This is a genomic window from Leclercia sp. 1548, from assembly GCF_050435045.1.
GTDB classification, from domain to species: Bacteria; Pseudomonadota; Gammaproteobacteria; order Enterobacterales; family Enterobacteriaceae; genus Enterobacter; species Enterobacter adecarboxylatus.
On record NZ_JBNDJP010000002.1, the window covers coordinates 1 to 56,260 of the forward strand.

Annotated in this window: 55 protein-coding genes and 1 rRNA gene (1 of these 56 cut by a window edge); 41 read left to right on the plus strand and 15 right to left on the minus strand. The window is 55.8% G+C overall.

Going from position 1 to position 56,260, the window contains the following annotated elements:
* The first annotated feature begins 165 nt into the window (after positions 1 to 165).
* From rrf to ABIE02_RS05345, 3 genes are all read left to right on the plus strand, one after another.
* A 5S ribosomal RNA gene (gene rrf, locus ABIE02_RS05335) occupies positions 166 to 281 on the plus strand.
* Positions 282 to 396: 115 nt separating this feature from the next.
* Positions 397 to 852 (plus strand): DUF4385 domain-containing protein, encoded by a 456-nt coding sequence (locus ABIE02_RS05340; RefSeq protein WP_032613212.1) that lies wholly within the window; start codon positions 397 to 399, stop codon positions 850 to 852.
* 152 nt (positions 853 to 1,004) lie between these two features.
* Complete coding sequence (locus tag ABIE02_RS05345) at positions 1,005 to 2,312, plus strand: MFS transporter (protein ID WP_262658367.1); 1,308 nt, start codon at positions 1,005 to 1,007, stop codon at positions 2,310 to 2,312.
* On the opposite strand, the gene ABIE02_RS05350 is transcribed toward ABIE02_RS05345, so the two are convergent.
* The 5 genes from ABIE02_RS05350 to trxC form a co-directional block, all read right to left on the minus strand.
* A complete protein-coding gene (locus tag ABIE02_RS05350; protein WP_072250771.1) occupies positions 2,309 to 2,644 on the minus strand; it encodes a YfiM family lipoprotein in 336 nt (111 codons plus the stop codon). The genes ABIE02_RS05345 and ABIE02_RS05350 overlap by 4 nt on opposite strands.
* A gap of 31 nt (positions 2,645 to 2,675) precedes the next feature.
* On the minus strand, positions 2,676 to 4,031 hold the full coding sequence (pssA, locus tag ABIE02_RS05355) for a CDP-diacylglycerol--serine O-phosphatidyltransferase (protein WP_032613208.1): 1,356 nt from the start codon (positions 4,029 to 4,031) through the stop codon (positions 2,676 to 2,678).
* 110 nt (positions 4,032 to 4,141) lie between these two features.
* Positions 4,142 to 6,805, minus strand: a complete 2,664-nt coding sequence (locus tag ABIE02_RS05360; protein ID WP_262658365.1) for a bifunctional acetate--CoA ligase family protein/GNAT family N-acetyltransferase — start codon at positions 6,803 to 6,805, stop codon at positions 4,142 to 4,144.
* Between the two features lie 35 nt (positions 6,806 to 6,840).
* Positions 6,841 to 7,539, minus strand: coding sequence for a tRNA-uridine aminocarboxypropyltransferase (gene tapT / locus ABIE02_RS05365; protein WP_032613203.1), 699 nt, complete (start codon positions 7,537 to 7,539; stop codon positions 6,841 to 6,843).
* Between the two features lie 72 nt (positions 7,540 to 7,611).
* Positions 7,612 to 8,031: a thioredoxin TrxC gene (gene trxC, locus ABIE02_RS05370; RefSeq protein ID WP_059307384.1), complete on the minus strand. Its 420-nt coding sequence runs from the start codon at positions 8,029 to 8,031 to the stop codon at positions 7,612 to 7,614.
* 206 nt (positions 8,032 to 8,237) lie between these two features.
* Here trxC and ABIE02_RS05375 point away from each other — a divergent pair, with 206 nt between their 5' ends.
* Positions 8,238 to 9,338, plus strand: a complete 1,101-nt coding sequence (locus ABIE02_RS05375) for a tRNA/rRNA methyltransferase (protein WP_117385216.1) — start codon at positions 8,238 to 8,240, stop codon at positions 9,336 to 9,338.
* A gap of 104 nt (positions 9,339 to 9,442) precedes the next feature.
* On the opposite strand, the gene ung is transcribed toward ABIE02_RS05375, so the two are convergent.
* Positions 9,443 to 10,132, minus strand: a complete 690-nt coding sequence (gene ung / locus ABIE02_RS05380; RefSeq protein ID WP_262658363.1) for a uracil-DNA glycosylase — start codon at positions 10,130 to 10,132, stop codon at positions 9,443 to 9,445.
* 313 nt (positions 10,133 to 10,445) lie between these two features.
* Between ung and grcA the strand changes: the two genes are divergently transcribed.
* On the plus strand, positions 10,446 to 10,829 hold the full coding sequence (gene grcA, locus ABIE02_RS05385; RefSeq protein WP_032613195.1) for an autonomous glycyl radical cofactor GrcA: 384 nt from the start codon (positions 10,446 to 10,448) through the stop codon (positions 10,827 to 10,829).
* Positions 10,830 to 10,885: 56 nt separating this feature from the next.
* On the opposite strand, the gene srmB is transcribed toward grcA, so the two are convergent.
* Positions 10,886 to 12,208, minus strand: coding sequence for an ATP-dependent RNA helicase SrmB (gene srmB / locus ABIE02_RS05390; RefSeq protein WP_032613193.1), 1,323 nt, complete (start codon positions 12,206 to 12,208; stop codon positions 10,886 to 10,888).
* A 132-nt stretch (positions 12,209 to 12,340) separates the two neighbouring features.
* On the opposite strand from srmB, the gene trmN reads away from it, so the two are divergent.
* Complete coding sequence (gene trmN / locus ABIE02_RS05395; RefSeq protein ID WP_032613191.1) at positions 12,341 to 13,078, plus strand: tRNA(1)(Val) (adenine(37)-N(6))-methyltransferase TrmN; 738 nt, start codon at positions 12,341 to 12,343, stop codon at positions 13,076 to 13,078.
* Here trmN and nadB read toward each other — a convergent pair.
* Positions 13,063 to 14,682 (minus strand): L-aspartate oxidase, encoded by a 1,620-nt coding sequence (nadB, locus tag ABIE02_RS05400; protein ID WP_103793081.1) that lies wholly within the window; start codon positions 14,680 to 14,682, stop codon positions 13,063 to 13,065. The genes trmN and nadB overlap by 16 nt on opposite strands.
* A gap of 356 nt (positions 14,683 to 15,038) precedes the next feature.
* On the opposite strand from nadB, the gene rseD reads away from it, so the two are divergent.
* From rseD to acpS, 12 genes are all read left to right on the plus strand, one after another.
* Positions 15,039 to 15,107, plus strand: coding sequence for a rpoE leader peptide RseD (gene rseD, locus ABIE02_RS05405; protein ID WP_231313890.1), 69 nt, complete (start codon positions 15,039 to 15,041; stop codon positions 15,105 to 15,107).
* Positions 15,104 to 15,679 carry an RNA polymerase sigma factor RpoE gene (gene rpoE / locus ABIE02_RS05410; RefSeq protein WP_032613187.1) on the plus strand — a complete coding sequence of 192 codons (576 nt, stop codon included), beginning with the start codon at positions 15,104 to 15,106 and terminating at the stop codon, positions 15,677 to 15,679. The genes rseD and rpoE overlap by 4 nt, the downstream gene beginning before the upstream one ends.
* Positions 15,680 to 15,710: 31 nt before the next feature.
* The gene (gene rseA / locus ABIE02_RS05415; protein WP_032613185.1) at positions 15,711 to 16,361 is read left to right on the plus strand and encodes an anti-sigma-E factor RseA; all 651 of its coding nucleotides are present in this window, start codon (positions 15,711 to 15,713) and stop codon (positions 16,359 to 16,361) included.
* A complete protein-coding gene (gene rseB / locus ABIE02_RS05420; protein ID WP_059307386.1) occupies positions 16,361 to 17,314 on the plus strand; it encodes a sigma-E factor regulatory protein RseB in 954 nt (317 codons plus the stop codon). The genes rseA and rseB overlap by 1 nt, the downstream gene beginning before the upstream one ends.
* Positions 17,311 to 17,787, plus strand: coding sequence for a SoxR-reducing system protein RseC (gene rseC, locus ABIE02_RS05425; RefSeq protein ID WP_059307387.1), 477 nt, complete (start codon positions 17,311 to 17,313; stop codon positions 17,785 to 17,787). Before rseB ends, rseC begins: the two co-directional genes overlap by 4 nt.
* A gap of 184 nt (positions 17,788 to 17,971) precedes the next feature.
* Entirely contained in the window at positions 17,972 to 19,771 is a 1,800-nt protein-coding gene (gene lepA / locus ABIE02_RS05430) for a translation elongation factor 4 (RefSeq protein ID WP_032613179.1), read from the plus strand.
* Between the two features lie 17 nt (positions 19,772 to 19,788).
* Entirely contained in the window at positions 19,789 to 20,763 is a 975-nt protein-coding gene (lepB, locus tag ABIE02_RS05435; RefSeq protein WP_032613177.1) for a signal peptidase I, read from the plus strand.
* A 223-nt stretch (positions 20,764 to 20,986) separates the two neighbouring features.
* Positions 20,987 to 21,667 carry a ribonuclease III gene (gene rnc, locus ABIE02_RS05440; protein WP_032613175.1) on the plus strand — a complete coding sequence of 227 codons (681 nt, stop codon included), beginning with the start codon at positions 20,987 to 20,989 and terminating at the stop codon, positions 21,665 to 21,667.
* On the plus strand, positions 21,664 to 22,569 hold the full coding sequence (era, locus tag ABIE02_RS05445) for a GTPase Era (RefSeq protein ID WP_032613173.1): 906 nt from the start codon (positions 21,664 to 21,666) through the stop codon (positions 22,567 to 22,569). Before rnc ends, era begins: the two co-directional genes overlap by 4 nt.
* 198 nt (positions 22,570 to 22,767) lie before the next feature.
* The gene (gene recO / locus ABIE02_RS05450) at positions 22,768 to 23,475 is read left to right on the plus strand and encodes a DNA repair protein RecO (protein WP_032613220.1); all 708 of its coding nucleotides are present in this window, start codon (positions 22,768 to 22,770) and stop codon (positions 23,473 to 23,475) included.
* An 89-nt stretch (positions 23,476 to 23,564) separates the two neighbouring features.
* Positions 23,565 to 24,296, plus strand: coding sequence for a pyridoxine 5'-phosphate synthase (gene pdxJ / locus ABIE02_RS05455; protein WP_032613171.1), 732 nt, complete (start codon positions 23,565 to 23,567; stop codon positions 24,294 to 24,296).
* On the plus strand, positions 24,296 to 24,676 hold the full coding sequence (gene acpS, locus ABIE02_RS05460; RefSeq protein WP_077226732.1) for a holo-ACP synthase: 381 nt from the start codon (positions 24,296 to 24,298) through the stop codon (positions 24,674 to 24,676). Before pdxJ ends, acpS begins: the two co-directional genes overlap by 1 nt.
* Here acpS and ABIE02_RS05465 read toward each other — a convergent pair.
* Complete coding sequence (locus ABIE02_RS05465; protein WP_032613169.1) at positions 24,673 to 24,933, minus strand: YfhL family 4Fe-4S dicluster ferredoxin; 261 nt, start codon at positions 24,931 to 24,933, stop codon at positions 24,673 to 24,675. The two genes, acpS and ABIE02_RS05465, sit on opposite strands and share 4 nt — an antisense overlap.
* Before the next feature lie 56 nt (positions 24,934 to 24,989).
* The gene (locus ABIE02_RS05470; RefSeq protein ID WP_032613168.1) at positions 24,990 to 25,838 is read right to left on the minus strand and encodes a MurR/RpiR family transcriptional regulator; all 849 of its coding nucleotides are present in this window, start codon (positions 25,836 to 25,838) and stop codon (positions 24,990 to 24,992) included.
* Between the two features lie 118 nt (positions 25,839 to 25,956).
* Between ABIE02_RS05470 and murQ the strand changes: the two genes are divergently transcribed.
* From murQ to tadA, 4 genes are read left to right on the plus strand one after another with little or no spacing between them, the layout of a single operon-like run.
* Entirely contained in the window at positions 25,957 to 26,850 is an 894-nt protein-coding gene (gene murQ / locus ABIE02_RS05475; RefSeq protein ID WP_032613166.1) for an N-acetylmuramic acid 6-phosphate etherase, read from the plus strand.
* Between the two features lie 10 nt (positions 26,851 to 26,860).
* Positions 26,861 to 28,213 (plus strand): PTS transporter subunit EIIC, encoded by a 1,353-nt coding sequence (locus ABIE02_RS05480; RefSeq protein WP_103793078.1) that lies wholly within the window; start codon positions 26,861 to 26,863, stop codon positions 28,211 to 28,213.
* A 3-nt stretch (positions 28,214 to 28,216) separates the two neighbouring features.
* A complete protein-coding gene (yfhb, locus tag ABIE02_RS05485; RefSeq protein ID WP_032613162.1) occupies positions 28,217 to 28,852 on the plus strand; it encodes a phosphatidylglycerophosphatase C in 636 nt (211 codons plus the stop codon).
* Positions 28,853 to 28,882: 30 nt separating this feature from the next.
* The gene (tadA, locus tag ABIE02_RS05490) at positions 28,883 to 29,422 is read left to right on the plus strand and encodes a tRNA adenosine(34) deaminase TadA (RefSeq protein WP_150872070.1); all 540 of its coding nucleotides are present in this window, start codon (positions 28,883 to 28,885) and stop codon (positions 29,420 to 29,422) included.
* Here tadA and mltF read toward each other — a convergent pair.
* Complete coding sequence (gene mltF, locus ABIE02_RS05495) at positions 29,304 to 30,860, minus strand: membrane-bound lytic murein transglycosylase MltF (protein ID WP_130588399.1); 1,557 nt, start codon at positions 30,858 to 30,860, stop codon at positions 29,304 to 29,306. The genes tadA and mltF overlap by 119 nt on opposite strands.
* 257 nt (positions 30,861 to 31,117) lie before the next feature.
* Between mltF and purL the strand changes: the two genes are divergently transcribed.
* The 5 genes from purL to glnB all read left to right on the plus strand — a co-directional run bounded on the left by purL (position 31,118) and on the right by glnB (position 39,523).
* Positions 31,118 to 35,005, plus strand: coding sequence for a phosphoribosylformylglycinamidine synthase (gene purL, locus ABIE02_RS05500; RefSeq protein ID WP_117385221.1), 3,888 nt, complete (start codon positions 31,118 to 31,120; stop codon positions 35,003 to 35,005).
* Between the two features lie 577 nt (positions 35,006 to 35,582).
* The gene (gene qseE, locus ABIE02_RS05505; protein ID WP_032613156.1) at positions 35,583 to 37,016 is read left to right on the plus strand and encodes a two component system sensor histidine kinase QseE/GlrK; all 1,434 of its coding nucleotides are present in this window, start codon (positions 35,583 to 35,585) and stop codon (positions 37,014 to 37,016) included.
* On the plus strand, positions 37,013 to 37,771 hold the full coding sequence (gene qseG, locus ABIE02_RS05510; RefSeq protein ID WP_117385222.1) for a two-component system QseEF-associated lipoprotein QseG: 759 nt from the start codon (positions 37,013 to 37,015) through the stop codon (positions 37,769 to 37,771). The genes qseE and qseG overlap by 4 nt, the downstream gene beginning before the upstream one ends.
* The gene (gene glrR, locus ABIE02_RS05515) at positions 37,768 to 39,105 is read left to right on the plus strand and encodes a two-component system response regulator GlrR (protein WP_059307392.1); all 1,338 of its coding nucleotides are present in this window, start codon (positions 37,768 to 37,770) and stop codon (positions 39,103 to 39,105) included. Before qseG ends, glrR begins: the two co-directional genes overlap by 4 nt.
* Before the next feature lie 79 nt (positions 39,106 to 39,184).
* Complete coding sequence (glnB, locus tag ABIE02_RS05520; RefSeq protein WP_032613150.1) at positions 39,185 to 39,523, plus strand: nitrogen regulatory protein P-II; 339 nt, start codon at positions 39,185 to 39,187, stop codon at positions 39,521 to 39,523.
* 107 nt (positions 39,524 to 39,630) lie between these two features.
* Here glnB and hmpA read toward each other — a convergent pair whose 3' ends face one another.
* Positions 39,631 to 40,821 (minus strand): NO-inducible flavohemoprotein, encoded by a 1,191-nt coding sequence (gene hmpA, locus ABIE02_RS05525; protein ID WP_032613148.1) that lies wholly within the window; start codon positions 40,819 to 40,821, stop codon positions 39,631 to 39,633.
* Between the two features lie 306 nt (positions 40,822 to 41,127).
* On the opposite strand from hmpA, the gene glyA reads away from it, so the two are divergent.
* Positions 41,128 to 42,381 (plus strand): serine hydroxymethyltransferase, encoded by a 1,254-nt coding sequence (gene glyA / locus ABIE02_RS05530; protein ID WP_032613146.1) that lies wholly within the window; start codon positions 41,128 to 41,130, stop codon positions 42,379 to 42,381.
* A 46-nt stretch (positions 42,382 to 42,427) separates the two neighbouring features.
* Here glyA and ABIE02_RS05535 read toward each other — a convergent pair whose 3' ends face one another.
* Entirely contained in the window at positions 42,428 to 42,850 is a 423-nt protein-coding gene (locus ABIE02_RS05535) for a DoxX family protein (RefSeq protein ID WP_165718186.1), read from the minus strand.
* A 383-nt stretch (positions 42,851 to 43,233) separates the two neighbouring features.
* Here ABIE02_RS05535 and ABIE02_RS05540 point away from each other — a divergent pair, with 383 nt between their 5' ends.
* A complete protein-coding gene (locus ABIE02_RS05540; protein WP_032613141.1) occupies positions 43,234 to 44,370 on the plus strand; it encodes a 3-phenylpropionate MFS transporter in 1,137 nt (378 codons plus the stop codon).
* Here ABIE02_RS05540 and csiE read toward each other — a convergent pair.
* Complete coding sequence (gene csiE / locus ABIE02_RS05545) at positions 44,367 to 45,644, minus strand: stationary phase inducible protein CsiE (protein WP_336994429.1); 1,278 nt, start codon at positions 45,642 to 45,644, stop codon at positions 44,367 to 44,369. The two genes, ABIE02_RS05540 and csiE, sit on opposite strands and share 4 nt — an antisense overlap.
* 124 nt (positions 45,645 to 45,768) lie before the next feature.
* Here csiE and ABIE02_RS05550 point away from each other — a divergent pair, with 124 nt between their 5' ends.
* Complete coding sequence (locus ABIE02_RS05550; RefSeq protein ID WP_032613138.1) at positions 45,769 to 46,407, plus strand: DUF1007 family protein; 639 nt, start codon at positions 45,769 to 45,771, stop codon at positions 46,405 to 46,407.
* Positions 46,398 to 47,363, plus strand: coding sequence for a nickel/cobalt transporter (locus tag ABIE02_RS05555; RefSeq protein ID WP_336994430.1), 966 nt, complete (start codon positions 46,398 to 46,400; stop codon positions 47,361 to 47,363). Before ABIE02_RS05550 ends, ABIE02_RS05555 begins: the two co-directional genes overlap by 10 nt.
* A 100-nt stretch (positions 47,364 to 47,463) precedes the next feature.
* On the opposite strand, the gene suhB is transcribed toward ABIE02_RS05555, so the two are convergent.
* The gene (gene suhB / locus ABIE02_RS05560; RefSeq protein ID WP_114144796.1) at positions 47,464 to 48,270 is read right to left on the minus strand and encodes an inositol-1-monophosphatase; all 807 of its coding nucleotides are present in this window, start codon (positions 48,268 to 48,270) and stop codon (positions 47,464 to 47,466) included.
* A gap of 126 nt (positions 48,271 to 48,396) precedes the next feature.
* Here suhB and trmJ point away from each other — a divergent pair, with 126 nt between their 5' ends.
* The 10 genes from trmJ to pepB form a co-directional block, all read left to right on the plus strand.
* Positions 48,397 to 49,125 carry a tRNA (cytosine(32)/uridine(32)-2'-O)-methyltransferase TrmJ gene (gene trmJ, locus ABIE02_RS05565; RefSeq protein WP_059307397.1) on the plus strand — a complete coding sequence of 243 codons (729 nt, stop codon included), beginning with the start codon at positions 48,397 to 48,399 and terminating at the stop codon, positions 49,123 to 49,125.
* A gap of 234 nt (positions 49,126 to 49,359) precedes the next feature.
* Entirely contained in the window at positions 49,360 to 49,851 is a 492-nt protein-coding gene (iscR, locus tag ABIE02_RS05570; protein WP_032613130.1) for a Fe-S cluster assembly transcriptional regulator IscR, read from the plus strand.
* Positions 49,852 to 50,033: 182 nt separating this feature from the next.
* Entirely contained in the window at positions 50,034 to 51,248 is a 1,215-nt protein-coding gene (locus ABIE02_RS05575; RefSeq protein ID WP_032613128.1) for an IscS subfamily cysteine desulfurase, read from the plus strand.
* A 23-nt stretch (positions 51,249 to 51,271) separates the two neighbouring features.
* Positions 51,272 to 51,658, plus strand: a complete 387-nt coding sequence (gene iscU, locus ABIE02_RS05580) for a Fe-S cluster assembly scaffold IscU (RefSeq protein WP_032613127.1) — start codon at positions 51,272 to 51,274, stop codon at positions 51,656 to 51,658.
* A gap of 15 nt (positions 51,659 to 51,673) precedes the next feature.
* The gene (gene iscA, locus ABIE02_RS05585) at positions 51,674 to 51,997 is read left to right on the plus strand and encodes an iron-sulfur cluster assembly protein IscA (RefSeq protein ID WP_032613125.1); all 324 of its coding nucleotides are present in this window, start codon (positions 51,674 to 51,676) and stop codon (positions 51,995 to 51,997) included.
* Between the two features lie 77 nt (positions 51,998 to 52,074).
* Positions 52,075 to 52,590 carry a co-chaperone HscB gene (gene hscB, locus ABIE02_RS05590; RefSeq protein WP_032613123.1) on the plus strand — a complete coding sequence of 172 codons (516 nt, stop codon included), beginning with the start codon at positions 52,075 to 52,077 and terminating at the stop codon, positions 52,588 to 52,590.
* Positions 52,591 to 52,604: 14 nt separating this feature from the next.
* Positions 52,605 to 54,455 (plus strand): Fe-S protein assembly chaperone HscA, encoded by a 1,851-nt coding sequence (hscA, locus tag ABIE02_RS05595; RefSeq protein ID WP_336994431.1) that lies wholly within the window; start codon positions 52,605 to 52,607, stop codon positions 54,453 to 54,455.
* A gap of 1 nt (position 54,456) precedes the next feature.
* Positions 54,457 to 54,792 carry an ISC system 2Fe-2S type ferredoxin gene (fdx, locus tag ABIE02_RS05600; protein ID WP_032613120.1) on the plus strand — a complete coding sequence of 112 codons (336 nt, stop codon included), beginning with the start codon at positions 54,457 to 54,459 and terminating at the stop codon, positions 54,790 to 54,792.
* Position 54,793: 1 nt separating this feature from the next.
* Complete coding sequence (gene iscX / locus ABIE02_RS05605) at positions 54,794 to 54,994, plus strand: Fe-S cluster assembly protein IscX (protein ID WP_032613119.1); 201 nt, start codon at positions 54,794 to 54,796, stop codon at positions 54,992 to 54,994.
* 247 nt (positions 54,995 to 55,241) lie between these two features.
* Positions 55,242 to 56,260, plus strand: the 5' portion of a protein-coding gene (gene pepB, locus ABIE02_RS05610; RefSeq protein WP_059307398.1) for an aminopeptidase PepB. Its footprint extends 268 nt past the window's final position; only the first 1,019 of its 1,287 coding nucleotides appear in the window; its start codon is at positions 55,242 to 55,244; the stop codon falls past the right edge of the window.

A 56,260-nucleotide genomic window follows, 5' to 3' on the forward strand; every position in this document is an offset into this window, starting at 1 on the left:
TTGATAGGTCGGGTGTGTAAGCGCAGCGATGCGTTGAGCTAACCGATACTAATGAACCGTGAGGCTTAACCTTACAACGCCGAAGCTGTTTTCGGTGACTGAGACAATTTTCAGCTGATACAGATTAACCGGGTGGCCCGTGCGGCGGCCCGGAAACAGAATTTGCCTGGCGGCTGTAGCGCGGTGGTCCCACCTGACCCCATGCCGAACTCAGAAGTGAAACGCCGTAGCGCCGATGGTAGTGTGGGGTCTCCCCATGCGAGAGTAGGGAACTGCCAGGCATCAAATCAGGAACCCCGTACCGCAAGGTACGGGGTTTTTCGCATTTCTCCATCCCGGGCAAACTCAACAATCTCTGGCTAAAATAACAAGATATACATCGTCATCGAGGTTATTTTGCCGAATCCCCCATTTAACTACCAACAAGATTTTGCCAACACAAACTTTCGTGATCATCCTGAGCTTTACCAGGTAGGGCGGGGAGAGCAGGGTGTCTTGCTGGTTGAACCTTATAAAAGTGAAATCCTGCCCTACTGGCGTTACAAAAATGCTGAAGTCGCGACAAAATCTGCACAGGAAATTTACGCGCTCTTTGAGCAATATCGTGAGAAAAATGATTTTGTTGGTATGGATATGGCCAGGAAATTTATTCAGATGGGGTATACCCGCGCCAGGCGCTATGCCAACCACAAAGGCGGCAAAAAGTATGATGATGAACGCAATGTGCGTCCGTTAGATCACGATCCAGTCAAAGCCGAAGCGGCGAAAGTCTTTAAGGGATGGTGGGATAAAATTCGTGCCGATGAAGATTATTTACAGAGAAAACAAGCGCATCAAAAAAAGTGGGGTTGATGATACCCCTCGCCTCAGGCCGCATTTTATGACTTATCTCACAAAATTAAATGAAACATAATAGAAACAATTTTTTTACCTAACGTTAAATTTTAAATCTGGTTTTACTGGAACGGGTGCAATGGCCCGCAATGTAAGACAGGGGATTTAAAATGACAGAAACCGTAGCAAGTACAGATACGGAAAGTAAAAAAGAGGCAGACGGCGATACCCGCCGCAGGATCTGGGCTATCGTCGGCGCATCTTCTGGCAATCTGGTGGAATGGTTCGACTTCTATGTTTACTCATTTTGTTCACTCTATTTTGCTCATATCTTCTTCCCATCCGGCAACACCACGACACAACTTCTGCAAACCGCAGGCGTCTTTGCCGCTGGCTTTTTGATGCGCCCAATCGGCGGCTGGCTGTTTGGTCGCATCGCCGATCGAAGAGGGCGAAAAACGTCCATGCTGATCTCAGTCTGTATGATGTGTTTCGGCTCTTTGGTTATTGCCTGTCTACCCGGCTATGATGCGATTGGCACATGGGCACCGGCCTTACTCTTGCTGGCGCGTTTGTTCCAGGGGCTATCCGTTGGGGGGGAATATGGTACAAGTGCGACCTATATGAGTGAAGTCGCAGTGGAAGGGCGTAAAGGCTTTTATGCTTCTTTTCAGTACGTCACGCTGATCGGCGGTCAGCTGTTGGCTATCCTGGCCGTGGTAATACTGCAACAAGTATTGAGTGATGAAGATCTCCGTGCCTGGGGATGGCGTATTCCTTTTGCGCTGGGTGCAGTCCTGGCCGTGGTGGCACTGTGGTTACGGCGCCAACTGGATGAAACGTCGCGAAAAGAGGTGAGAACGTTAAAAGAGGCGGGTTCATTTAAAGGTTTATGGCGTAACCGCAAGGCATTTTTGATGGTGCTCGGCTTCACGGCAGGCGGCTCACTCACCTTCTATACCTTTACAACCTACATGCAAAAGTATCTGGTCAACACCACGGGTATGCACGCTAACGTGGCGAGTATGGTCATGACAGTGGCGCTGTTTGTTTTTATGCTTATTCAGCCCATTATCGGTGCGCTGTCAGATAAAATCGGTCGTCGTAGTTCCATGCTCATTTTTGGCGGATTATCGACGTTATGCACGGTGCCTATTCTCACAGCGCTTCAGCATGTTTCATCCCCTTATGCCGCTTTTGCTCTGGTGATGGTGGCACTGGTCATTGCCAGTTTTTACACCTCTATCAGCGGCATTCTTAAGGCAGAGATGTTTCCGGCTCAGGTACGTGCGCTGGGGGTGGGGTTATCTTATGCGGTAGCTAACGCACTCTTTGGGGGGTCGGCAGAATATGTTGCGCTGTCATTAAAATCGATCGGCAATGAGACCGTCTTTTTCTGGTACGTTACGCTGATGGGGGCGCTGGCATTTATTGTCTCGCTGATGCTGCACCGAAAAGGGAAAGGGGTCCGTCTTTAGTGCTCCGCCAGTTGCCACAGGCTATAGCCGGTTGTTGCCCCGGCGATATCCCAGGCAAAATCTTTCCAGCTCCAGCCGCTCCCCGCCGGGCGGCTGTCCCACAACTCCTTCGATGCCCCAAGACTCACTGAAAACATCAAGCCGTACGCCGCGCTACGATCGCGACTATACCCCTGTCGTTGGGCATACTCATTACCCGCCGCTGAGAGCATCGCCGAGGCGAGAAAGTGTTGTGCCTTATCCTGACCCGACCAGCTATCCTGAGCCATATGGCTACAACCACACAGAAGCAGACAGCCCATTAACAGAAAATAACGCACAACGATCTCCATAAAAAAGCCCCGTCAATGACAGGGCTGAAAATTACAAAATGCGGCTAATCAAGCGATCAATGCGGATCCTGCGCAGACGGCGGATCAGTTTTCTGACCTTAACCGGATAATCAGCAATGCTCTGCAGATCGCGGTAATGGTTAACCACAGTGGTATGGGTGCGGATCAACTCCAGCTCGCGATCGCGCTGGGCTGCCAGCTCATGACGCGGGTCGTGGATCAGAATGGCATTCTCAAGATCCAGTCGCCATGCACGTGGGTTGAGGTTATTTCCCGTTAGCAGCATCCACTCATCATCAACCCACATCCCTTTCAGATGATAGCTGTTATCTTCATCTTTCCAGAGACGCACCACCAGCTGATCGGTATTGACATAATACTGCAGGCGGCTGAGGAAGCGGCGCAGGTTAATCTCATACAGATAAGGCAGGGCACCGATAATCTTAAATGGCTGATCTTCAGGGATAAAGAAATCGTTCGCCGTTTTATCACCAACGATTATTTCAACCTTTTTACCGTCGCGTAAAAGCTGGATGATATTACGCACCAGGACTGCCGGCAGGTTGAAATAGGGGGTACAGATGGTCAGCTTATGCTGAGTGCACGGCATAAGATGGAAGATAGTTTTATTGAGCAGGCTGGATTTGCCAAGGCCTACAAGCGGGGTCACTGCAAGCTGTTCATTATCCGCATCACCCTGGAAATGGAACATGGCATCGCGCAATTCCTGACGGAAAAGACGAATGTCATTTTTGATCTCCGGGCTTTTTGGACGATGGGGATCGTCAAGGCGATTCACGCCGCGACCGCGTACCAGGTTCTGATCCACCCACTCGAACATGACGTCAGCCATGCGGGCATTACGCACCAGGTGATAGCGATCGTAACGGTATTTATCAAGCTGATGCAGGTAGACGTCATTCAGACTTGCGCCGCTGTAGAGCACGCTATCATCAATGATGAAGCCTTTGAAGTGGAGTACGCCGAGCGCTTCGCGGGTGTTAACCGGGACACCATAAACCGCCACATCTACGCCAGGGTTCTCCTGCGCCATGCGGCAATACCAGTCGGCATTAGTGTTAGATGCGGCTGCACCAATACGGCCGCGCTGAGCGCGATGCCAGTCCACCAGGATGCGAACATCCAGTTCAGGGCGCTGACGTTTGGCCTCGTATACCGCGCGTAAAATCGCGCTGCCGCCTTCATCCTGTTCAAGATAAAGCGCGATAATGCAAATACGATGCGTTGCGCTGGCAATTTTTGCCAGTAGCGTCTCCCGAAAATCAGCGGGAGCATAAAAGAACTCTACATCATCAACTGACTGAGAAATCTTCGGTAGTTGAGCAAGGTGTTGTTGATGTTTATTACGCTTAAATTTGGACAACATCACAGTGCGTTTCTTCTCTGTTCATTGAAGGATTATATGGGCTATGCAGCCAACAGAAGCGGGCAATCATACCACCAGTGCCGTTTAAAGTGGTCAACATTTCCAGTACCTTACTCTTGTTTACCAGTCGACATCAGCGCCAGCGTCAGCCCCACAATGCCATCTTCCAGCTGAACATCAACAGTAAAGCCTAATTTTCGCGCCAGGGCGATCATGCCACGATTATTAGGCATAGTAATGCCATTGAGACGGATAAGTCCGTGATCGCGCGTATAACCGATCAGCTTTTCCAGCAACCGTCTGCCTAGCCCGAGGCCTTTTAGATCGGAGCGAACAAGTACTGCAAATTCCGCATCGACGTTATCAGGATCGGAAATAGCACGCGTGACGCCAAGGATCTCATCACCCTCATCAGTGCGGCGGACGGCAACAAAAGCCATTTCCCGATCGTAGTCGATCTGCGTCATATTGGCTAAATCTTCGTGGGTAAATTCGTTGATTTCACTAAAGTAGCGATAGTAAAGATCTTCTTTTGTCACTTGGGCAATAAAGCGCTGTAGCTGGGGTTCATCTTCAGGAAGGATGGGACGAAACAGCGACTGCTCGCCATTTTTCATCTCCACCCATTCTTCAAGCTGATGAGGGTAAGGACGGATCGCGAGTCGGCTTTCACGATCGCCAGTAAAGGCTGCCACGTCCATCGTCACGTCCAGGGCCGTCAGTTCGCTGCCGGAGGCCAGTAAAGGATGAATGTCCAGACGCTGTATTTCCGGGCTGTCGATGATCAGGTTCGATACCTGCACCAGGAACTGGCTCAGAGCAGCGATATCCAGCGATCGCAAGGCACTACGCCCGCGGATCTTCTTGCTCTTGATCCCCTGGATCACCAGGTAGCGCGCCAGGTTCATGTTCAGCGGAGGCAGGGCAACCACCGCCTGCTCTTCAGGACGCCACTCAACGCCCCCTTCGCCCAGCATGATCAGTGGACCAAAGACCGGATCGTGTTCAACCACCACCCGTAACTCCTGTGCCCCCGCGCGGTTGGCCATGCTTTGCACCAGCAGGCCGTGGATCCGCGCCTGGGGCCAGGTCATTTTGACGCGATCGATGATGGCATCTGCCGCCTGTTGAACTTCCGCCGCGGTGCGCAGATACAGCATTACCCCCTGAACTTCTGACTTATGGGGGATATCGGGGGAGCGGAGTTTTAGCGCCACCGGATAACCAATCTGCTCGGCAATATGCACCGCTTCCGCACTGTCACTGGCGATCCAGGTCGGCAGGGTATGCATGCCGAAAGCATTCAGGATCGGCTGCACCTCGTGGGTGTCCAGTGTACGCGCGCCATCATCAATGTCGCGTTGCAGCAGGGCACGGGCATGACCGGTATTGGCCGTCAGATTTCCGGGGAGCGCAGGGGTTTCCCGCAGCTGTTTCTGGTTACGTCGGTACTCCACCATGTGCATAAAGGCGGTGATGGTGCCTTCCGGTGTGCGGTATGTCGGTAGCCCTGCCTCGCTGAACAGGCGGCGTGCCTCCTGAGAGGAAAACTCACCGCACCAGTTGGTCAAAAGCGAAACGTATTTACCACGCGGATGCTTTTTCACAGTTTCAATCAGCGAACGGGCACTTTCACTTCCTGGCGCGACGGCGCTCGGAGAGTGAATAACCATCAGGGCATCAAAATCCTGGCTCTCCAGCAGAATGTTCAGGGCGCTGATATAGCGATCGCTGCTGGCATCGTCACGCAAATCGAGTGGATTACCCGGCTCTACGCCAGGAGGCAGCGCCTCACGCAGGCGCTGGAGCGTCTCTTCACTGAGCGCGGCCAGCTTGCCGTTACGCAGCCAGAGTTCATCCAACGCCAGCGCGGCGGGGGCGGCACCGTTGCTGATGATCATCAGCCGTTCACCCCGGAGCGGACGCATATGGCTGAGCGTTTCGACAGCCGAAAAGAGTTCATGGGTATCCTGAACGCGCAGTAAACCGGCACGCTGGATGGCGGCATCCCAGGCGGGGTCCATCCCGGAATGCGAGTGCAGAAGACGCTGGGCGGCCGGGCTACGACCGCTTTTGATCACCAGGATCGGTTTATTGCGCGAGGCACTACGGGCCGCCGAAACAAAGCGTCGGGCATCGCTCAGATGCTCAAGATAGAGCAGGATGGCGCTGGTTTTGGTATCGCGTGCCAGAAAATCCAGCAGCTCGTCGACATCGATGTCCAGCCCATCGCCCAGGGCGATAAAGTAGGAAAACCCCATCTCACGCTGCTGTGCCCAGTCGAGGATCGTATTGGAGACCGCCGCCGACTGCGAGATAAAGGCCAACTTGCCTTTACGTATCGGAACAGGCGAGAAACTGGCGTTCAGCCCCTGCCAGGGCGCCAGCAGGCCAAGGCTGTTTGGCCCCAGCAGTCGCATCTGGAATCGCGCCGCGCAGGCCAGGAGCGCCGTCTGTTGTTCAGGAGGTGAGGAGAGAATGATGCAGGTTTTACAGCCCTTTTTACCCAGCGCCTCAAGCAGCGTAATATTGCGTTGGGCATGAGTACAAAGCACCGCGAGATCGGGGATAAAGGGCAGGCTGTCCACGTCTGGCCAGGCCAGGACGCCCAGCACGGCTTTATAAGCAGGCGTTACCGGCAGAATTGGGCCGTTGAAACCGCCTGCGAGCAGGTTCCGCATCATCAGGTAACCGGCGCGTTCGGGTTTCATCGACGCGCCGATGACGGCGATGGATTTAGGGCGGAGTAATGCTTCTAACCCGCGCTGGCTCATACAAGTCTCCTGAAAAGGCGAGTGACCTGATGATTTTAAACGCTTTCCGGCTCCGTTGCTGTGATGCTTCCCTTATGAGTGGTTTTTCCTGCGAGATAGCGTTCGCGAAAACAAGAAAAATGGCCACCAAGCGCACTGGCTGCCAGGGTATCGCCCGCCAGATCCAGTAGCGCAATCGCCACTTCGGCTGTGCAGTACTGGCCGTCAGCGTGGGCTTCACGCAGGCGATAAGAAGAAACACGTGACAGATCGACCGAGATTACCGGCAGGGCATCCAGATAAGGACTCTTGCGGAACATCTTACGCGCTTCGGTCCAGGTGCCGTCCAGCATAATAAACAGCGGGGGCTTGCCGGAAGGGGGAACGGTAAGCACTTCACGCGTTTCTCCGGCATAAGACGCCGGGAACACCACCATCGGCTGATAATCCGGGCTGGCGACCAAATCCAGGAGTGCCTGCGGCGGTTCGGTGCGAGACCACTGGAAAGCAGCGGTATCCGGTAAAATATCGGCGATGAGTCGGCCAGTATTGCTGGGCTTCATCGGTTCCGTATCAAACATTACCAGACAGAAACGGCTTTTAGCCTCGCAGGGTGTCAGCGTAGCGCACAGGCACTGCTTAAGCGGCAGCAGGCAGCGCTGACAGCGACGAATGCGGTTACCACGGGCAAGGAAAGGACGAGTCGCACGCGCCAGGCGTTCGGCGCGCAATTGCAGTACGGCGTTATCAGTCATGGGGGGAGAGCGTAGAAAAAACGCCATTCTCGCAGAGGCGAGAGCGGGGCACAAGTTACGTGCCCCGGAATATCAGAGGGATTCGTTCAGCCAGCTGTCAAACGGGGCTTTTGGCACTGCGCCGTTCAACATATCGACCACCTCACCATTCTTGAAAATCATGATGGTTGGAATACTGCGAATGCGGAAGCGTGCGCTCAGCTCACGTTCAGCTTCGGTGTTCACTTTCACAAAACGCATTTTGCCGTTACGCTCTTCTGCGACATCTTCAAAAATCGGTGCAAAATTGCGGCATGGGCCGCACCATGGTGCCCAGAAATCGACCACTACCGGCAGATCGTCCTTCAGCAGTTTATCCAGAGTTGCACCGGTAGCATTAATGACATCACCATCGAACAATTCATGACCGCAGCGTCCGCATTTTGCTCCATCATCAATTCGATCCTCTGGAATGCGGTTAAGAGCCTGGCAGTTGGCACATACGGTATTCATAACTAACCTCAGGTAGAGCAGGGGGACAAATCGGCAACATGCCGGTTATGTTTCCAATATGTTACATATTATCAGCGACCCTGTTTGAAACAACAATGCGTTTTATTCAATGAGAACAATAGTCACAGGCTTTTATACGAAGTAATGGCTATGCGCGGGTACATCGGGTAATCTGCGCGCTTCGCGCAGCGCTGGTGGAGAAAAGCATGAACGACGAACTGAAAAACAAAAGCGGCAAGGTCAAAGTGATGTATGTCCGCAGTGATGATGACTCTGATAAACGCACCGAAAATCCGCGTACCGGAAAAGGTGGCGGGCGTCCAGGGCCATCTCGTGCAGACGGTGGCCGTCGCCCCGCCCGCGATGAGAGAAACAGCCGCGGTGATGACCGCAAACGCGACGATCGTAAACGTGACGACCGTAAGCGTGATGATTTCAAACGCGACGACTTTAACCGCGACGCTTCCCCGTGGCGTACCGTTTCCCGCGCGCCGGGCGATGAGTCGAAGGCCCCTGTCGATCACGGCAGCATGGCCGGTAAAACGGTGATTGATCCAGAAGTCATCCGCCGTCAACGCGCGGAAGAGACGCGTGTCTACGGTGAGAACGCCTGTCAGGCCCTGTTCCAGAGCCGTCCTGACAGCATCGTGCGCGCCTGGTTTATCCAGAGCGTCACGCCGCGTTTCAAAGAGGCGCTGCGCTGGATGGCCGCCAATCGCAAAGCCTACCACGTGGTAGATGATGCAGAGATTACCAAAGCGTCTGGCACCGAACACCACGGTGGCGTTTGCTTCCTGATTAAGAAACGTAACGGGATGACCGTTAAGCAGTGGGTTAGCCAGGCAGCGGAAGATGACTGCGTACTGGCGATGGAAGACGTGGGCAACCCGCACAACCTCGGCGCGATGATGCGCAGCTGCGCCCATTTCGGCGTGAAAGGGGTACTGTTGCAGGATGCGGCTTTGCTGGAATCCGGTGCGGCAATCCGTACCGCGGAAGGCGGCGCGGAGCACGTTCAGCCGATCACTGGCGACAGCGTGTTAGACGCGATTGAACAGTTCCGTAAAGCGGGCTATTCCATTGTGACTACCTCAAGCCACAAAGGCACCACCCCGCTGTTTAAGGCGACGCTGCCGCGTAAAATGGTGCTGTTGCTGGGTCAGGAGCGTGATGGTCTGTCTGATGCGGCACTGTCCAGCGCCGATCTGAGCGTCTCTATCGATGGCACCGGCAATGTCGAAAGCCTTAACGTATCCGTTGCGACCGGCGTTCTGCTGGCGGAGTGGTGGCGTCAGAACAAAGCGTAATCCCGTTCTGTTTTTGTAGACCGGGTAAGGCGAAGCCGCCACCCGGCAATAGGCCCGGTGGCGCTATGTTTACCGGGCCTGCATATCTGCTCTGTTTATCCAGTCTATTCGCTTTCAGCCGGTAACTCTGGCATCCAGTTAATTGGCGTTTCGCCCTGTTTCTCCAGCCACTCATTTGCCAGCACGAAATGATTGCAGCCAAAAAAGCCGCGGTGCGCTGACAGCGGCGATGGGTGCGGTGCTTTCAGCACATGATGGCGCTGGGTATCAATGATCGCCCCTTTCTTCTGCGCGTGCGACCCCCACAGTAAAAACACAACCCCTTCCCGATGTTGGTTAATCAGGCTGATAACTTTATCCGTAAACGCCTCCCAGCCCAGGCTGGCATGGGAGTGTGCCTGCCCGGCGCGTACCGTCAGCACCGTGTTCAGCAGCAGCACGCCCTGGCGCGCCCAGCTTTCCAGATAGCCGTGTGCAGGTCGGGTAAAACCAGGCACCGAGGCTTCCAGCTCCTTATACATATTCAGCAGGGAAGGGGGAGTTGCAACGCCCGGACGTACGGAAAAGGCCAGACCGTGCGCCTGGCCCGGCCCGTGATAGGGATCCTGGCCCAGAATTACCACTTTGACATCGGCCAGTTCGGTAAAACGAAAGGCGTTAAATACGTCTTTCTGTGGCGGATAGATGGTGATGCCGTCCTGACGTTCGGCAGCAACCGTGTTCAGCGTATTGACGAAATAAGGTTGTTTTTTCTCATCGGCCAGTACGTCATGCCAGGTTAAAGGTGTTGTCATCTCGCTCTCCTGCGAATTTTATCTGCTCCTAGCTTAACTGGTTATGACGAGGGAGCAAAATTGCCGGGGTAAAAGGGCATCTAAATGAAAAATATTTAAAAAATTACGAATTATTTTGAAGGCTGGATTCGGGGAAAATTGATATAAAACAATAATCTTCCCTGATAGCCCTTCTGTCGATGTGGTTTTTATTGATTTACGTCAATGAATGACGAGGGTTTGACTGATATATATACACTCAAGCAACAATGGTTTTACCAATTGCCCTAAACAATGGGCAACACCCAATAGTGTAGTTTAAGGGAGACATTACATGATTACTGGTATCCAGATTACTAAAGCTGCAAACGACGACCTGCTGAACTCTTTCTGGCTGCTGGACAGCGAAAAAGGCGAAGCGCGCTGCGTATGTGCAAAAGCAGGCTTTGCAGAAGATGAAGTTGTTCCGGTTAATAAACTGGGTGAGATTGAGTACCGCGAAATCCCAATGGAAATCAAACCGGAAGTGCGCGTTGAAGGCGGTCAGCATCTGAACGTTAACGTGCTGCGTCGCGAAACACTGGAAGATGCCGTTAAGCATCCTGAAAAATATCCACAGCTGACCATTCGTGTATCTGGTTATGCCGTTCGCTTTAACTCACTGACTGCAGAACAGCAGCGTGACGTCATTGCCCGTACCTTTACCGCCAGCCTGTAATTGCTGCCAGCGAATAGATACAAAAACGCCGGGTTAACCCCGGCGTTTTTTTACGCTTATTTCTGTGAAGCAGGTTCACTGCCACTTGGCTTGCGACGTTTACCAATGTTTTTGGCATCACGGTGGCGTTGCTTCACACGCGGTTTCTCTTTTTCTTTCTCTTTTTTCTCTGCGCGCTTGGCGAGAACTTTCTTCGACGGTTTACCCGTCATTTTTTCGCTTGGTGGGCGCGTAGTAGGGCGCAGTTCGTCAATCACGCGCGCTTTCACCGGCTCTTCGATGTAGCGACCCACTTTCTGCAGCAGCAGATAGTCATGCGCCTCAACCAGAGAAATCGCGGTGCCTTTAAGGCCTGCACGCCCGGTACGACCGATACGGTGAAGGTAAACATCCCCGCTGCGCGGCATGTCGAAGTTAATCACATGGCTCACTTCAGGAATGTCGATACCACGCGCTGCCACGTCGGTGGCAATCAAGACATTCACGCGACCTTCGGTCAGGCGTTTAATCCCTTCGGTACGTTTAATCTGCGCCATCTCACCTTCGAGATAACAGTTGTTAATGCCCGCGGCACGAAGTTGTTCAGCCAGTTCGTGCACGCGTTCGCGTTTACGTACAAAGACGATGGTACGGGTCGTGTCATCTTGTTTTAACAGATGTTTAAGCAACTCGAGCTTATGCTCGTAGTTATCAGCACGGTAATACCACTGGTGAATTTTTTTGCGCTCGCGCGTGGACGGCGTGGCAGAAACTTCTGCCGGATCGTTAAGCAGACGCTCAGCAAAGTCTTTAATCGCATCGCCTTCAAGCGTGGCAGAAAACAGCATGGTCTGTTTGCGCCAGCGGGTTTCGCCTGCGATGTGTTCAATATCCTGCGCGAAGCCCAGCTCCAGCATGCGATCCGCTTCATCCAGAATCAGCGTTTCAACAGCACGGCAATCAAAGTTTTCTTCTTTGATGTACTGCATCAAACGCCCGGTGGTGGCGACCACGATATCCTGGTTCTCACTGAACACTTCGGCGTGGTTCATATAGGCTACGCCACCGGTGATGGTCGCAATATCCAGATGGGTATTGGCGGCCAGTTCACGCGCATGCTCCGCAACCTGAACGGCTAACTCACGTGTTGGGGTCAGGATAAGGATACGCGGTGGACCGGATTTCTTGCGGGGGAAATCAATCAGATGCTGCAAGACAGGCAGCAGGTACGCCGCCGTTTTACCGGTGCCTGTCGGCGCTGAACCGAGTACGTCGCGGCCTTCTAACGCAGGCGGAATGGCTGCCGCCTGGATGGCAGTCGGGCGTGTGAAGCCTTTATTCTGGAGGGCTTCCAGAAGGCTTTCGTCGAGTTCAAGTTCGGAAAAAGTCGTTACAGTCATGTTCTACCTCTGTGTGGGGCGCTGATTATAGACGTTATGGCTGCAATCTTCATCTGTTTGTGTGGATATCCCTTTTCCGTCGTTACGCTTTCCCCTATGCTACTCCCGTTTCATTTTGAAGGTTGCTCTGACATGTCTCAACTCAAAGCGCAGTTGCGCCGCGATGGTTTTACCTTTAAGCAGTTCTTTGTCGCTCACGACCGCTGTGCAATGAAAGTCGGCACCGATGGCATTTTACTGGGGGCATGGGCACCGGTTGCAGGCGTTAAACGTATCCTTGATATTGGCAGCGGCAGCGGGTTATTAGCCCTCATGCTGGCGCAGCGCACCGAGCCGTCAACCACGCTTGATGCGGTAGAGCTGGATCCTCGTGCGGCCGAACAGGCAGCAGAAAACGTGGCTGAATCCCCCTGGGCCTCTCGCATTGCACTCCATTGTGCGGATGTTCTTACCTGGGCACCAGAGCAAACGGCTCGCTATGATTTAATTGTCAGTAATCCTCCTTATTATGAACCCGGCGTCGGGTGCGCAACGCCCGAGCGCGACCAGGCTCGTTCAACCGGCTCGCTCGATCACGGTGCGCTATTAGCCTGTGCGGCGGCGTTGATCACCGAAGAGGGGTTTTTCTGCGTGGTATTACCGGAAAGCGCGGGCAGTGCGCTAATCAATAACGCACTGGAAATGGGCTGGTATTTACGTCTGCGCACCGACATTGCTGACACGGACGGCAGGTTACCGCACCGGGTTCTGGTGGCGCTGTCGCCGAAAGAAGGGGAATGCTTCAGCGACAGGCTGGTGATCCGCGGGCCAGATCAGCGTTATTCCGAGGATTATACGGCGCTGACCCACCCGTTCTATCTGTTTATGTGAGCCAGCGGCGAGAGCACGGACGGCCCGGAGTGCTCAAGTTGTTCCGGGTAGTCGAGCGTATAATGCAGCCCGCGGCTCTCTTTACGCATCATTGCGCAACGCACAATCAGCTCCGCCACCTGGACCAGATTACGCAGCTCCAGCAGATTGTTTGACACGCGGAAGTGAGCGTAATACTCGTCAATCTCCTGCTGTAACATGGTAATGCGACGCAGGGCGCGCTCCAGCCGCTTGGTGGTGCGTACAATCCCCACGTAATCCCACATAAAGAGGCGCAGTTCGTGCCAGTTATGCTGGATCACCACCAGTTCATCCGGGTTTTCCACGCGGCTTTCATCCCAGGCGGGCAGATTTTCTGCCTGACGGGCATAAGGCATGCGCTTGGTAATATCTTCTGCCGCCGACCAGCCATAGACCAGACACTCCAGCAGCGAGTTAGAGGCCATACGGTTGGCACCATGCAGGCCGGTATAACTCACTTCGCCGATCGCGTACAGGCCGTCAACGTCGGTGCGGCCATGATCGTCCACCATCACTCCACCGCAGGTATAGTGGGCTGCGGGCACCACAGGCATCGGCTCTTTGGTGATGTCGATGCCTAATCCCAGCAATTTTTCATAGATGGTCGGGAAGTGCTGACGCACAAATTCTGCGGGTTTGTGGCTGATATCCAGATACATGCAATCCACGCCCAGGCGTTTCATTTCATGATCGATAGCGCGGGCCACGACATCACGCGGGGCCAACTCGCCCCGCTCGTCGAAGTCCGGCATAAAGCGTGTGCCATCCGGGCGCTTCAGATGCGCGCCTTCACCGCGCAGGGCTTCAGTCAGCAGGAAATTGCGGGCCTGCGGGTGGAATAATGCGGTGGGGTGGAACTGATTAAATTCCAGATTGGCCACGCGACAGCCTGCACGCCAGGCCATGGCAATCCCGTCGCCTGAAGAGATATCGGGGTTAGTGGTGTACTGGTACACCTTGGAAGCACCGCCTGTCGCCAGTACCACCGATTTGGCCCGGCAGGTTTCTACCGTCTCTTTATTACGGTTCCAGACCCAGGCACCCACGACGCGGCGCGTACCTGGCAGACCAATCTTGTCGGAAATGATCAAGTCTACCGCATTGCTGCGTTCCAGCACCTGGATATTCGGATGGCTCAACGCCTGGCTGACCAGTGTCGTTTCCACCTCTTTACCGGTGGCGTCCGCAGCGTGCAGGATACGGCGATGGCTATGACCACCTTCCCGCGTCAGGTGATAACTCTCTTCACCGTTGGGCTGGACGTGGGTATCAAACAACACACCCTGATCGATAAGCCACTGAACGCAATGTCGGGCATTACTGGCGACAAACTCAGCGGCGTGCTTATCCACGATACCGCCACCGGCAATCAGGGTATCTTCTACGTGGGAGTCGATACTGTCCGTTTCATCAAACACAGCGGCAATCCCGCCCTGTGCATAGAAGGTGGAGCCTTCATTGATGGGACCCTTGCTGAGAACAATCACTTTCTGGTGTGAGGCGAGTCGCAGCGCCAGTGAAAGGCCAGCGGCACCGCTGCCGATAATCAGTACGTCACAGGAGAGGTCAGTCATTGCGTTCATGATGTGTGTTTAATTTACTAAACAGTGTTTGGCCAGCATAGCACCCGAATGCGAGGAATCGCACGTTTTTTTTAAGGTTGGTTGCAATGACTAAACAGCACGCCAGGAGCAAGCAGGCACAAAAAGAGCAGAAATATTTTGCGAAGCAGATCGTTAGCTTCAGATTTTGTGGTGAAATAAAGCCAGTCTTGCGGTACCCTGCAAGCGGTAAATGCCAATTCTTATCAGAAACTGGGTGCGTTTCGGTATCAGACTTATAATGAGAGAAAATGAACAGTCTGCGACACGATTAACAAAAACAAAGGCGTGACGGAACTTTTTGAAAAAAAGACCCTCAAAGCAACTGCTTGCTCACAGTGCAGTGTTTGGAGTGGCGTTTCGATAACGCGTGGATTTTAGGTTTGGGGAGACATTACCTCGGATGAGCGAGCAGTTAACGGACCAGATTCTGGTTGAACGGGTCCAGAAGGGAGATCAGAAAGCCTTTAACTTACTGGTGGTGCGCTACCAGCATAAAGTGGCGAGTCTGGTGTCCCGTTATGTACCGTCAGGCGATGTCCCTGATGTCGTACAAGAATCTTTTATTAAGGCCTATCGCGCGCTGGAATCTTTCCGGGGAGATAGTGCTTTTTATACCTGGCTGTATCGTATTGCTGTCAATACCGCCAAGAACTACCTCGTCGCTCAGGGCCGCCGTCCGCCTTCAAGCGATGTTGACGCCATTGACGCAGAAAACTTTGAAAGCGGCGGTGCGTTAAAAGAAATTTCGAACCCTGAGAACTTAATGTTGTCAGAAGAACTGAGACAAATAGTTTTTCGCACCATCGAGTCGCTCCCGGAAGATTTACGCATGGCAATTACGTTGCGGGAGTTAGATGGCCTGAGCTATGAAGAGATAGCCGCTATCATGGATTGCCCGGTCGGTACGGTTCGCTCACGAATTTTTCGTGCGCGAGAAGCTATTGATAATAAAGTTCAACCGCTAATCAGGCGTTGACGATAGCGGGATACTGGAAAAGGTATTAGGCATGCAGAAAGAACAACTTTCCGCTTTAATGGATGGTGAAACGCTGGACAGTGAGATGCTTAATGAGCTTTCTCGCTCTCCTGAGATGCAAAAAACCTGGGAGAGTTATCATCTCATCCGCGATACCCTGCGCGGTGATACCAGTGACGTTCTCCATTTCGATATCTCAGCTCGCGTAATGGCTGCCATCGAGAATGAACCTGTTTCTCAAGCCACTCCGCTGATTCCTGAAGCCCAACCGGCACCGCACCAGTGGCAGAAGATGCCTTTCTGGAACAAAGTGCGTCCCTGGGCAAGTCAACTGACGCAAATGGGCGTCGCTGCGTGCGTATCGCTTGCAGTTATTGTTGGCGTCCAGCAGTATAACAATCAATCTGAAGTCAACCAGCAACCAGAAGCGCCAGTGTTTAACACGCTGCCGATGATGGGCAAAGCCAGCCCGGTAAGCCTGGGTATTCCTTCTGATGCATCGGCAGGCGCCGGTCAGCAGCAGCAGGTACAAGAGCAACGCCGTCGCATCAATGCGATGTTGCAGGACTACGAATTGCAGCGCCGTCTGCATTCCGAACAACTTCAGTTTGAGCAAGCACAAACCCAGCAGGCTGCTGTGCAAGTGCCTGGAAACCAAACTTTAGGAACGCAATCGCAGTAATGAAGCAACTTTGGTGCGCCATGTCTCTGATGGCGGGTAGCCTGTTCTTCACTGTCAACGCCTCGGCTGATGTATCGTCCGGGGCGTTGTTACAGCAAATGAACCAGGCCAGCCAGTCACTCAACTACGAGCTGTCTTTTATCAGTATTAATAAGCAAGGTGTAGAGTCGTTACGCTATCGCCATGCCCGTCTTGATAAACAGCCGCTTGCCCAGCTATTGCAGATGGATGGTCCGCGCCGCGAAGTTGTGCAGCGTGGCAACGAAATCAGCTATTTTGAGCCGGGACTTGAACCCTTTACGCTGAACGGCGATTACATCGTTGATTCGCTGCCTTCGCTCATCTATACCGATTTCAAACGGCTTGCTCCTTACTACGACTTTATCTCCGTAGGGCGTACCCGCATTGCTGACCGGCTCTGTGAAGTGCTGCGTGTGGTCGCCAGAGACGGAACGCGTTACAGCTATATCGTGTGGATGGATGCTGAGACCAGGCTGCCTATGCGTGTCGATCTGCTGGATCGGGATGGCGAGACGCTGGAACAGTTCAGGGTGATCGCCTTCACCATTAACGATCAGGTTGGCAACAGCATGCAGAATCTGGCAAAAGCCAACCTGCCGCCGCTGCTTTCTGTACCGGCAGGCGACCCTGTCAGCTTCAACTGGGCACCAAACTGGATCCCTCAGGGCTTTAGTGAAGTCTCCAGCAGTCGACGCCAGCTGCCGACGATTGATACCGCGGTTGAATCCCGTCTTTACTCCGACGGTCTGTTCAGCTTCTCGGTTAACGTCAACCGGGCAACAGCGGTCAGCGCCGATCAGATGCTGCGCACCGGACGCCGTACCGTGAGTACCACCGTGCGTGATAACGCCGAGATCACCGTCGTGGGTGAGCTACCGCCACAAACGGCTAAACGCATCGCCGACAGCATTAAATTCAGGGCCGCACAATGATCAAAGAGTGGGCAACTGTCGTTTCATGGCAGGAGGGTGTCGCGCTGGTTAGCTGTGACGTCAAAGCATCCTGTAACAGCTGTGCCTCCCGCGCCGGCTGCGGAAGCCGGGTGCTTAATAAACTCGGGCCGCAAACGTCACACACCATTAGTGTGCCCAGCGAAGAGCCGCTGGTTGCAGGACAAAAAGTCGAGTTAGGGATCGCCGAAGGCAGCCTGCTGGGTTCTGCCATGCTGGTCTACCTCTCGCCGCTGGTGGGGCTGTTTGCCCTGGGGGGCGTCTTCCAGGTTATGTTCAGTACCGATCTTGCCGCAATGTGCGGGGCAGCTCTGGGTGGCGTGGGTGGCTTTTTACTTGCCCGCGGCTTTTCATCCAGGCTTGCCGTCCGTGAAGCGTGGCAGCCTGTGATCCTCAGTGTTGGATTGCCCCCCGATCAGCTTCGTGTCGAAATGCTCTCTTCTGAAGCCCGGTGATGTCACCGGGCTTTGCTTTATTTACATCTCATAAAAGAAAACGCTGAATCTTCACGCTAAGCTTGCTGGAAGAGCATTTCCCGGTGAAGGAGATGTAGTGTAGAATGCTGCGTTTTCGCACTGAAAAACGTCAGGCTAAGAACAGCGGCCTCCAGGAATTCGTAAGGCATAATTATTTAACTATATGAAGAACATACGTAACTTTTCGATCATTGCTCACATTGACCACGGTAAGTCGACGCTGTCTGACCGTATTATCCAGATTTGCGGTGGCCTGTCTGATCGTGAAATGGCAGCCCAGGTACTGGACTCCATGGACCTGGAACGCGAACGCGGCATTACTATTAAAGCGCAGAGCGTCACGCTCGACTACAAAGCGTCTGATGGTGAAACCTATCAGCTGAACTTTATCGACACCCCAGGCCACGTTGACTTCTCTTATGAAGTTTCCCGTTCGCTGGCGGCCTGCGAAGGCGCGCTGCTGGTGGTTGATGCCGGGCAGGGCGTAGAAGCCCAGACGCTGGCTAACTGCTATACCGCGATGGAAATGGATCTCGAGGTTGTGCCGGTTCTGAACAAAATCGACCTGCCAGCCGCCGATCCTGAACGCGTAGCGGAAGAGATTGAAGATATCGTCGGTATCGACGCGACGGACGCAGTACGCTGCTCGGCGAAAACCGGCGTGGGTGTAACTGACGTGCTGGAACGTCTGGTGCGTGATATCCCGGCCCCGGAAGGTGATGCCGATGCGCCGTTGCAGGCGCTGATTATCGACTCCTGGTTCGATAACTATCTCGGCGTTGTCTCGCTGGTGCGTATTAAAAACGGCACCATGCGCAAAGGCGACAAAATCAAAGTGATGAGTACCGGCCAGGTCTATAACGCTGACCGTCTGGGGATCTTCACGCCAAAACAGGTTGACCGTACCGAGCTGAAATGCGGCGAGGTAGGCTGGCTGGTTTGTGCCATCAAAGACATTCTCGGCGCGCCAGTGGGCGATACCCTGACCCAGGCACGTAACCCGGCAGATAAAGCGCTGCCAGGCTTCAAAAAGGTGAAGCCACAGGTTTACGCAGGTCTGTTCCCGGTCAGCTCTGATGATTACGAGAACTTCCGTGACGCGCTCGGCAAACTGAGCCTGAACGATGCTTCCCTGTTCTATGAGCCAGAAAGCTCCACGGCGCTGGGCTTCGGCTTCCGCTGCGGCTTCCTCGGCCTGCTGCACATGGAGATCATTCAGGAGCGTCTGGAGCGTGAGTACGATCTGGACCTGATCACCACTGCGCCGACGGTAGTTTACGAAGTTGAGACCACCTCGAAAGAGGTTATCTACGTCGACAGCCCATCCAAGCTGCCGCCGCTGAACAATATTCATGAGCTGCGCGAGCCGATTGCAGAGTGTCATATGCTGCTGCCGCAGGAATTCCTGGGTAACGTCATCACGCTCTGTATCGAAAAACGCGGCGTGCAGACCAACATGGTTTACCACGGTAACCAGGTTGCGCTGACCTACGAAATCCCGATGGCAGAAGTGGTGCTCGACTTCTTTGACCGCCTGAAGTCCACCTCCCGCGGTTATGCGTCGCTGGATTACAACTTCAAACGCTTCCAGGCCTCTAACATGGTGCGTGTGGACGTGCTGATCAACAGCGAGCGCGTCGATGCGCTGGCACTGATTACCCACAACGACAATGCTCCGTATCGCGGTCGTGAACTGGTCGAGAAGATGAAAGAACTCATTCCGCGCCAGCAGTTCGACATTGCGATTCAGGCAGCCATTGGCAACCACATCATCGCGCGTTCGACGGTGAAACAGTTGCGTAAAAACGTTCTGGCAAAATGCTATGGCGGTGACGTCAGCCGTAAGAAAAAGCTGCTCCAGAAGCAGAAAGAAGGTAAGAAGCGTATGAAGCAGGTCGGTAACGTCGAACTGCCGCAGGAAGCGTTCCTCGCCATTCTGCACGTGGGTAAAGACGGAAAATAATCCTTTAAGGAGTTGGCATGGCGAACATGTTTGCCCTGATCCTGGTGGTTGCCACCCTGGTGACAGGGCTGTTGTGGTGTCTGGATAAGTTTATCTTTGCCCCGAAACGTCACGAGCGCCAGGCCGCCGCGCAGGCGGCCACGGGCGACCAGTTGGATGCGAAAACCCTGAAAAAAGTCAGCCCGAAGCCGGGCTGGCTGGAAACTGGCGCTTCTGTCTTTCCGGTGCTGGCCATTGTGCTGGTGGTGCGTTCGTTTATCTATGAACCTTTCCAGATCCCATCCGGTTCGATGATGCCAACGTTGCTGATCGGTGATTTTATTCTGGTGGAGAAGTTTGCCTATGGCATTAAAGATCCGATCTACCAGAAAACGCTGATCGAAACCGGTCATCCGAAACGTGGCGACATCGTGGTGTTTAAATACCCGGACGATCCGCGTCTGGATTACATCAAACGCACCGTTGGCGTGCCGGGCGACAAGGTGACCTATAATCCGGTCTCCAAAGAGGTAACGGTTCAGCCTGGATGCAGTTCCGGTACGGCCTGTGGAAGCGCGCTGGCAGTAACCTATTCCGGCGTTGAGCCAAGTGACTTTGTGCAGACATTTGCCCGTCGTAACGGTGGCGAAGCGACCAGTGGATTCTTCCAGCTACCGAAAGGCGAGACCAAAGAGAACGGTATTCGTCTGAACGAGCGTAAAGAGACGCTGGGCGATGTGACGCACCGTATCCTGACCGTCTCCATCGCTCAGGATCAGCTGGGGATGTACTATCATCAGCAGGGGCAGCAGCTGGCGACCTGGATTGTGCCGCCGGGACACTACTTCATGATGGGTGATAACCGCGACAACAGCGCGGACAGCCGTTACTGGGGCTTTGTGCCGGAAGCGAATCTGGTCGGCAAAGCGACCACTATCTGGATGAGCTTTGAGAAACAGGAAGGCGAATGGCCGACCGGCGTACGGTTAAATCGTATCGGCGGCATCCACTAATTCCTGATAAATACGCACGTAGTCTCTTTAATCAGAGGCTACGTGAATTATTTCAGTGATAAATCTCTTCTGACTAACGACAACCCCTGTCGTTGCGTATAGAATATTCCCCCGAAGTTTAAGGTTGGCGCTGATTCAGTGCCACGGCACACGAAACCGCGTTGGCTTTTTCAGGACGGTTTCGTGTGCTGCATTTTTGACGCATTTATTCTATTGGTATCGCATGAACCCCATCGTAATTAATCGGCTTCAACGGAAGCTGGGCTACACTTTTCAGCATCAGGAGTTGTTGCAACAGGCATTAACCCATCGCAGTGCCAGCAGCAAACATAATGAGAGACTCGAATTCCTGGGCGACTCCATTTTAAGTTTTGTTATTGCGAATGCGCTTTATCATCGCTTCCCGCGCGTGGACGAAGGTGATATGAGTCGCATGCGCGCAACGCTGGTACGTGGCAATACGCTTGCCGAAATTGCCCGTGAATTTGAACTGGGTGAGTGCCTGCGACTCGGGCCTGGCGAACTGAAAAGCGGCGGCTTCCGTCGTGAATCTATTCTCGCGGATACCGTCGAAGCGTTAATCGGTGGCGTTTTCCTCGACAGCGATATCCAGACGGTTGAGCAGCTGATCCTGAACTGGTATCAGTCGCGTCTGGATGAAATCAGCCCGGGTGATAAACAGAAAGATCCAAAGACTCGTTTGCAGGAGTATTTGCAGGGTCGCCATCTGCCGCTGCCATCTTATCTGGTGGTGCAGGTTCGTGGCGAAGCACACGATCAGGAATTTACCATCCATTGCCAGGTCAGTGGCCTGAGTGAACCGGTGGTTGGCACAGGTTCAAGCCGTCGCAAGGCGGAACAGGCTGCCGCCGAACAGGCGTTAAAAATGCTGGAGCTGGAATGAGCGAAGAAAAGAGTTACTGTGGTTTTGTTGCCATCGTCGGCCGTCCGAACGTAGGCAAGTCAACCCTGCTGAATAATCTGCTGGGACAGAAGATTTCCATCACTTCCCGCAAGGCGCAGACCACCCGTCACCGTATTGTCGGTATCCATACCGAAGGGGCGTATCAGGCTATTTATGTCGATACCCCGGGTCTGCACATGGAAGAGAAACGCGCCATTAATCGTCTGATGAACAAGGCGGCGAGCAGCTCTATCGGTGACGTTGAGCTGGTCATTTTCGTGGTCGAAGGCACCCGCTGGACGCCGGACGACGAGATGGTGCTGAACAAGCTGCGCGACGGTAAAACGCCAGTGATCCTCGCGGTCAACAAAGTTGATAACGTGCAGGAAAAAGCCGATCTGCTGCCGCATCTGCAGTGGCTGGGTAGCCAGATGAACTTCCTCGATATCGTTCCGCTCTCTGCCGAGACCGGTCTGAACGTCGATACCATCGCGGGCATCGTGCGTAAGCATCTGCCAGAAGCGATTCATCACTTCCCGGAAGATTACATCACTGACCGTTCTCAGCGCTTTATGGCGTCTGAAATCATCCGTGAAAAGCTGATGCGTTTCCTCGGCGCTGAACTGCCGTACTCTGTGACCGTGGAAATCGAACGTTTCCAGAGCAACGAGCGCGGCGGCTATGACATCAACGGGCTGATCCTCGTTGAGCGCGAAGGGCAGAAGAAGATGGTGATTGGCAACAAAGGTGCCAAAATCAAAACCATCGGTATTGAAGCCCGTAAGGACATGCAGGAGATGTTTGAAGCCCCGGTTCACCTGGAACTGTGGGTAAAAGTGAAATCTGGCTGGGCCGATGACGAGCGCGCACTGCGCAGTCTTGGTTACGGCGACGACGTATAGCGTTTCACACTCTATGGCTTTCGAGGTGCAGGACAAAACACAACGTGTTTTGAACAGCGCTTACACTGGCTCCGAAGGAGCGAGGCCGGAGGCTGAGTCACGCGGCATGGCCGCGAATCCCCGGGAGCTTAATCCACTCACTGGCTGGGGTGAACGGACGCAGCCAATGCGCCTGCAACCTGAAAGACGACGAGTATGATGGAAGGCTGGCAGCGTGCATTTGTACTGCATAGTCGTCCCTGGAGCGAAACCAGCCTGATGCTGGACGTCTTCACGGAAGAATCAGGCCGCGTGCGCCTTGTTGCTAAAGGCGCACGTTCCAAACGTTCTAACCTGAAGGGTACGCTACAACCCTTCACCCCGCTGCTGGTGCGCTTCAGTGGGCGCGGGGAAGTCAAAACCCTGCGCAGTGCCGAAGCCGTTTCTCTGGCGCTCCCCCTCTCTGGTATTACGCTGTACAGCGGTCTGTATGTGAACGAGCTGATTACGCGCGTTCTTGAACATGAGACCCGCTTTTCTGAACTCTTTTTCGATTATCTGCACTGTATCCAGGCGCTGGCGGGTGTTACCGGCTCGCCCGAACCTGTGCTGCGTCGCTTCGAGCTGGCGTTGCTTGGGCATCTGGGGTATGGCGTCGATTTTATGCACTGTGCAGGCAGCGGCGATCCGGTCGAAGACACCATGACCTACCGCTATCGCGAAGAGAAGGGCTTTATCGCCAGCGTCGTCATTGATAACAGCACCTTCACCGGACGGGATCTACGGGCGCTGGCAGAACGCGAGTTTCCCGACGCCAGCACCCTGCGGGCGGCAAAACGCTTTACCCGTATTGCGCTCAAGCCGTATCTTGGTGGCAAGCCCCTTAAGAGCCGCGAATTATTTCGGCAGTTTATACCGAAGCGTTAACGTATTGAGTACACCCCGGCTCCAGCCTTCACCCAGTGAGAGAGGGCCAGGGCGAGGGGAAACGAACCAAAATAAAACCGAGGATTGTCATGGCTGAATTACTGTTAGGCATCAACATTGATCACATTGCCACCCTGCGCAACGCGCGCGGTACGGCCTATCCTGATCCGGTTCAGGCGGCATTCATTGCTGAGCAGGCGGGTGCCGATGGAATTACCGTACATCTGCGCGAAGACCGTCGCCATATTACCGATCGTGACGTACGTGTTCTGCGCCAGACGCTGGACACCCGCATGAATCTGGAGATGGCCGTCACCGAAGAGATGCTGGCCATCGCCGTTGAGACCAAACCGCACTTCTGCTGCCTGGTGCCGGAAAAGCGCCAGGAAGTGACCACTGAAGGCGGGCTGGACGTGGCCGGTCAGCTGGACAAGATGCGTGATGCCTGCAAACGCCTGGCCGATGCCGGGATCCTGGTATCGCTGTTTATCGATGCTGATGAAGCTCAGATCAAAGCCGCCGCAGACGTGGGTGCGCCGTACATTGAAATCCATACCGGCTGCTATGCCGATGCCGAAGACGAAGCGACCCAGGCAAAAGAGCTGGATCGCATCGCCAGAGCCGCTACCTATGCTGCGGGTCTTGGCCTCAAGGTCAATGCCGGTCACGGCCTGACGTACCATAACGTCAAAGCCATTGCCGCGATCCCGGAGATGCACGAGCTGAACATCGGTCATGCCATTATTGGACGTGCAGTGATGAGCGGCCTGAAAGAGGCGGTGGCCGAGATGAAACGTCTGATGCTGGAAGCCCGCAAGTAATGGCCATCCTCGGCTTAGGCACGGATATCGTTGAAATCGCCCGTATCGAAGCGGTGATTACCCGTAGCGGCGATCGCCTTGCCCGCCGGGTGCTCAGCGATAACGAGTGGGCCATCTGGGAAACGCACCAGCAGCCGGTGCGTTTTCTGGCCAAGCGTTTTGCGGTGAAGGAGGCGGCGGCGAAAGCTTTCGGCACCGGGATCCGCAATGGCCTGGCGTTTAATCAGTTCGAAGTGTTTAACGATGAGTTGGGCAAACCGCGCCTTAGGCTGTGGGGCGAGGCATTAGCGCTGGCAGAAAAGCTCGGTGTGGCGCATATGCACGTCACGCTGGCGGATGAACGTCATTACGCCTGCGCCACGGTGATTATCGAAAGTTAAATCTTATCCGCGTGGTGCATCAGGACGAACTTGTCCCATAACTGCTCTTCGGATTCAGAATGTGCCGGATCTTTCAGGATGGTATTGGGGATTGGGCACACCTTCTGGCAGGTTGGCGTCTCGTAATGGCCAATGCATTCGGTGCAGCGGTCGCTGTTAATCTCATAAATGGTGTCCCCCATCGAAATGGCCTGGTTCGGGCATTCAGGTTCGCACATATCGCAATTGATGCATTTTTTGGTGATTAACAGCGCCATCAGGAAATTCTCAGAAACAACACAAACAGGGCGGGCATTATACGCTCATTCCCTGCTCAAACCAGTTTTTTTACCAGCGCTTCGCTGTGACGTATGCGTTCCGGGGCGCGCTCCAGATCCTGCTGGACCAGGGCCATAAACAGCAGGTCGGTGAGCATCATCTGCGCGCTGGTAGAGGAGATCGCCGCGCTGCGGGTGGCCTGCTCTTCGGCAATAGTGTACAGACAACGCGTAGCCCGCTGCTGCAGTGCATTAGGCGTAAAGCCGGTGATAGCCAGGATTTTCCCGCCTACGCGCAGGGCTTCATCGGCGGCAAGATTAATCTCCCGACGTTCGCCGGAATAGGAGATCGCCAGCAACAAATCATCAGGCGCCATCGCCTGCACGGTCGCCAGCAGGGCATGCATATCCTGCTCAACGATGGCTATCAGGCCGATCTTGTTCAACTTCCAGCCAAAGTTTCGCGCCACCAGCCCCGACGCCCCGATCCCGGTGAGGATCACCCGCCGTGCCGCGTGCAGCATGGCGACGCTTTCCAGCAGCTTCTCTTCACTGTTGACGTCAAGCGTGGCGTGCATCGCCGCGACCTTCTCCTTGATCAGCTTTTCGCCCACCAGACGCATCGGATCATCGCCGCGGATCTGGTTGTGCACCGGCATGGATTGCGGATTCGGATTGCTGGCCAGGGCTTCGCTCAGCGCCAGCTTCAGCGCCGGAAAACCTTTAAACCCAATTTTTTGCGCGAATTTGACCACGCTGGACTGACTCACTCCCGCCTCGCTTGCCAGCTGCTGGGAACTTAAGTGGCGGGCACGATCGGGCTGGGTGAGCAAAAAGTCCGCCAGTTTTTTATCACTCTGGGCAAAACCCGCGTATCGCTGGCGGATACGAATTAAACAGTTCATAAGGACTCCTGGCGAAATGTGATGAGTGCAGCAAATGCGAATTCTGCTCGCCTGAATGAATTTTATATTCCATTATAATGCGACTATTATGAATTAAAAATTCTTGAGGCACAAAAAAATGAATCTCGGCTCACTGGTATCAGAATCCCGCAATCCACAAACCCTGGATCTCGATGCGCTCTCCACGCTTGACCTGGTTAATCGCTTTAACCAACAGGATACGCTGGTCGCGCAGGCAGTGAAAGAAACATTACCTGAGGTGGCGAAAGCCGTCGATGCCGCCGCCGCCGCACTGAAAGCGGGCGGACGCATCATCTACATGGGCGCGGGCACCAGCGGGCGTCTGGGGGTGCTGGATGCTTCAGAATGTCCACCAACCTTTGGTGTACCGCACGGCCTGGTCATCGGCCTGATTGCCGGTGGTCCGGGGGCATTACTGAAGGCGGTGGAAGGGGCCGAGGACAGTCAACAGCTCGGTGAAGACGATCTCAAAGCACTCAACCTGACTGCGCAGGATCTGGTGGTCGGGCTGGCGGCCTCCGGACGCACGCCGTACGTGATTGGCGGCCTGGCATTTGCGAACCAGATCGGCTGCACCACCGTGGCGATCTCCTGTAATCCTGGCTCACCGATTGCCCAGATTGCGTCGATCGCCATCTCGCCCGTTGTCGGCCCGGAAGCCTTAACCGGCTCCACCCGCCTGAAATCCGGCACCGCGCAAAAGCTGGTGCTGAACATGATCTCTACCGGCGCGATGGTGAAATTCGGCAAGGTCTATCAGAACCTGATGGTGGACATGAAAGCCACTAACGTGAAGCTCATCGACAGGGCGTGCCGCATGGTGGTGGAAGCTACTGGCACCTCCCGTGAAGAGGCGGAAGAGGTGTTGAAACAGACCGGGTATGACGTTAAACCGGCCATTCTGATGATCTTAAGCGGGCTGGATGCCGCTGCGGCGCGCGCCAGACTTGACGCGCATCAGGGATTCTTACGTGCGGCATTAGAGAACTAAAGAGGCATACATGGAAAAAACAGTAGCCCTCGCCAGCGATATCCTTGCGGGTATCGGCGGAGAGAACAATATTCTGCGTCTGGAAAACTGCATGACGCGGGTGCGGGTGGAAGTTCAGGATGATAACAAGCTCGATCTGGCGAGGCTGAAAAAACTGCCCGGCGTCAGCGGCTATGTGAAGCAGGGGGAGCAACACCAGCTGATCGTCGGCCCTGGAAAGGCCGCGCAGGTGGTGGACGCCATGCGTTCGCTGATGGGCGGAGCGGTGATTGATGATGCCGAGCGCACTAAAGCGCAGGCGAAGGCCAAATATAAAGCGCCGATGAGCGACGCGCTGCGCCAGCTGGCAAACGTCTTTATTCCGCTTATCCCGGCTTTTATTGCCTCGGGGCTGATCACCGGGATTATCAATATCCTCAAACGCCCGGACATTGTTGGCGACTTCGCGACCCACTATCCCAACCTGCTGGGGATCCTCGGCATCTTCGGCAGCGCGGTCTTTGCCATCATGAACATTCTGGTGGGGGTGAACACCGCCAAGGTGTTTGGCGGCTCGCTGGCGATGGGCGGGGTTATGGCGGGGATCCTTTCCAGCCCACAGCTGGCGCAAATCACCCTGTTTGGTGAAGCGCTGCAGCCGGGGCGGGGCGGGGTGATCGCCGTTCTGCTGGTGGTAGTATTGATGTGCTGGATTGAGAAAAGGCTTCGCAGTGTTCTGCCTGGCTCGCTGGAGCTGATTTTTAATCCGCTGCTGACAACCTTAATCACTGGCAGCGTTGCAATCATCGCCCTGCAGCCGTTGGGTGGCGTGATCTCGGAATCTATCGCCCACGGCGCTTCCTGGGCTATCGATCGCGGGGGATTCCTGGTGGGCGGGGTACTGTCCGGCACCTTCCTGCCGCTGGTATTGACCGGCTTACACCAGGGCCTGGTGCCTATCCACGTTGAGCTGGTACAGGCCCATGGTTACAACGCGCTGCTGCCTATTCTGGCGATGGCCGGTGTCGGGCAGATCGGCGCGGCGATTGCGGTGCTGATGAAAACCCGTAATGAACGCCTGAAAAAGGTGATCAAAGGGGCGCTGCCGGTCGGGCTGTTGGGGATCGGTGAACCGCTGATCTTCGGTGTCACCCTGCCGCTGGGCAAGCCATTTATCGGCGCCTGTCTGGGGGGCGCGATCGGCGGGGCGCTCATTAGTTACTGGAAAGTGGCAACCGTTATCACCTTCGGTATTTCTGGATTACCGCTGGCATTAACCATCGTTACCGGAAAAGTCATGCTCTATCTGTTAGGCTATTTGGTAGCGGTGATCGCCGGGTTCCTGTTTACCTGGCTGTTAGGGTTTAATGATCCAGAGGAGTAAGGTTTGGCCAATCACGAGCGTCGCGTAGTCTTTTTTGATCTGGACGGAACGCTGCATCAGCAGGATATGTTCGGCACCTTTATGCGCTATTTGCTGCGCCGACAGCCCCTGAATGCTTTGCTCGTGTTGCCCCTGTTACCCATTATCGGCGGGGCGTTGCTGGTTAAAGGCCGCGCCGCCCGCTGGCCGATGAGCCTGCTGCTGTGGGGCTGCACCTTCGGCCACAGCGAAGCGCGGCTCAAACAGCTGGAGAAAGAGTTTGTCAGCTGGTTTCGTGGACATGTCACCGCCTTCCCGGTGGTGCAGGAGCGGTTAACCAACTACCTGAATGCCAACGATGCCGATATCTGGCTGATTACCGGCTCGCCGCAGTCGCTGGTCGAGCAGGTCTATTTCGATACCCCCTGGCTGCCGCGCGTCAACCTGATTGCCACTCAGATGGGGCGCGCGTACGGTGGCTGGGTGCTGACCATGCGCTGCCTCGGCCACGAAAAGGTGGTGCAGCTGGAGAAGAAAATTGGCACCCCGCTGCGGCTCTACAGCGGCTACAGCGACAGTAAGCAGGACAACCCCCTCCTTTACTTCTGCCAGCACCGCTGGCGCGTCACGCCCCTCGGCGAACTTCAGCAACTGGAATGAGTGTGTGATTATGCATAGCGGGTGTGTATAATGCGCCCGCTTTTCAGACTGGAGTATGCTGCGTTGTCCGACCTTGAACTCAATCATGAATACTGGATGCGCCATGCGCTCCAGCTTGCCAAACGTGCCTGGGAAGAGGGTGAAGTCCCGGTGGGCGCCGTGCTGGTCCACAATAACCAGGCGATTGGCGAAGGCTGGAATCGCCCGATTGGACGTCACGATCCCACCGCCCATGCCGAAATCATGGCCCTGCGCCAGGGTGGACTGGTGCTGCAAAACTACCGCCTGCTGGACACCACGCTCTATGTCACCCTCGAACCTTGCGTCATGTGCTCCGGTGCCATGATCCACAGCCGGATCGGCACGGTGGTGTATGGCGCGTCAGATGAAAAAACCGGTGCGGCAGGTTCGCTGCTGGACGTGCTCCGCCATCCCGGCATGAACCATCAGGTCAATGTGATGGGTGGGGTGCTGGCACCAGCGTGTTCGGAGATGCTAAGTGAGTTCTTTCGAATGCGGCGTCAGCAGAAAAAGCGACAAAAGGCAGAATTGAAGTTATCGGGCGAGTAAGTTCATCCGGCGACACCACCGGATAACTTTGCGCCAGCTGCTGTGTTGCCTGCGCCTCTCTCTCTTTCTCCATCAGATACCCCACCAGGCTAATCTGGTATTTACGGATATTTTCCACGTAGGCGTAGGCCTCGTGGCCGCGCGCATAGCCATAGGTTAACTTGCTGTAATACGGCTTCTGGCTCAGCAGCGGCAGTCGCTGTTTGACGTCTGACCAGCTATCGGCATTGCCTTTGGTTTTTGCCGTCAGGGCGCGGGCGTCGATCATATGGGCATATCCCATGTTGTAGGCCGCCAGCGCAAACCAGATCCGCTCCTCTTCCGGCACCGTCTCCGGCACCTTATCCATCATATCCTGCAGGTAGCGCGCGCCGCCGCTGATGCTCTGTTCGGCATCGGTACGGTCGGTGAGACCCAGGCTCTGGGCGGTATTTTTGGTCAGCATCATCAGGCCGCGCACGCCAGTGGGCGAGGTGGCGAGGGCATCCCAGTGTGATTCCTGATACGAGATGGCTGCCAGCAGGCGCCAGTCGATCTCCTGAGCGTACTTCTCAAACAGCGGCTTGAGATCCGGCAGGACATTATCTACCGCCCGCAGGAAGCTGCGGGTATCTACATAGTCAAAGTCATCGCCATGACCGAGGTATTTCTCCTCCAGACGCGCCAGGGTGCCGTCCTCATTCATTCCGTTGAAGAAATCGAGCATCGCGGCGGAGAGCGTCTGGTCGGCATCGAGGGGGCTGAACCAGGTGACGGGCTGCTCGTCAGTGACATCCAGCGCCACCGCCAGTTCCGGGTGAACACGCTGGAACAGGCTGATGGCTACCGAGTCCGCGATGGTGTAGGGCAGTTTACCGTCGGCGACCAGCCCCAGCAGCGCCGTGGTGCCCAGCTTCTCATCCACCTTCCAGTTAAGATCGGGATACTTTTTCTCTTTCAATGCCCGCAGATCGTCAATCACCACATGCCCGGGGGCGATGGTGAGCTGGTCAGCCGTGAGGCTGGCAAGGGTGCGCGGACGCAGGCTGCCGACGCGATAGACCAGCTGCTGCGAGACGGAATAAAAAGTGGGGCCTGGTTGATAGTTTTTACTGCGCTCGCTGTTATAGACCAGCCCGGCGGCCAGCATATCGGCATCGCCGTTGTCCAGATCGTCAAACACCTGGCTGATGTTCTGGCGCACGGTCATTTTGAGCTTTACGCCCAGGTAGTCAGCAAAGTGCTGCGCCAGCTCGTAGTCCAGGCCAATCACTTTGTTGTTGATCGCGGTGTAGGTCAACGGCGAAGAGATAGTACTGACGCGCAGCTCCCCCCGCGCCTGAATGGCGGCGATGCGATTGTCGGCCTTGCTGAACCAGGGGATTGAAGGCCAAAGGGCCGCTGCCAGCAGCAAGGTAACTATGCCGATGAACAGGTAATTAATCTTTAATTTTTTCAATAAGTTGATTCTATGAGCAGTCTATTATTTTGGTTTGTTGTCGCCACAGTAAAAACAAGTATTACCAAAGATTTCGCGGCATTTTGCGTAAAGTTACGCCACTTGGCAACTTATTAGCGGGAAAGGCTTAAATGGCGGCGACGATTTTATTACGACGCAAACGGTTTCGTCGGCGCGCAGGATCCACTATAATGGCGCCCGTTTTCCCCCCTTGCGCACACTGTAAGCGCCTCCGGCGCTTCGAAGACGAGAGACTTATGATGGAAATTCTGCGTGGTTCGCCTGCACTGTCTGCCTTCCGTATCAACAAACTGCTGGCACGTTTTCAGGCGGCCGACCTTCCGGTAAGCAATATTTACGCTGAGTATGTCCATTTTGCTGACCTGAATGCTCCCTTAACGGCAGAGGATTTAGTTCGCCTTGAGCGCCTGCTGAAGTACGGCCCAAGCCTGAGCAGCCATACCCCGAACGGTAAACTTCTGCTGGTTACGCCTCGTCCGGGCACCATCTCCCCCTGGTCTTCTAAAGCAACCGACATCGCCCGCAACTGTGGTCTGAGCCAGATTGATCGTCTGGAACGCGGCGTGGCGTATTACGTTGAAGCCTCCACCCTGACTGACGCCCAGTGGGCCGTTGTGGCAAGCGAATTGCACGACCGCATGATGGAGAGCGTGTTTGCCTCTCTGGATGATGCGCAGCAACTCTTCTCTCACCACCAGCCTGCGCCAGTTCAGAGCGTGGACCTGCTGGGTCAAGGCCGTCAGGCGCTGATTGACGCCAACCTGCGTCTGGGCCTGGCGCTGGCCGACGATGAAATTGATTATCTGCAGGATGCTTTCGTTAAGCTGAACCGCAACCCGAACGATATCGAACTCTATATGTTCGCGCAGGCTAACTCCGAGCACTGCCGCCACAAGATTTTTAACGCCGACTGGGTTATCGACGGTGAGCAGCAGCCGAAGTCGCTGTTCAAAATGATCAAAAACACCATGGAAAAAACCCCTGACCACGTGCTGTCTGCCTATAAAGACAACGCCGCGGTGATGGAAGGTTCCGAGGTGGGCCGCTTCTTCGCCGATCGCGAAGCAGGGCGCTATGACTTCCATCAGGAGCCTGCGCACATCCTGATGAAGGTTGAAACACACAACCACCCGACGGCGATTTCGCCATGGCCGGGTGCGGCGACCGGTTCCGGCGGCGAAATCCGTGACGAAGGCGCCACCGGCCGTGGGGCAAAACCCAAAGCGGGTCTGGTGGGCTTTTCCGTTTCCAACCTGCGTATCCCGGGCTTTGAACAGCCGTGGGAAGAGGACTTCGGCAAACCAGAGCGCATTGTTACCGCGCTGGATATCATGACCGACGGCCCATTAGGTGGCGCAGCGTTTAACAACGAATTTGGCCGTCCGGCCCTGAACGGTTACTTCCGTACCTACGAAGAGAAAGTGGACAGCCACAACGGTGAAGAGCTGCGCGGCTACCACAAACCGATCATGCTGGCAGGCGGAATCGGCAACATCCGCGCCGATCACGTACAGAAAGGCGAGATCGTCGTCGGTGCGAAGCTGATCGTCCTGGGCGGCCCGGCGATGAACATCGGTCTTGGCGGCGGAGCGGCATCGTCGATGGCATCCGGTCAGTCTGATGCGGATCTCGATTTTGCCTCCGTACAGCGCGACAACCCGGAGATGGAGCGCCGCTGCCAGGAAGTGATCGACCGCTGCTGGCAGTTGGGCGACGCCAACCCGATCCTGTTTATTCACGACGTGGGCGCGGGTGGTCTCTCCAACGCCATGCCGGAGCTGGTGAGCGATGGTAACCGCGGCGGCCGCTTTAACCTGCGCGACATCCTGAGCGATGAGCCAGGCATGAGCCCGCTGGAGATCTGGTGTAACGAATCTCAGGAACGCTACGTGCTGGCCGTTGCCCCGGATCAGTTGCCGCTGTTCGATGAACTGTGCCGCCGCGAGCGCGCCCCGTATGCGGTAATCGGTGAAGCCACCGAAGAGATGCACCTCTCCCTGAGCGATACCCACTTCGACAACCAGCCGATTGACCTGCCGCTGGACGTGCTGCTGGGCAAAACGCCGAAGATGACCCGCGACGTACAGACCCGCAAAGCGAGCGGCAAAGCCCTCGACCTGCAAGGTGTGACGGTTGCCGAGGCGGTAAACCGCGTTCTGCATCTGCCGGCTGTGGCAGAAAAAACCTTCCTCGTTACCATCGGTGACCGCACCGTAACCGGCATGGTTGCCCGCGACCAGATGGTTGGCCCGTGGCAGGTGCCGGTGGCAAACTGCGCGGTGACCACCGCCAGCCTCGACAGCTACTATGGTGAAGCGATGGCGCTGGGCGAACGCTCTCCGGTTGCTCTGCTGGACTTCGCGGCCTCTGCCCGTCTGGCCGTAGGTGAAGCGCTGACCAACATCGCCGCTACCCAGATCGGCGACATCAAACGCATCAAGCTCTCCGCCAACTGGATGGCCGCAGCGGGTCACCCGGGCGAAGACGCCGGGCTGTACGAAGCGGTGAAAGCGGTAGGTGAAGAGTTGTGTCCGGCGCTGGGCCTGACCATTCCGGTGGGTAAAGACTCCATGTCGATGAAAACCCGCTGGCAGGAAGGCAGCGAGCAGCGCGAGATGACGTCGCCGCTGTCGCTGGTGATCACCGCCTTCGCCCGCGTGGAAGATGTTCGTCATACCATTACCCCGCAACTCTCTACCGAAGACAACGCATTGCTGCTGATTGATCTCGGTAAAGGCCACAACGCACTGGGCGCCACCGCGCTGGCGCAGGTTTATCGCCAGCTGGGGGACAAGGCTGCCGACGTGCGCGACGTGGCGCAGCTTAAGGGCTTCTACGACGCCATTCAGGCGCTGGTTGCCCAACGCAAACTGCTGGCCTACCACGACCGTTCTGATGGTGGTCTGCTGGTGACCCTGGCAGAGATGGCCTTTACCGGCCACTGTGGCGTAGAAGCCAACATTGCCAGCCTGGGCGACGATCGTCTGGCGGCGCTGTTTAACGAAGAGCTGGGTGCCGTGATTCAGGTGCCTGCAGCCGAACGCGAGGCAGTGGAAGCGCTGCTGGCGCAGCATGGTCTGGGCGACTGCGTACACTATCTGGGTAAAGCGGTGACCGGAGATCGCTTTGTCATCGAAGCCAACGGTCAGGCCGTCTTTGCCGAAAGCCGCTCCACGCTGCGCATGTGGTGGGCAGAGACCACCTGGCAGATGCAGCGTCTGCGTGACAACCCGGCATGCGCCGATCAGGAGCACGAGGCGAAAGCCAACGACAATGATCCGGGCCTGAACGTGAAGCTCTCGTTCGACATCAACGAAGATATCGCTGCGCCGTATATTGCCAGGGGGGCGCGTCCGAAAGTCGCCGTTCTGCGCGAGCAGGGCGTTAACTCCCACGTTGAGATGGCGGCTGCCTTCCACCGTGCGGGCTTTGATGCCATCGACGTACACATGAGTGACCTGCTGGCTGGGCGTACCGGTCTGGCCGATTTCCAGGCGCTGGTGGCGTGCGGCGGCTTCTCATACGGTGACGTCTTGGGCGCGGGCGAAGGCTGGGCGAAATCCATTCTCTTCAACGACCGCGTTCGCGACGAGTTCGAAACCTTCTTCCACCGTCCGCAGACCCTGGCGCTGGGCGTCTGTAACGGCTGCCAGATGATGTCGAACCTGCGTGAGCTGATCCCGGGTAGTGAAGCCTGGCCGCGCTTTGTGCGTAACCAGTCCGACCGCTTCGAAGCGCGTTTCAGCCTGGTGGAAGTGACTCAAAGCCCGTCTCTGCTGCTGCAGGGGATGGTGGGATCCCAGATGCCAATCGCGGTATCTCACGGTGAAGGACAGGTTGAAGTGCGTAACGCCGCGCATCTGGCGGAGCTGGAGAGTAAAGGCCTGGTGGCGCTGCGCTTTGTCGATAACTTCGGTAAAGTTACGCAGACCTACCCGGCGAACCCGAATGGCTCTGCCAACGGGATCACCGCCGTTACCAGCGAGAGCGGTCGCGTCACGGTAATGATGCCGCACCCTGAGCGCGTGTTCCGCACCGTCAGCAACTCCTGGCACCCGGAGAACTGGGGCGAGGATAGCCCGTGGATGCGTATCTTCCGCAACGCGCGTAAGCAGTTGGGTTAAGTCCAGAACGGCAACTTCGGTTGCCGTTTTTATTTGTCTTCTCTTTAAAAGAAAGAGAGCAGGGCGAAGGCATCGCGTCGTGTTCTGCTGGTCATTTCCCGGTGTCGCAAATATGCGACAACCCCTGTTTTTCAGTGTCGCCAAGTGGCGACACATAACCTATTGATTTTAATGGAACGACTAATAACCCTGCCAGGGTGTTGCTGATAAGCGACAGATAGCCTGAAAATCATTCCGCCCGCAATTACCGTATAAGTTTATAAAATCTTATATAAATTAACGATTTAATATTTTTATTTGCAATATGGCACATCTGTTGCATAATAATAACCAGTGGCTCATTCACCTTCTTATGTCAGCCCCTTCGGGACGTGCTACATAAACTTCGAATGACGCACAAAAAGGTGCCTGCCGTCCAACTACTGATCATAGCGTTGCTTTATCAGACCCAGGGCGAAACGTCGAGTTAGGCACCGCCTCATTCCACAACAAAGCCGGGTTTTTAACCCGGCTTTGTTGTATCTGAAGGGTTGTCCAGCTAGCATCCTCTTACCCCCTCGCAACAGAGAGTAATGCGTTGAAACGCTGGCCTGTTTTCCCTCGCTCCTTGCGACAGTTAGTTATGATGGCATTTCTGCTGATCCTGCTGCCTCTGCTTGTGCTTGCATGGCAGGCATGGCAAAGCCTGAACGCCCTCAGCGCCCAGGCGGCGCTTACCAACCGGACCACCCTGATTGATGCTCGCCGCAGCGAGGCGATGACCAATGCCGCGCTGGAGATGGAACGCAGCTACCGGCAGTATTGCGTGCTTGACGATCAAACCCTGGCGCGGGTGTACCAGAATCAGCGTAAGCGCTACAGCGAAATGCTCGACGCCCATGCCGGCGTGTTACCGGACGATAAGCTTTACCAGGCGTTACGCCAGGATATCAATGCGCTGTCGCAGCTCCAGTGTCTCAATAGTGGCCCTGATGCGCTGGCTGCGTTAAAGCTGGAGGCTTTTGCCAATGCGAATGCCGAGATGGTGCAGGCGACCCGGGCGGTGATCTTCTCCCGCGGACAACAGCTTCAGCAGGAAATTGCCGAGCGCGGCCAGTTCTTTGGCTGGCAGGCGCTGGTGCTGTTTCTGGTCAGCCTGGGGCTGGTCCTGCTCTTTACCCGTATGATCATCGGCCCGGTCAAAGGCATCGAGCGGATGATTAACCGACTGGGGGAGGGGCGCTCGCTGGGCAATACCGTGGTCTTTACCGGCCCGCGCGAGCTACGCTCGGTTGGGCAACGCATCATCTGGCTCTCAGAGCGGCTGGCGTGGCTCGAATCCCAGCGCCACCAGTTTTTACGCCATATCTCCCACGAACTGAAAACCCCTCTCGCCAGTATGCGTGAGGGCACCGAACTGCTGGCTGACGAGGTGGCCGGGCCGCTGACACCGGAGCAGGGAGAGATTGTAGAGATCCTCGATGCCAGCAGCCGTAATCTGCAAAAGCTGATTGAGCAGTTGCTCGACTACAACCGAAAACTGGCCGACGGCATGCCCGAGCTGGAACGGGTAGAGCTGGCGCCGCTGGTAGATATGGTGCTCTCCGCTCACAGCCTGCCTGCACGCGCTAAAATGATGCATACTGAGCTGGCACTTTCGACGCCCGCCTGTTTAGCCGAACCCATGCTGCTGATGAGCGTGCTGGATAATCTTTATTCCAACGCGGTGCACTATGGCATTGAATCCGGTACCATTTATATTCGCAGTTTTACGCGCGGCTCGCGAGTCTGTATCGATGTGGCCAACACCGGAAACCCGATCCCCGACGATGAAAAAGCGATGATCTTCGAACCCTTTTACCAGGGTAGCCATCAGCGCAAAGGGGCGGTTAAGGGAAGCGGTCTGGGGTTGAGCATCGCCCGCGACTGTATTCGTCGTATGCAGGGAGAGCTTAATCTTGTCACTGACGACCGTACCGATGTCTGTTTTCGCATCGAACTGCCGCTTGAGTCGGAAAAATCACTGAAATGAATCTAAGTCTGGTGAGTATGTCACACGTCTTTTCCCGCGCCATTAGCGCGGTATTTTCCGGCCACTTTATCCGCCTGAGCCTTCCCTGCCTGCTGTTGGCCGGATGCGTCACCCATGCGCCGGTCCCCGCTATCAGCGACAAGCAGGATGAAAAATTGCCTGAACATCAGCTGGCAGATTTCCTTTCTACCGACTGCAATAATATCTGGCAGCTGCACGGTAAAGAGACCGACAGTAACCCGCTCTACTGGCTGCGCGGCATGGACTGCGCGGATCGCCTCTCACCCGTCGCCGCGCGTGCAGAGGCGCGCGGATGGACCGATGACACCTGGCAGGAGAGCTTTAAACGCGGCATCCTGCTGGCGAATGCCAAAATTAACCCGGTGGAGCGGCGAACGTTGACCACCCGGCTGGATGCACTAAGCCCGCAGATCCCCGCCCAGGTACGCCCGCTGTATCAACTGTGGCGACATGGGCAGGTGCTGCAGCTGCAGCTGGCAGAGGAGCGTTCCCGCTACGGCAAACTACAGCAGACGACCGACGGCGAACTGGATACCCTGCGCCAGCAGCAGCAATATTTACGCACGCAGCTGGATACCACCACCCGGAAGCTGGAAAACCTGACCGATATTGAACGGCAGCTCTCCACCCGTAAGCCGGTCAGTAACTATCTGCCAGATGCGCCGAAGAGTGCGACATCCCCCGTTGATAGCGACGCGGCGGAGACCCCGAAACAAGAGGACGGAAAGCCATGACAAGCCGAAAACCTGCGCATCTTTTGCTGGTGGATGACGACCCTGGCTTGCTGAAGCTGCTGGGCATGCGTCTGGTGAGCGAGGGCTACAGTGTGGTGACCGCCGAAAGCGGTCAGGAAGGGCTGAAGGTGCTGGGGCGCGAGAAAATCGATCTGGTCATCAGCGATCTGCGGATGGATGAAATGGACGGCATGCAGCTGTTTACCGAGATCCAGAAGCTGCAGCCCGGCATGCCGGTGATTATCCTCACCGCCCACGGCTCGATCCCGGATGCAGTTGCGGCCACCCAGCAGGGGGTCTTTAGCTTCCTTACCAAGCCGGTGGACAAGGACGCGCTCTACAAAGCGATCGATGATGCGCTGGAGCATGCCGCACCGTCCGGCGATGAGACGTGGCGGGAGTCGATTGTTACCCGCAGCCCGATCATGCTGCGGCTGCTGGAGCAGGCGCGGATGGTGGCGCAATCCGATGTCAGCGTACTGATTAACGGCCAGAGCGGCACCGGGAAAGAGATCCTCGCCCAGGCCATTCACAACGCCAGTCCGCGCGGCAAAAATGCCTTTATTGCCATCAACTGTGGGGCACTGCCCGAGCAACTGCTGGAGTCAGAGCTGTTTGGTCATGCGCGTGGGGCCTTTACAGGCGCGGTCAGCAGCCGGGAAGGGCTGTTCCAGGCCGCGGAAGGCGGTACGTTGTTCCTCGATGAAATTGGCGATATGCCTGCGCCTCTGCAGGTCAAACTGCTGCGCGTTTTGCAGGAGCGGAAGGTCAGGCCGCTCGGCAGTAACCGCGATATCGACATCAATGTGCGCATTATCTCGGCTACCCACCGGGATCTGCCTAAGGCAATGGCGCGCAACGAGTTCCGCGAGGACCTCTTCTATCGCCTCAATGTAGTCAACCTGAAGATCCCGGCGCTGGCTGAGCGGGCGGAAGATATTCCGCTGCTGGCTACCCAGCTGTTGCGCCAGTCTGCCGAGCGGCATAAGCCTTTTGTGCGGGCGTTCTCCACCGACGCGATGAAGCGGCTGATGACCGCCAGTTGGCCCGGCAACGTGCGCCAGCTGGTGAACGTGATTGAGCAGTGCGTGGCGCTCACCTCCTCGCCGGTCATCAGCGATGCGTTGGTAGAGCAGGCGCTGGAGGGGGAAAACACCGCCCTGCCGACCTTCGTCGAGGCCCGCAACCAGTTTGAACTTAACTATCTGCGTAAGTTGCTGCAGATCACCAAAGGCAACGTGACCCATGCCGCTCGCATGGCCGGGCGCAACCGCACCGAGTTCTATAAGCTGCTGTCGCGCCACGAGCTGGAAGCAAACGATTTTAAAGAGTGATACCCTAAATTCCGCCTGAATATGATACTGTGAGCAACCGATTACGAGGCAGCTGACAGGCATAAGTTTAAGGACCACCATGAAAAAGATTGATGCGATTATTAAACCTTTCAAACTGGATGATGTACGTGAAGCGCTGGCAGAAGTAGGCATCACCGGCATGACGGTGACAGAGGTGAAAGGCTTTGGTCGTCAGAAGGGCCACACTGAACTGTACCGTGGCGCGGAATACATGGTCGATTTCCTGCCGAAGGTAAAAATTGAAATCGTGGTGTCTGACGACATCGTTGAAACCTGTGTGGATACCATCATCCGCACGGCGCAGACCGGCAAAATTGGTGACGGCAAGATCTTCGTCTTTGACGTGGCGCGCGTGATCCGTATCCGTACCGGCGAAGAAGACGACGCAGCGATCTAAAACTTCACCGGGTGGCGCAGCGCGTACCTGGCCTGTACAACCCGTCGGCCTGCACAAGCGCAGCGCCGCCAGGCCAAAAAAAGCCCCTCTTCTGAGGGGCTTTTGCATTACAGCACTTTATGCGGGCCGAAACATTCGTAGTGAATGTTGTCTTTGTTCACGCCCAGCTCAAGGAGTTGCTGGGCGGCAAACTGCATAAACACCACCGGACCACAGACATAGAACTGCATATCCGGGGCGCTGAACAGCGCTTTATAGTGGCCTAAATTCATCAGGCCTTCGCTGCCAAACAGCGCCAGGGCACGATCGTTGTCGCTCGGCTGACGATACCAGGTGTGCGCATTAAAGTTCGCCAGATCGGCGGCAATGGTTTTAACCTCATCGTCAAACGCATGCACATCGCCATTTTCAGCCGCATGGAACCAGTTTACCTGCGCGTTATGCTGCGATTTCGCCAGCGTATCCAGCATCGCCAGCATTGGGGTCTGACCGACCCCGGCAGAGATCAGCGTCACCGGCGTAGTAGATTCCACCGCCATAAAGAAATCGCCTGCTGGCGCTGCCAGATGCACCACATCACCGACGTTGGCTTTGTCATGCAGCCAGGTAGAAACCTGACCGCCTTCTTCGCGTTTCACCGCAATACGATAGCCTTTGCCGTTTGGCTTGCGGGTCAGGGAGTACTGACGGATCTCCTGATGCGGGAAGCCTTCCGGCTTCAGCCACACGCCCAGATACTGGCCCGGCTGGTAGTCGGCAACCGGCTTGCCGTCGACTGGCTCGAATTCAAAGCTGGTGATAAGCGCGCTGCGCGGGGTTTTTTCTACGATACGGAAGGCGCGGGTGCCTTCCCAGCCGCCATTCTTACTGGCGTGCTCACTGTAAATCTCTGCTTCCCGGTTGATAAAGACGTTAGCTAGCACGCCGTAGGCTTTGCCCCACGCATCCAGCACTTCCTGACCCGGGCTGAACATCTCATCCAGGGTAGCCAGCAGGTGACTGCCAACGATGTTGTACTGCTCCGGTTTGATCTGGAAGCTGGTGTGTTTCTGGGCGATTTTTTCCACCGCTGGCAGCAGCGCCGGCAGATTCTCAATGTTGCTGGCGTAGGCGGCGATGGCGTTAAACAACGCTTCACGCTGATCGCCGTTACGCTGGTTGCTCATGTTGAAAATCTCTTTAAGCTCCGGGTTGTGCGCGAACATGCGATCGTAGAAATGGGCGGTGAGTTTAGGTCCGGTTTCGACCAGCAGGGGAATAGTGGCTTTAACGGTAGCGATGGTTTGGGCGTCTAACATAGCAGCTTCCTTCAAATGTTACTTTAATGATGTATTTTATATGCATCTTATAGAAAATAACCCTGCGTTGTAAATGGTTCTTTGCAACATGAATTAGCTGCATCACAAACCTGAAAAGAAATCCGCTTTACAAGGGGAGTGCGTTATTCCTCAAACCCTTGCGTGGCGGGTAGGTAAACGTTTGCGTAAAATCGTTTGTCAAGACCTGTTATCACTCTGCTAATCAGTTATACTGTTGCCCGTCGTCCAACTGGACCGCCTTTTTTCAGGCAAAAATTTACTTGTTAGCTGAGTCAGGAGATGCGGATGTTAAAGCGTGAAATGAACATTGCCGATTATGATGCCGAACTGTGGCAGGCTATGGAGCAGGAAAAAGTACGTCAGGAAGAGCACATCGAACTGATCGCCTCCGAAAACTACACCAGCCCGCGCGTTATGCAGGCGCAGGGTTCTCAGCTGACCAACAAATACGCTGAAGGTTACCCGGGCAAGCGCTACTACGGCGGTTGCGAGTACGTTGATATCGTTGAACAGCTGGCGATTGACCGTGCTAAAGAGCTGTTTGGCGCAGACTACGCGAACGTCCAGCCGCACTCTGGCTCTCAGGCTAACTTCGCTGTTTACACCGCGCTGCTGCAGCCGGGCGATACCGTGCTGGGTATGAACCTGGCGCAGGGCGGCCACCTGACTCACGGCTCCCCGGTTAACTTCTCCGGCAAGCTGTACAACATCATCCCTTACGGTATCGATGAGTCCGGTAAAATCGACTACGAAGACATGGCGAAGCAGGCCAAAGAGCACAAACCGAAGATGATCATCGGTGGCTTCTCTGCTTACTCCGGTGTGGTTGACTGGGCAAAAATGCGTGAAATCGCCGACAGCATCGGTGCTTACCTGTTTGTGGACATGGCGCACGTTGCCGGTCTGATTGCCGCAGGCGTTTACCCGAACCCGGTTCCACACGCGCACGTCGTTACCACTACCACCCACAAAACCCTGGCGGGTCCACGCGGTGGCCTGATCCTGGCGAAGGGCGGTGACGAAGAGCTGTATAAAAAACTGAACTCCGCAGTCTTCCCAAGCGCGCAGGGCGGCCCACTGATGCACGTCATCGCCGCGAAAGCTGTGGCGCTGAAAGAAGCGATGGAGCCTGAGTTCAAAGTTTACCAGCAGCAGGTTGCTAAGAACGCCAAAGCGATGGTGGAAGTGTTCCTGAACCGTGGCTACAAAGTGGTCTCCGGCGGGACGGAAAACCACCTGTTCCTGCTGGATCTGGTTGATAAAAACCTGACCGGTAAAGAAGCTGACGCTGCCCTGGGCCGCGCCAACATCACCGTCAACAAAAACAGCGTACCAAACGATCCGAAGAGTCCGTTCGTGACCTCCGGTATCCGTATCGGTTCTCCGGCTGTTACTCGCCGCGGCTTTAAAGAAGCGGAAGTGAAAGAGCTGGCTGGCTGGATGTGTGACGTGCTGGACAACATCAATGACGAAGCCGTTATCGAACGCGTGAAAGCCAAAGTGCTGGATATCTGCGCGCGCTTCCCGGTTTACGCATAAGTCTGCCCCGCAGAATAAAGGCCGCGTATGCGGCCTTTTTTTATGGCTAACGTCGGTCGATGGAGATGGCGCCTGGCCCGGCGACCGCCAACAGCAGAAAACCGCCAGCAATACTGATGTTCTTAAAGAAGTTAATCATATTCGGCATTACCGCATCGCCACTCATATCCCAGTAGTGGTGACCAATCACCGCCGTACCCAGGGTATAAAAGACAAACAGCACGGCCAGCGGGCGGGTAAAAAAGCCGAGCACGATCAGAATGGCGGCGGGCACTTCCATGATCACCGCCACGATGGCCGCCAGCATCGGCATCGGGGCGCCCAGCTTCGCCATGTATTGCACCGTGCCGTCGAAACCGAACATCTTTGGCACACCGAATATAATAAACAGCAGGATGAGGGTGAGACGGGCGATCAACAGAATCAGCGCCCGGGACTGACCAAAATCGAAATACCGTAAACTGTTCATGGCAGGCTCGCTATGCAGGGCATTTATCTTAAAGCTAATACACAAAATGCCGCCCCGCCATTCAGCTTTCCCTCATAAATCAGGCATTAGGGTGATTTAAATTTGCCTGACTGCGGCATGTGCCCGTTAGCCTGCCTCCGGTGTATCTTCCACCAATAAATAACCGGTGCCGATGATCTGTCGCTACCGCAGTAACCCGCGGGGCGACGGGTTGCAGGAGCGCTTTTTCCTTATCCACGAGCAGCCGTGGCAGGGATGAAAGCGATAGCACGGTGGAGATTTTCGTCGCGAGCATCGCCAGCACCTGTTAATCAACTGTTAATACCCGCTTGCGCCAGCCTGTTTTTACCGCCAGACTATCGCCTCCAAAACGGGAGGGATTCATGGTTTTGCATTCCACACGCTGGCTGGCGCTCAGCTACTTCACCTACTTTTTTAGCTACGGTATTTTTCTGCCTTTCTGGAGCGTCTGGCTCAAGGGAATTGGCCTCACCCCGGAGATGATTGGCATTCTGCTTGGCTCGGGCCTGGTGGCGCGTTTTCTCGGTAGTCTGCTTATTGCGCCGCGCGTCAGCGATCCCTCTCTTTTAATCAAAGCCGTACGTGTGCTGGCGCTGCTCACCCTGGTGTTTATGGCCGGTTTCTGGGTCAGCCAGCAGTTTGCCTGGCTGGTGGTGGTGATGGTGGGCTTTAACCTCTTCTTCTCGCCGCTGGTGCCGCTGACCGATGCGCTGGCCAATACCTGGCAGAAGCAGATCACCATGGACTATGGCCGGGTGCGGCTGTGGGGGTCGATTGCCTTTGTGATTGGCTCGGCGCTGGTGGGTAAGCTCGTCAGCCTGTATGACTACCGGGCCATTCTGGCCCTGTTGAGTATCGGGATCCTGTCGATGCTGCTCGGCATGCTGCTGCGCCCGTCGGTGATGCCGCAGGGCGAGAGCCGTCAGCAGGAGAGTGCAGGCTGGCCGGCATGGCGCTCGCTGGTCGCCCAGAGCTGGCGTTTCCTGGCCTGCGTCTGTCTGCTGCAGGGCGCGCATGCCGCCTACTATGGCTTCAGCGCTATCTACTGGCAGGGCGCCGGGTATTCAGCGTCTGCCGTGGGTTATCTCTGGTCGCTGGGCGTGGTGGCGGAAGTGATCATCTTTGCCCTCAGTAACCGGCTGTTCCGCCGCTTTGGTGCCCGGGATCTGCTCCTGCTCTCTGCCATCTGCGGCGTTGCCCGCTGGGGGATCATGGGCTGGACCACCGAGTTGCCGTGGCTGATTGTCGCGCAGATCCTGCATTGCGGCACCTTTACGGTATGCCACCTGGCGGCGATGCGCTATATCTCGGCGCGTAAAGGCAGCGATGTGATCCGTCTGCAGGCGGTCTACTCCGCCGTGGCGATGGGCGGCAGTATTGCGATCATGACTGTCTTTGCCGGCTTCCTTTACCAGCATCTCGGACACGGGGTCTTCTGGGTGATGGCGCTGGTGGCGCTGCCCGCGGTACTGCTGCGTCCGCGAGTGGCAGCGCACTAAGATTCCAGCATGGCCCGAATATGTTCCTGCTGCTGCGCATTCAACGCCTCGACGGCATGGATGAGCGGCGGCGAGAACAGGGGCAGGGCGGTGGTATAGGGTGTAACCACCAGGGCGGCCTCGCGCGGGGCGCCCTCCTTCTGGAAGGACTGTAACGTCACATAGCGAATGTTCAGCGGCAGCAGGGTCAACTCCCGCAGTTGCTGTTCAATCAGCTCCTCGCAGGCTTTATCTTCCCCGGTCAGTAACACCACCTGCTTTTCATGCAGATCGCTCTCCTGCATCAGCCAGGCGCCAAAGATCACCGCCACCAGGCTCGACTCCTCCTCAGAGAACTGCAGGCCAAACTCCGCTTCCAGCTCGAACAGCACCTCCCGGGTGGTACGCATCAGGCGGGGATAGAGACGGTGGATCTCCTCAGGCAGGCTGTTGTCGATGCCGATACCAAACAGCGAGCGGTCCAGGGCTTGCGCAATATGAACATAAAGCTGATCGATCAGCCCTTGTTCATCGCTGAACTGCATCCCGGTTTGTCCACGAAAGCGGGCAACCATACGGGCAATCGTGCGGCGCAGACGGTCATCTTCCTGATGCGCATCGCGCAGGGGATCGGGTGTGCGGAGCATCATAAACAGCAGCGCCAGAAAGGGGTGTTCATCGGCGTGGGGGACCTGCGCCACGCGACGCTGCCAGTGACGCACAATCTCCTGCGCCATCAGGTATTCATTGCGCGACTGGGTCCAGTTGCGCTGAACCACTGAAAACTCGGGGCTCAGGCCCAGATGGTGCTGGAGCAGGCAGTACTGCAGATAGAGCTGCAAAAACTGCGTATCCCGGCATTCGAACTGACGCTGCAGACGGCGCGAGCAAAAATTAATCAGTGCCCGCAGATTGGTATCGTCATATAAAGTGCGGGCGATGCCGAGCTGTTTTAGCGCGATCTTCAGAGATGGGGTAAACTGCTGCGCGATGAAGTGGGGGCAGAGGCGTAACGCCCGGCGCAACCAGTGCAGCAGGCATAAACGTTGGTTCAGGTGGCTACCTTCAAGCAGGTAGCAGCCATCATGCTGTGTCGCAATGTCGAGCTGGTGATAGCGCTGGATCTCCATGCGCATCTCGTCGATATCCTGCCGGCAGAGGGCATCATCGACACCATTGATTTCACCGATGCGTTCCAGGGTAGCGCGAAATCCTGGCACATAGAGCATCAACAGAACCTGGCAGCGGCGCTGCGAACTGGAAAGTGCAGATGGCATTTCGAGAGTTGTCATCATCTGTCGGGTTCCAGTTAGGGTGTTTGATAAGAATAGCTAAAGGATGTACCCCGTAGCGCACAATGCCGGGCATTTCCTTCAGGAATGCGGGTGAACATCACAGAATTTTTGACGTGAGGATGAGATGCAAATAGTTAAACGCAGCGCAACAACGCTTTTTTTAGCGGTTTTATCTTTTGCTGCCGCCGCGCACCCTCACAGCTTTATCACCCTGAAAACGCAAATAATGGTGAAAGACAACCAGCTTACCGGGCTGAAGATGCGCTGGGCGATGGATGAACTTACCTCCGCCGATCTGCTTTATGATGCCGGAAACGCAAAGCCGGGGGATGAAATCTGGAAAAAGCTGGCGGCAGAGGTGATGGCCAACGTGCTCGGCCAACACTACTTTACCGAGTTCTGGCATAACGGCGAGAAGGTGAAATTCCTCAACCGGCCCACCCAGTACGGTATGACTCGTCATGAGCATCAGGCGGTGCTGACCTTTATTTTGCCGCTGGCGGAGCCTCAGCCGCTGGCCGGGCAAAAATACACCTTCTCTACCTTCGACCCCTCCTACTACGTCGACATGAGCTACGCCGAGGATGACGATGTCACCCTGCCGGAGGCCGTGCAAAAAAGCTGTTCCGTCAGCGTGGAGACCCCGGAGCCGAGCGATGAGACGCTCAACTTTGCCAGTTCGCTGGATAAAGACGATGCCCCGCCGGAAGACATGGATCTCGGTAAACAGTTTGCCCAGACGGTGAGGTTGCAATGTCAGTAGTTCGCGCGCGCCGCATGTGGGATCTCTGGCCGCTGGCACTGTTTCTGGTGGCAGCGGTATCAGGGGCCGTCTGGTTATGGCAGGCGTGGCCGCAGGTGATGCGGCAGAGCATTCTCTGGCAGCGGGACGTCAATCAGCAGATGAGCGGCTTGCTGAAAGCGGTGGCCGACAATCCGACGGCAGCGGGCGGGTCGCTGCTGATTTTCAGCTTTTTATACGGCGTGCTGCACGCCCTGGGACCGGGCCATGGGAAAATCGTCATTACCACCTGGCTTGCCACTCATCCTTCAAAACTGAAATCGAGTATTGGCATAACCCTGGCCTCCTCTTTATTACAGGGGGGCGTGGCGATCGCATTGGTCGTGGGCGTGTTAACGCTGCTGCAGCTTCCGGCGCGGGATCTGCATATGAGCAGCTTCTGGCTGGAGAAGGGGAGCTATGCCCTGGTGGGCGTGCTGGGGCTGATGCTCTGCTGGCGGGCGTTAAAAAAGCTGCGCATCTTGCTGCGTAAACCCACCTTCAAAGCGTTTACGCCGCATCATGTCCATGACGCACACTGCGGCTGCGGCCATCAACATCTGCCCGGTCCGACGCAGATCCAGCGCGCTAACGACTGGCGTGCACGGACGATGATCGTTCTGTCGATGGGCATGCGGCCCTGCTCCGGGGCGATTATGGTGCTGTTGTTCAGTAAAGTGATTGGCGTGTTCAGCTGGGGCGTGGCCTCGGCGCTGGCGATGGCGGCGGGAACGGGGCTGACGATCTCTTCTCTGGCGTTGCTGGTACACGGTTTTCGTCAACTGGCGGTCAGACTCAGCGGCAATAAAGCGCCGGTGCTGTGGCGTCAGGTCGGGTGGACTACTCTGGCCTTAGCCGGTGGGGTGGTGTTGCTGGTCGCGGCGGTGATGATGTGGATCAGTGCGGTGCCGGTGGGCAGAGGGATGCGGCCGTTTTAATGATGTGAGGGCTGATGCCCTCACATTGCCCCCTTCCACGTTAAGAGGGGAGGGCGTAGGCCCGAATCGCTGCGCGCCATCCGGGCAAGACAAACAGGAATTAACGCTTCAGCGCTTCACTCAGTTCGTCACGCATGTTCGCCAGCATCGCTTTCACAACGCGTGGGTTACCTGCAACGATGTTGCCGGACAGCATGTAGTTGTGGCCGCCAGTGAAATCACACACCAGGGCACCTGCTTCACGGGCGATCAGTTCGCCAGCAGCGAAGTCCCACGGCTTCAGGCCAATTTCAAAGTAACCATCAACGCGGCCAGCGGCAACGTAGGCCAGGTCCAGCGCAGCGGAACCGGAGCGACGGAAGTCAGCGCACTCGGTAAACAGTTTGCCCAGAATTTTCATGTAAGCAGGTGCGTGCTGTTTGGCTTTGAACGGGAAACCGGTCGCCAGGATGGTGCCGTCAAGATCGCGAGCGTTGGTGCCGCGCAGACGGTAGCCATTCAGCTGCGCGCCCTGACCACGGGTCGCGGTGAAGAGTTCGTTACGCATTGGATCGTAAACCACAGCGACTTCAGTACGGCCTTTGATGCGTACGGCGATAGAAACAGAGAAGTGTGGCAGACGTTTAACGAAGTTGGTGGTGCCATCCAGTGGATCAATAACCCATTGAACATCCTGATCTTCGCCTACGTGCTCACCGCTTTCTTCGGTGATGATGGTGTGCTGCGGGTAAGATTTGCGAATGGTTTCGATAATCATCGCTTCTGCGGCTTTATCGACGTTGGTCACAAAATCATTGCTGCCTTTCTGGCTGGTTTCTACGGAATCTGGAGTTTCGTAGTGTTTGGCAATTACATTACCCGCCTTGCGCGCTGCGCGCACGGCGATGGTCAACATAGGATGTTGCATCGGTTACTCTCACTGGATGTTAAAGAACGGGGGATACGAAAACGGCGCAGAGTATAGCAGCGGGATCGGATTCTGTCTCTCGTTTATGATAACATCACCAAATATTGTTCATATCTCAGAAAAACTATGCTGCAAAATATCCGAATCGTGCTGGTCGAGACATCGCATACCGGCAATATGGGCTCCGTGGCCCGTGCTATGAAAACCATGGGCTTAACCAATCTCTGGCTGGTTAACCCGCTGGTCAAACCTGACTCACAGGCCATCGCGCTCGCCGCGGGTGCCAGTGACGTCATTGGCAATGCGCAAATTGTCGATACCCTTGATGAAGCCCTGGCTGGCTGTAGCCTGGTGGTCGGCACCAGTGCGCGTTCGCGCACCCTGCCGTGGCCGATGCTCGATCCGCGTGAATGCGGGCTGAAAAGCATTGCCGAAGGTCAGCATGCGCCGGTGGCGCTGGTGTTTGGCCGTGAGCGCGTGGGTCTGACGAACGATGAACTGCAGAAGTGTCATTATCATGTCGCCATTGCCGCTAACCCGGAGTACAGCTCGCTGAACCTGGCGATGGCCGTGCAGGTGATCGCCTACGAAGTGCGGATGGCGTGGCTGGCCACCCAGGAAAAAGAGACGTACGCTGCACCGGAAGAGACGCCGTACCCGCTGGTGGACGATCTGGAGCGTTTCTATGGTCATCTGGAGCAGACCCTGCTCGCCACCGGCTTTATTCGCGCTGGCCATCCAGGGCAGGTGATGAACCGACTGCGCCGCCTCTTTACCCGTGCTCGCCCGGAAAGCCAGGAACTGAACATCCTGCGCGGTATTCTGGCGTCGATTGAGCAAAAGAATAAAGAGTAAGGCTGATGTCCGGCGGCGCTGCGTTTGTTCGGGCCAACGGATCGTTTGACCGGGTAAGCGAAGCGTTACCCGGCAAAAACTGATGAGCGCACAGAAGGTTAAATACCTGACTAAAACAGTCAAGTAAATAGTTGACCAAATTAGTCGGGAATGTCAGACTTGGCCCTGCTATGCAATACCCCCACTTTACAATAAAAATCCCCGGGCAGGGGCGAGTTTGAGGTTAAGTAAGACATGAGACTGACATCTAAAGGGCGTTATGCCGTGACCGCGATGCTGGACGTTGCGCTCAACTCCGAATCGGGCCCGGTTCCATTGGCTGATATTTCTGAACGTCAGGGAATCTCCCTCTCTTATCTGGAACAGCTTTTCTCCCGACTGCGTAAAAACGGCCTGGTTTCCAGCGTTCGCGGTCCTGGCGGCGGATATCTGTTAGGTAAAGACGCGGGCAGTATTGCCGTTGGCGAAGTCATTAGCGCGGTTGACGAATCCGTTGACGCGACCCGTTGCCAGGGCAAAGGCGGCTGTCAGGGCGGCGATAAATGCCTGACTCACGCGCTGTGGCGCGATCTGAGCGACCGTCTGACCGGCTTCCTGAATAACATCACCATTGGTGAACTGGTTAACAACCAGGAAGTGCTGGACGTCTCTGGTCGTCAGCACTCGCACGAGTCCCATCGTAATACCCGCGCGCAGGACGCAATCGACGTCAAATTACGCGCCTAATTTGCCCGTTATATTTCGTGCAGCAACTGCGTTGGCCGCACGTGCTGCAACATGAACTATGTAGGGCAAAAATAATAAGATTTCAGAATCAGGCCGGGGCATCGCGCCCCGTGTACTCGGTCGTACATCCAGCCGGTTGCCTGATTCCTTGCATTGAAGCGATGTACGGAGTTTAAAGAGCAATGAAATTACCTATCTATCTCGATTACTCCGCAACCACGCCGGTGGACCCGCGTGTTGCCGAGAAAATGATGCAGTGTCTGACCCTGGACGGAAACTTTGGTAACCCGGCCTCCCGTTCACACCGTTTTGGCTGGCATGCTGAAGAGGCGGTAGATATCGCCCGTAATCAGATTGCCGAGCTGGTTGGCGCTGACCCGCGTGAGATTGTTTTCACCTCCGGTGCGACCGAATCCGATAACCTGGCGATCAAAGGTGCAGCCAATTTCTATCAGAAAAAAGGCAAGCACATCATCACCAGCAAAACCGAACACAAAGCCGTGCTGGACACCTGTCGTCAGCTCGAGCGTGAAGGGTTTGAAGTGACTTACCTGGCGCCTCAGCGCAACGGTATCATCGACCTGAAAGAGCTTGAAGCGGCAATGCGTGATGACACCATTCTGGTCTCCATCATGCACGTTAACAACGAAATCGGCGTGGTGCAGGATATCGCCACTATCGGCGAGCTGTGCCGTGCACGCGGTATCATCTACCACGTTGATGCGACCCAGAGCGTGGGCAAACTGCCTATCGACCTGAGCCAGCTGAAAGTAGACCTGATGTCCTTCTCCGGCCACAAAATCTATGGCCCGAAAGGCATTGGCGCGCTGTATGTGCGTCGTAAGCCACGTATCCGTATCGAATCCCAGATGCACGGCGGCGGTCACGAGCGCGGTATGCGTTCCGGTACGCTGCCTGTTCACCAGATCGTGGGTATGGGTGAAGCCTACCGTATCGCCAAAGAAGAGATGGAAACCGAGATGGCGCGCCTGCGTACGCTGCGCAACCGTCTGTGGGAAGGGGTGAAAGATATGGAAGAGGTCTACCTGAACGGCGATCTCGAGCAGGGCGCACCGAACATTCTGAACGTCAGCTTCAACTATGTTGAAGGCGAGTCGCTGATCATGGCCCTGAAAGATCTGGCCGTCTCTTCCGGTTCTGCGTGTACTTCCGCAAGCCTCGAGCCGTCCTACGTGCTGCGCGCACTGGGCATGACCGACGAACTGGCACACAGCTCTATCCGTTTCTCTTTAGGTCGTTTTACTACCGATGAAGAGATTGACTACACCATCAAACTGGTTCGCAACTCCATTGGCCGTCTGCGTGACCTTTCTCCACTGTGGGAAATGTTCAAAGAAGGCGTGGATCTGAACAGCATTGAATGGTCACATCACTAATCGGTTTGTAAGGAGAATTCAACATGGCATACAGCGAAAAAGTTATCGATCATTACGAGAATCCACGTAACGTGGGTTCTTTCGACAACAGCGACGACAGCGTAGGCAGCGGCATGGTGGGTGCACCGGCCTGTGGCGACGTGATGAAGTTGCAGATTAAAGTCAACAATGAAGGTATCATTGAAGACGCGCGCTTCAAGACCTACGGTTGCGGTTCCGCAATCGCCTCCAGCTCCCTGGTCACCGAGTGGGTGAAGGGTAAATCTCTGGACGAAGCGCAGGCAATTAAAAATACCGATATTGCTGACGAACTCGAACTGCCGCCGGTGAAAATTCACTGCTCTATCCTGGCGGAAGATGCGATTAAAGCCGCAATTGCGGATTACAAAAGCAAACGTGACGCAAAATAATTAGTTGAGGTTGTTATGTCGATTACCCTTAGCGACAGCGCTGCCGCGCGAGTAAGCTCCTTCCTGGCAAACCGTGGCAAAGGCTTCGGCCTGCGACTGGGTGTACGCACCTCCGGCTGTTCCGGTATGGCGTATGTACTGGAATTTGTTGACGAACCTGCGGTGGACGATACCGTATTCGAAGACAAAGGCGTGAAGGTAGTGGTCGATGGTAAAAGCCTGCAGTTCCTGAATGGCACTCAGCTGGACTTTGTAAAAGAAGGCCTGAACGAAGGGTTTAAATTCACTAACCCGAACGTTAAAGACGAGTGCGGCTGCGGCGAAAGCTTCCACGTTTAATTGCGTATCACCTGCTAACCCCACCGCAGCCAGGCTGTGTGTGGGGTTTGCTTTAATCAGCTAACCCTGAGATTGTTATGGATTACTTCACCCTCTTTGGGTTACCAGCCGGGTATGAAATTGATACTCAGGCGCTGGCGGCCCGTTTCCAGGATCTGCAACGTCAGTATCATCCGGATAAATTCGCCAGCGGCACGCAGGCGGAACAACTGGCGGCGGTGCAGCACTCTGCGACCATCAATCAGGCGTGGCAAACCCTGCGCAATCCGCTGAGCCGGGCAGAATATCTGCTCTCGCGCCACGGTTTTGATCTCGCCAGTGAGCAACACACCGTTCGCGACACCGCCTTCCTGATGGAACAGCTGGAACTGCGCGAAGAGCTGGATGAGATCGAACAGGCGAAAGACGAAGCCCGTCTTGAGCGCTTTATTACGCGCGTTAAAGGCATGTTCGATACCCGCCATCAGCAGATGGTTGACCAATTGAATAACGAGACGTGGGACGTAGCGGCCGACACTGTGCGCAAGCTGCGTTTTCTCGATAAACTGCGAAGCAGTGCTGAACAACTCGAAGAAAAGCTGCTCGATTTTTAATTTCGGAAGCAATTATGGCCTTATTACAAATTAGTGAGCCGGGCTTAAGTGCCGCGCCGCACCAGCGTCGTCTGGCGGTAGGCATCGACTTAGGCACCACCAACTCGCTGGTAGCGACCGTACGCAGCGGCCAGGCTAAGACGCTGGCGGATGCGCACGGCCAACACCTGCTGCCATCTGTGGTCCACTATCAGCCCCAGGGCCACAGCGTGGGCTATGACGCCCGTGCCAACGCGGCACAAGATCCGGCCAACACCATCAGTTCGGTAAAACGCATGATGGGCCGCTCGCTGGCTGACATCCAGAGCCGTTACCCGCATCTGCCGTATCAGCTGCAGGCCAGTGAAAACGGCCTGCCGATGATCGCCACCACCGCCGGTCTGTTAAATCCGATCCGTGTTTCCGCCGATATCCTCAAGGCGCTGGCCGCCCGCGCGACCGCGACGCTGGAAGGTGAGCTGGATGGCGTAGTGATCACCGTTCCGGCCTATTTCGATGACGCTCAGCGTCAGGGCACCAAAGACGCGGCGCGTCTGGCGGGCCTCCACGTGCTGCGCCTGCTCAATGAGCCGACCGCTGCTGCCATTGCCTACGGCCTCGACTCCGGTCAGGAAGGGGTGATTGCGGTTTACGATCTCGGCGGCGGCACCTTTGATATCTCTATCCTGCGCCTGAGCCGCGGCGTGTTTGAAGTGCTGGCCACCGGCGGGGATTCCGCGCTGGGTGGGGATGACTTCGACCACCTGCTGGCGGACTACATTCGCGAGCAGGCGGGGATTACCGATCGCAGCGATGCGCGCGTACAGCGTGAACTGCTGGATGCGGCGATCGACGCCAAAATTGCGCTGAGCGATGCGCAGACGGTTACCGTAAATGTTGCTGGCTGGCAGGGTGAAATTACCCGCGACCAGTTCAGCGATCTGATTGCCCCGCTGGTGAAACGCACTCTGCTGGCCTGCCGTCGCGCGCTGAAAGATGCGGGCGTCGAGGCAGAAGAGGTGCTGGACGTGGTTATGGTCGGCGGTTCGACCCGCGTGCCGCTGGTGCGCGAGCGTGTGGGCGAATTCTTTGGCCGCACGCCGCTTACCTCCATCGACCCGGACAAAGTGGTTGCCGTAGGCGCCGCAATCCAGGCTGATATCCTGGTCGGCAACAAGCCGGACAGCGAAATGCTGCTGCTGGACGTGATCCCGCTGTCCCTTGGTTTAGAAACCATGGGTGGTCTGGTGGAGAAAGTGATCCCGCGTAACACCACCATTCCGGTGGCGCGCGCACAGGAGTTCACCACCTTTAAAGACGGCCAGACGGCGATGTCGATCCACGTGTTGCAGGGCGAGCGCGAGCTGGTCCAGGACTGTCGTTCACTGGCGCGTTTTGCGCTGCGCGGCATTCCGGCGCTTCCTGCGGGTGGGGCGCATATCCGCGTGACCTTCCAGGTGGATGCCGACGGCCTGCTGAGCGTCACGGCGATGGAAAAATCGACCGGTGTCGAATCCTCCATTCAGGTGAAGCCGTCCTACGGTCTGACCGATGGCGAAATCGCCACCATGATTCAGGACTCAATGAGCTACGCCGAGCAGGATGTGAAGGCGCGTATGCTGGCCGAACAGAAAGTCGAAGCCGCACGCGTGCTGGAAAGCCTGAATAGCGCACTCACTGCTGATGCCGCGCTGCTAAGCGCCGCTGAACGTCAGGCCATTGACGATGCCGTCGCGCAACTGGGCGCGGTCGCAGAAGGCAATGACGCTGACGCTATAGAACAAGCCATTAAAAACGTTGATAAACAAACCCAGGAGTTCGCCGCTCGCCGTATGGATCAGTCAGTCCGTACCGCGCTGAAAGGCCACTCCGTGGACGAGGTTTAATATGCCAAAGATTGTTTTTTTGCCACATGCGGACCTTTGTCCCGATGGCGCCGTTCTGGAAGCTGAGACTGGCGAAACTATCCTTAACGTTGCCCTGCGTCACGGCATCGAAGTGGAACACGCCTGTGAAAAATCCTGTGCCTGCACGACTTGCCACTGCATCGTTCGCGAGGGGTTTGACTCCCTGGCGGAGAGCACAGAAGATGAAGACGACATGCTCGATAAAGCATGGGGTCTGGAGCCGGAAAGCCGTCTGAGCTGTCAGGCGCGCGTCACCGATGAAGATCTGGTGGTCGAACTTCCGCGTTATACTCTCAACCACGCACGCGAGCATTAATATGGGACTGAAGTGGACAGACAGCCGTGAAATCGGCGAGGCGCTGTATGACGCCAACCCGGATCTCGATCCGAAGACCGTACGCTTCACCGATATGCATCAGTGGATTTGCGATCTGGAAGAGTTTGACGACGATCCCAACGCATCCAATGAAAAAATTCTGGAGGCGATTCTGTTAGTCTGGTTAGATGAAGCAGAATAATTTCCACGTCATGCTTCACGTTGCCGATGCGTTGGCTGCGCTTGTTCACCCCAGTCACAGAGTTATCTCTGCTCCTGGGGATTCACTCGCTTGCCGCGTTACTCGGCCTGCGCCTCGCCCATTCGGGGCCAGCGCAAGCGCTGTTCAAAACGCCAGAGCGTTTTGTCCCGCAACGCGAATCATTTAGTGGAAAGAGACTCTATGGGCTGCCTTCAGGCGGCCCGTTTGCTAATAAGGATAAATAAAAATGACCGAAGCGATGAAGATTACGCTCTCTACTCAGCCAGCCGATGCGCGCTGGGGTGAAAAAGCGACTTACAGCATCAATAATGACGGCATTACCCTGCACCTTAACGGCAGCGACGATTTAGGTCTGATTCAGCGCGCGGCCCGTAAAATCGACGGTCTGGGTATCAAGCACGTTACCCTCGATGGCGAAGGCTGGGATGTGGATCGCAGCTGGGCATTTTCGTCGGGCTACAAAGGCCCAAAAGGTACCCGCAAAATTGAGTGGGCTAACCTTGATGCGGCAGCGCAAAAAGAGCTGACCAGCCGTCTCACCATTATTGACTGGGTGCGCGACACCATCAACGCCCCGGCGGAAGAGTTAGGCCCGGAGCAGCTGGCGCAGCGTGCAGTGGATCTGCTGAACAACGTGGCAGGCGATAACGTCTCTTACCGCATCACCAAAGGTGAAGATCTGCGCGAGCAGAACTACATGGGCATTCACACCGTCGGTCGCGGCTCTGAGCGCCCACCGGTTCTGCTGGCCCTGGATTACAACCCAACCGGCGATAAAGCGGCCCCTGTCTTCGCCTGCCTGGTCGGGAAAGGCATCACCTTCGATACCGGCGGTTACAGCCTGAAGCAGAGCGCGTTCATGGACTCAATGAAGTCCGATATGGGCGGCGCGGCCACCATTACCGGCGCACTGGCCTTTGCCATCACCCGTGGTCTGAACAAGCGCGTGAAGCTGTATCTGTGCTGCGCCGACAACATGGTGAGCGGTAACGCCTTTAAGCTGGGCGACATCATCCGCTACCGCAACGGCAAAAACGTCGAAGTGATGAACACCGACGCCGAAGGCCGTCTGGTGTTGGCCGATGGCCTGATTGACGCCTGTGCGCAGAAACCAGAGCTGATCATCGATATGGCGACCCTGACCGGGGCCGCGAAAACCGCGCTGGGCAACGATTATCACGCGCTGTTCAGCTTCGACGACAAGCTGGCGAACCGCCTGCTGGCAAGTGCTGCCGCCGAGAACGA

Excerpts from the sequence above, each read along its gene's own strand:
- ABIE02_RS05345 (WP_262658367.1), top strand. The coding sequence starts at position 1,005 with ATGACAGAAACCGTAGCAAGTACAGATACGGAAAGTAAAAAAGAGGCA.
- ABIE02_RS05350 (WP_072250771.1), bottom strand. The coding sequence starts at position 2,644 with ATGGAGATCGTTGTGCGTTATTTTCTGTTAATGGGCTGTCTGCTTCTG.
- pssA (WP_032613208.1), bottom strand. The coding sequence starts at position 4,031 with ATGTTGTCCAAATTTAAGCGTAATAAACATCAACAACACCTTGCTCAA.
- ABIE02_RS05360 (WP_262658365.1), bottom strand. The coding sequence starts at position 6,805 with ATGAGCCAGCGCGGGTTAGAAGCATTACTCCGCCCTAAATCCATCGCC.
- tapT (WP_032613203.1), bottom strand. The coding sequence starts at position 7,539 with ATGACTGATAACGCCGTACTGCAATTGCGCGCCGAACGCCTGGCGCGT.
- trxC (WP_059307384.1), bottom strand. The coding sequence starts at position 8,031 with ATGAATACCGTATGTGCCAACTGCCAGGCTCTTAACCGCATTCCAGAG.
- ABIE02_RS05375 (WP_117385216.1), top strand. The coding sequence starts at position 8,238 with ATGAACGACGAACTGAAAAACAAAAGCGGCAAGGTCAAAGTGATGTAT.
- ung (WP_262658363.1), bottom strand. The coding sequence starts at position 10,132 with ATGACAACACCTTTAACCTGGCATGACGTACTGGCCGATGAGAAAAAA.
- grcA (WP_032613195.1), top strand. The coding sequence starts at position 10,446 with ATGATTACTGGTATCCAGATTACTAAAGCTGCAAACGACGACCTGCTG.
- srmB (WP_032613193.1), bottom strand. The coding sequence starts at position 12,208 with ATGACTGTAACGACTTTTTCCGAACTTGAACTCGACGAAAGCCTTCTG.
- trmN (WP_032613191.1), top strand. The coding sequence starts at position 12,341 with ATGTCTCAACTCAAAGCGCAGTTGCGCCGCGATGGTTTTACCTTTAAG.
- nadB (WP_103793081.1), bottom strand. The coding sequence starts at position 14,682 with ATGAACGCAATGACTGACCTCTCCTGTGACGTACTGATTATCGGCAGC.
- rpoE (WP_032613187.1), top strand. The coding sequence starts at position 15,104 with ATGAGCGAGCAGTTAACGGACCAGATTCTGGTTGAACGGGTCCAGAAG.
- rseA (WP_032613185.1), top strand. The coding sequence starts at position 15,711 with ATGCAGAAAGAACAACTTTCCGCTTTAATGGATGGTGAAACGCTGGAC.
- rseB (WP_059307386.1), top strand. The coding sequence starts at position 16,361 with ATGAAGCAACTTTGGTGCGCCATGTCTCTGATGGCGGGTAGCCTGTTC.
- rseC (WP_059307387.1), top strand. The coding sequence starts at position 17,311 with ATGATCAAAGAGTGGGCAACTGTCGTTTCATGGCAGGAGGGTGTCGCG.
- lepA (WP_032613179.1), top strand. The coding sequence starts at position 17,972 with ATGAAGAACATACGTAACTTTTCGATCATTGCTCACATTGACCACGGT.
- lepB (WP_032613177.1), top strand. The coding sequence starts at position 19,789 with ATGGCGAACATGTTTGCCCTGATCCTGGTGGTTGCCACCCTGGTGACA.
- rnc (WP_032613175.1), top strand. The coding sequence starts at position 20,987 with ATGAACCCCATCGTAATTAATCGGCTTCAACGGAAGCTGGGCTACACT.
- era (WP_032613173.1), top strand. The coding sequence starts at position 21,664 with ATGAGCGAAGAAAAGAGTTACTGTGGTTTTGTTGCCATCGTCGGCCGT.
- recO (WP_032613220.1), top strand. The coding sequence starts at position 22,768 with ATGGAAGGCTGGCAGCGTGCATTTGTACTGCATAGTCGTCCCTGGAGC.
- pdxJ (WP_032613171.1), top strand. The coding sequence starts at position 23,565 with ATGGCTGAATTACTGTTAGGCATCAACATTGATCACATTGCCACCCTG.
- acpS (WP_077226732.1), top strand. The coding sequence starts at position 24,296 with ATGGCCATCCTCGGCTTAGGCACGGATATCGTTGAAATCGCCCGTATC.
- ABIE02_RS05465 (WP_032613169.1), bottom strand. The coding sequence starts at position 24,933 with ATGGCGCTGTTAATCACCAAAAAATGCATCAATTGCGATATGTGCGAA.
- ABIE02_RS05470 (WP_032613168.1), bottom strand. The coding sequence starts at position 25,838 with ATGAACTGTTTAATTCGTATCCGCCAGCGATACGCGGGTTTTGCCCAG.
- murQ (WP_032613166.1), top strand. The coding sequence starts at position 25,957 with ATGAATCTCGGCTCACTGGTATCAGAATCCCGCAATCCACAAACCCTG.
- ABIE02_RS05480 (WP_103793078.1), top strand. The coding sequence starts at position 26,861 with ATGGAAAAAACAGTAGCCCTCGCCAGCGATATCCTTGCGGGTATCGGC.
- tadA (WP_150872070.1), top strand. The coding sequence starts at position 28,883 with ATGCGCCCGCTTTTCAGACTGGAGTATGCTGCGTTGTCCGACCTTGAA.
- purL (WP_117385221.1), top strand. The coding sequence starts at position 31,118 with ATGATGGAAATTCTGCGTGGTTCGCCTGCACTGTCTGCCTTCCGTATC.
- qseG (WP_117385222.1), top strand. The coding sequence starts at position 37,013 with ATGAATCTAAGTCTGGTGAGTATGTCACACGTCTTTTCCCGCGCCATT.
- glrR (WP_059307392.1), top strand. The coding sequence starts at position 37,768 with ATGACAAGCCGAAAACCTGCGCATCTTTTGCTGGTGGATGACGACCCT.
- glnB (WP_032613150.1), top strand. The coding sequence starts at position 39,185 with ATGAAAAAGATTGATGCGATTATTAAACCTTTCAAACTGGATGATGTA.
- hmpA (WP_032613148.1), bottom strand. The coding sequence starts at position 40,821 with ATGTTAGACGCCCAAACCATCGCTACCGTTAAAGCCACTATTCCCCTG.
- glyA (WP_032613146.1), top strand. The coding sequence starts at position 41,128 with ATGTTAAAGCGTGAAATGAACATTGCCGATTATGATGCCGAACTGTGG.
- ABIE02_RS05535 (WP_165718186.1), bottom strand. The coding sequence starts at position 42,850 with ATGAACAGTTTACGGTATTTCGATTTTGGTCAGTCCCGGGCGCTGATT.
- ABIE02_RS05540 (WP_032613141.1), top strand. The coding sequence starts at position 43,234 with ATGGTTTTGCATTCCACACGCTGGCTGGCGCTCAGCTACTTCACCTAC.
- csiE (WP_336994429.1), bottom strand. The coding sequence starts at position 45,644 with ATGATGACAACTCTCGAAATGCCATCTGCACTTTCCAGTTCGCAGCGC.
- ABIE02_RS05550 (WP_032613138.1), top strand. The coding sequence starts at position 45,769 with ATGCAAATAGTTAAACGCAGCGCAACAACGCTTTTTTTAGCGGTTTTA.
- ABIE02_RS05555 (WP_336994430.1), top strand. The coding sequence starts at position 46,398 with ATGTCAGTAGTTCGCGCGCGCCGCATGTGGGATCTCTGGCCGCTGGCA.
- suhB (WP_114144796.1), bottom strand. The coding sequence starts at position 48,270 with ATGCAACATCCTATGTTGACCATCGCCGTGCGCGCAGCGCGCAAGGCG.
- trmJ (WP_059307397.1), top strand. The coding sequence starts at position 48,397 with ATGCTGCAAAATATCCGAATCGTGCTGGTCGAGACATCGCATACCGGC.
- iscR (WP_032613130.1), top strand. The coding sequence starts at position 49,360 with ATGAGACTGACATCTAAAGGGCGTTATGCCGTGACCGCGATGCTGGAC.
- ABIE02_RS05575 (WP_032613128.1), top strand. The coding sequence starts at position 50,034 with ATGAAATTACCTATCTATCTCGATTACTCCGCAACCACGCCGGTGGAC.
- iscU (WP_032613127.1), top strand. The coding sequence starts at position 51,272 with ATGGCATACAGCGAAAAAGTTATCGATCATTACGAGAATCCACGTAAC.
- iscA (WP_032613125.1), top strand. The coding sequence starts at position 51,674 with ATGTCGATTACCCTTAGCGACAGCGCTGCCGCGCGAGTAAGCTCCTTC.
- hscB (WP_032613123.1), top strand. The coding sequence starts at position 52,075 with ATGGATTACTTCACCCTCTTTGGGTTACCAGCCGGGTATGAAATTGAT.
- hscA (WP_336994431.1), top strand. The coding sequence starts at position 52,605 with ATGGCCTTATTACAAATTAGTGAGCCGGGCTTAAGTGCCGCGCCGCAC.
- fdx (WP_032613120.1), top strand. The coding sequence starts at position 54,457 with ATGCCAAAGATTGTTTTTTTGCCACATGCGGACCTTTGTCCCGATGGC.
- iscX (WP_032613119.1), top strand. The coding sequence starts at position 54,794 with ATGGGACTGAAGTGGACAGACAGCCGTGAAATCGGCGAGGCGCTGTAT.